Genomic DNA, 57,671 nt, shown 5'->3' with positions numbered 1-57,671 from the left:
GCGCGCTGCGCGTCGAAAGCGCGGGGGCGGGTTCGGGTTCGGGTTCGGGTTCGGGTTCGGGTTCGGGTTCGGGTTCAGGCGAGTCCGAGCTGCGCTACTGGGATCACCGCTTCCCCATCGCTCCCGGCACCGCCGACGACGGCGCCGACCCCGTCACCGTGCACGACCGCCAGAGCTACGAGCTGATCGACTGGCGCCGCGCCGACCACGAGCTGAACTACCGCCGCTTCTTCGCCGTCAACGAGCTCGCCGCGATCCGCGTCGACGACGAGCGCGTGTTCGACGACTCGCACATCGAGATCGTGCGCTGGGTGCGCGACGGGCTCGTCGACGGCATCCGCGTCGACCACCCCGACGGGCTGCGCGACCCGGGCGGCTATCTGGATGCGCTGGCCGCCGCGACCGGCGACGCCTACGTGCTCGTCGAGAAGATCCTCGAGCACGGCGAGAGCCTGCCGCCGTTCTGGAAGGCCGCCGGCACGACCGGCTACGACGCGCTCGCCGAGATCGACCGGGTGCTCGTCGATCCGGCCGGGCGGCCCGCGCTCGACCGGCTGGATGCAGCGATCCGCCGCGGCGGACGCATCCGCTGGACCGACCTCATCCACGCGACCAAGCGCGGCATCGCCGACGGCATCCTCGGCTCGGAGGTGCGGCGCCTCGTGCGCGAGCACCTCGCGGAGCGCGACGGCGCCATCGCGGTGAGCACGGAAGCCGGTGGAGAACCCCGCGGAGCCGCAATGACGCTCGACGACCGCGCTGACCGGCTTTCGTGCACGCCCGAGCAGCTCATCGATGCGACGGCCGAGCTGCTCGCCTGCTTCCCCGTCTACCGCAGCTACCTGCCCTTCGGCGCCGAGCACCTCGAGCACGCCGTCGCGACCGCGCTGCAGCGCCGCCCCGACCTGGCCGCGCCGATCGCCGAGCTGCAGACCGCGCTCGCCGACCCCGAGCGGGCGGTCGCGATCCGCTTCCAGCAGACCTCGGGCATGGTCATGGCGAAGGGCGTGGAAGACACGGCGTTCTACCGCACCTCGCGGCTCGCGTCGCTGACCGAGGTCGGCGCCGATCCGAGCGAGTTCTCGCTGGAGACGTCCGAGTTCCACCAGCGGCAGCAGACCCGGCTCGCGGCCTTCCCGGCATCCATGACGACCCTCTCGACGCACGACACGAAGCGCGGTGAGGACACTCGCGCGCGCATCACCGTGATCAGCGAGATCCCGGACGAGTGGACGGCGTTCATCGAGCGCCGCCGCGCCCACCGGAACCTCAACGACGGCGCGCTCGAAGGACTGCTCTGGGAGTCGATCGTCGGCGCCTGGCCGCGCGAGCGCGACGCGCTGCACGGCTACGCCGAGAAGGCGGCCCGCGAGGCCGGTGTCTCGACCAGCTGGAACGACCCCGACGAGCGCTGGGAGGACCGGCTGCACGCCCTCGTCGACGACGTGTTCGACGACGCGGAGGTCGCGGCGGATGTCGAGCAGATCGTCGAGCGGATGCGCGCAGCCGGCTACTCGAACGGGCTCGCCGCGAAGCTCATCCAGCTGACCGCGCCCGGTGTGCCCGACGTCTACCAGGGCAGCGAGGGCTGGGAGCGGTCGCTCGTGGATCCGGACAACCGCCGCCCGGTCGACTTCGCCTCGCGCCGCGCGATGCTCGCCGAGCTCGACGCCGGACTGCTGCCGGAGGTGGATGAGAGCGGCGCCGCCAAGCTGCTCGTCACCTCGCGCGCGCTGCGGCTGCGGCGCGACCGGCCCGAGCTGTTCGACCGCTACGTGGCGGTTCCCGCGCTCGGCTCGGCCGCCGACCACGTCGTCGCCTTCGATCGCGGCGGCGCCGTGACGGTCGCGACGCGACTGCCGCTCGGGCTCGCTGCCGACGGCGGCTGGGGCGACACGACCGTGATCGTCGAGAGCTCGCCCTTCGTCGATCTGCTGACCGGGCGCGAGTTCGCCGGAGGCACCATCCCGCTCGCCGACCTGCTCGCGACGTATCCCGTCGCGCTGCTCGCCCGCCTCGAGGAGGACTGACATGAGTGAAGCGACCGAGCCGGCGATCGGCGTGGCCGGATTCCGGCCGCGGGTCTGGGCGCCGAGGGCCGAACGCGTGCGGCTTCACCTCGACGGGGCGGTCGAGCCGATGCGACGGCTGGATGCGGGCGAGGATTCGACCCCGAGCGCGTCCGGCGCCGCCGAGGCGGCCGCTCTCGGCATCCTCTCCGGCAGCGCCGTCGGCTGGTGGGTGTGGGATGGCGCGGGCCTGCCCGAGGGCGCTCGCTACGGCTTCCTGATCGACGACGACGAGACCCCGCTGCCCGACCCGCGCGGGCGCAGCCTGCCCGACGGAGTGCACGCGCTCAGCGAGGTCATCGCCGCGCATCCCACCGCTCTGGAGCTCGCGGGCGGCGACGCCGACGCGCACCGCGGCGACACGCACCACCGCGGCGCGCGCCGCAGCGACACGCACCACCACGGCGAACGCTGGCCCGGACGCCCCCTCGCCGGCGGCGTCATCTACGAGCTGCACATCGGCACCTACACGCCCGACGGCACCCTCGACTCCGCGATCGAGCGCCTCGACCACCTGGTCGAGCTGGGCATCGACTTCGTCGAGCTGCTACCGGTCAACGGCTTCAACGGCGTGCACAACTGGGGTTACGACGGCGTCGCCTGGTTCGCGGTCGACGACAGCTACGGAGGCCCCGAGGCCTACCGCCGCTTCGTCGCCGCGGCGCACGAGCGCGGGCTCGGCGTCATCCAGGACGTCGTCTACAACCACCTCGGCCCGAGCGGCAACTACCTGCCGCGCTTCGGCCCGTACCTGCGCGACGGCTCGCGCAACACCTGGGGCGACTCGGTGAACCTCGACGAGGTCGAGGTGCGCAGCTACATCCTCGACAACGCCCGGCTCTGGCTCGACGACTACGGCGTCGACGGACTCCGGCTCGATGCCGTGCACGCCCTCGTCGACCAGCAGAAGCCGCACATCCTGGCCGAACTGGGCACGCAAGCCGATGCGCTGAGTGATGCGCTCGGGCGCCCGGTCACGCTGATCGCCGAGTCGGATCTCAACGACCCCGTGATGTTCGAGGCACGGGCGGATGCGGGCGGTTCGACAGGCGCGGCCGGCGCGGTGGATGCGGGCTCCGGCTCGGGAGGCACGACCGCCGACGGCGACGAGTCCGGTTACGGCCTCACCGCCCAGTGGTCCGACGACTACCACCACGCCGTGCACGTCGCGCTGACCGGCGAGACGACCGGCTACTACGCCGACTTCGCTCCGCTCGGCGCGCTCGCCAAGGCCGCGACGCAGGGCTTCTTCCACGACGGCACGTTCTCGTCGTTCCGGGAGCGCGAACACGGCCGGCCGATCCCGTCGCAGCTGCCCACCGCATCCCTCGTGACCTTCGCACAGGATCACGACCAGATCGGCAACCGGGCGGAGGGTGACCGCTTGACGGCGACGCTCTCGCCGCGGCGGCTCGCGGTCGCGGCCGTGCTGAACCTGCTGTCGCCGTTCACGCCGATGCTGTTCATGGGCGAGGAGTGGGGCGCATCCACCCCCTGGCAGTTCTTCACCGCGCACCCCGAGCCCGAGCTCGGGAAGGCGACCGCCGAGGGCCGCATCGCCGAGTTCGCGAAGATGGGATGGGATGCGGATGCCGTGCCCGACCCGCAGGATCCGCAGACCTTCGCGCGCTCGAACCTCGACTGGAGCGAGCTCGACCAGCCCGGTCACCGCGAGCTGCTCGCGGCGCATCGCGAGCTCATCCGGCTGCGGCATGAGCTGCCGGAGTTCGGCACGACGACCTTCGCCGACCTCTCCGCGACGGTGGATGAGGACGCCCGCACGCTGGCGATTCGCATCCGCTCGCTCGTGGTCGCGGTCAACCTCGGGCTCGGCGAGTTCACGCTGCCGGCCGACGAGCTGCTGTTCCGCACCTCGGACGACGTGGTGTCGACGGCCGAGGGCGTGCTCGCGCTGCCGCCGGACTCGGCGGCGCTCATCCGTCTCGCGGAGTAGAGGCCGCGCGCGTCGCCGGGAGCCCATCCCGCCCGAGGGTGGCCACAAACACCCCGCCCGCACGGCGTGTCCCGTGCAACTCTTGGCCACCCTCGACCTGCCCATCCGCAGGGTGGCCACAAACGCCCCGCTCGCGCGGCGTGTCGCGTGCAACTCTTGGCCACCCAGCCTCCGTCCCGCCCGAGGGTGGCCACAAACACCCCGCCCGCGCGGCGTGTCGCGTGCAACTTCTGGCCACCCTCGACGGGCGCCCGGAGATGCGCCGCCTCGACCCGATCGGGAGTGCATGCGAGACTGAGTGAAACTCCGGACGGGGGCCGACGGATGCGCACACGAGCGAGCGGATGGGCGCTGCTGGCGATGGTCGTCGCCACGGGCACCCTCGCCGTCGGGTTCGCGTTCGATGCCCCGTGGGCGCGCTGGGGCTTCTTCCTCCTGTGGGCCGGCGTCACCGTCGTCGGCCTCGGCGCGCAGCTGCTGCGGGCGCACCGCGACCGGCGCCGCCCGCCGACGCCGACCCAGCAGCAGGAGCGCGCCCGCCTCGAACGCGACGACGCGGCCGACGCCATCGACGTGCAGAACCGGCTGTTCCTCGGTCGGCAGCGGCGCCGTCTGACGTTCCGCGACGATCCGATCGTCGCCGAGGAGGTGCTGAGCCGCATCCCCGATCCGCTCGATGTGCCCTTGGATGCACCGCTCTCCCGCGTCGCGGCGAGCGCCGCTGGTGAGACTGCTGCCGCGGCGAGACCCGGCGCTTCGTGGGCAGCTGCGTCGAGAGACAACCGGGCGACTGGCGGAACCGCAGGCCCGAACGACGCCGACGGCCGGATGACCGACGCTGACCCCGACCCCGACTCCGGCCCCGGTCCCGCCGCTGGCCGCCGCTGGCCCGGCGCAGTCGCTGAGCCCCGATCGGAACGCTGACGTGCTCGACGACATCCGCCCGCCGCGCCGCGTGCTCACCTTCGTCGTGCCGATCGTCGTCTTCATCGTCGGCTTGTGGATCGCCTGGCAGACCGGCCTGGTCTGGCTCATCGCGCCGCTGCAGGCGCTGCTCGTCGCGGCATTCTTCTGGCGCGAGGTGTCGGCTCGCGCGTACCTCGAGCGCCGCGATCGCGAGAAGCGCGACCTGTCGTGGCGGGGGATCGCCGACGACAGCTCGACTGGCGTGGCGCGCCGGATGGCGCAGGCCCGCGCTCACGAGACCGCACGCCGGCACGCCGAGGCGGCGCTGCGCGAGCCCGGCGCAGCGACGCGGGCACGATTCCTCCGACCCCGCGGTTCGACGCCGTTCCGCAGCTTCGCCCACGAGGATGCCGCGGCAGCCCAGCGCGGCGTGCCCGGCTCGGGAGTGCTCGGCTCGGGAGCGCCCGACGCCGGGGGTCTCGGATTCGGCGGACGCGACGCCGACCACCTCGCCGACGGCGACTCAGCGGCCCCCGAGATCTTCGACATGCCGGCCCCGACGACCCCGCGCCTCGCGGCCGCGCCACCCGACCCGGAGCTCTACGACGCCGAAGCGGCAGCGCGACGGCGCGCTCGCCGGCCGCGCGCGCCGCGCCCGGTGTCGAGCCGCGACCTGGGTGCGCGCTTCCGCTACCCGATCAGCTTCGACGCCGAGGGCCGCGCGACGCGGGATCCCGATCCCGACCCGCCTGCAGCATGCCCGGCACCTGACCGCGGCTGATCCACCCGCAGCCCTCGCGTCCACCACCGCGCCGCCCGCCGCCTCGACCGCACTTCAGCGCGGCGGGCGGGCCCGCTGCATCCGGGCTCGCGGCGCCGAGATGCCCCAGATGACTCGTGGCGACGGCGTGTCGCGTACGTTCGCGGCATCTGGTCGACGGAACGCCCGACGAGGGCTCGCTTTTCGCGCGTGGTCCTCCCGCGGGTCCGTGGCGGGATCGAGTCGCAGCGTCGGATCGGGCCGGATCGGCTCAGGTCGGGCCGGATCGGCGCGAGCCTGCCGCAGGATGGGGCTAGCCGCTCGGGTGCGGGCTCAGAACACCTCGGGCGCGAGCTCGGGGGTGACGTCGCCCGATCCGGCGAGGGTCTCGGCGTCGTCGCCGGGGCGGCGGAAGCCGGGCAGGGCGACGCCGGGCAGACGCCAGGCGGTGAACGACATGCCGGTCGAGCGGATGCGCACCGCGCCCTCCGCGTCGAGCTCGAGCGCGGCCTCGCCGATCAGGCGCTCGACATCCGTCTCCGGTTTCGGATGAGCCGACGGGTCGAGCTCTGCGGCGGCCCGGCCGGCTGCGTCATCCGAAACCGCGTCCGCCCCGGCCGCTCCGACCGCGCGACCAGCACCAGCACCAGCACCAGCACCAGCACCAGCACCAGCACCAGCGAGCCCGAGCACCCCCGCCCCCAACTCGACCGCCGCATCCGCCCGCGCCGCCGCGACGAGCACCGTCTCGTCCGCGGCCTCGCGCACGAAGACGAGCACGTCGTCGCCGATATGCAACCAGCGCAGGCCGCCGCCGTTGAGCGCGGGGTGGGCGCGCTTCAGAGCGATGAGCGACGCGTACAGGTCGATCGAGCCCGCCGCCTCCGCCAGCCGATCCCAGGGGAGCGGCGTGCGCGAGTGCTCGCCGTCGTCGCCGACGAGGCCGAACTCATCCCCCGCGAACACGACCGGGATGCCCGGCAGCGTCACGGCGAGGCCGAACGCGACGGGCACGGACCCGGGCCGCGCGTGCGTGAGGAAGCGCGGGGTGTCGTGCGTGTCGAGCGCGTTCATGGTGTGCAGTCGCACGCGCCAGGCGAGCTCGGCGGTGAAGCGGCGGTGCTGGTCCCAGAACTCGAGGCCCGTGAAGTCCTCGGTGCGGCCGAGCGTCACGTTGATGCCGCCGGGCGCGGGCGATCCGGGTTCGCGCAGCCAGTTCCACAGCGGACGCGTGAAGTTCGCGTACGTCATCGCGCCGTGCCAGGCGTCGCCGGTGAAGTCGCTCGCGGCGTCGTTCGTCGACTCGCCGAGCAGCAGGGTGTCGGGGTTCACGTCGATCATCGTCTGGCGGATGATGCGGCGCACCTCCTGGTTGAGGTCGTCGTCCAGGTAGCGGCCGGTCATGTTGGCGACGTCGATGCGCCAGCCGTCGAGGCTGTACGGCTCGGCCAGCCAGCGGCCGACGATCGAGCGCGGTCCCTCGATGAAGCGGCGGCGCAGCTCACGCGAGTGCCAGTTCAGCTTCGGCAGGCTCGGCACGCCCAGCCATGACACGTAGCCCTGCTGCTCGGGGTCGAGCCAGTAGTAGAAGTCGCTCTCGGCGGAACCCGGCTGGCCGTGCGCCGCGCGGAACCATTCGTGCGCATCCCCCGAGTGGTTGCTCGTCAGGTCGCCGATGACCTTGAGCCCGCGCTCGTGCGCGGCTTCGACGAGGCGGATGAGCGCCTCGTCGCCGCCGAGCAGCGGATCGACCTCCTCGAACGACCAGGCGTCGTAGCGGTGGTTCGACCGCGCCGGGAAGACGGGGGTCAGGTAGATCATCGTCACGCCGAGGCCGACGAGGTGGTCGAGCTTCTCGCGCACGCCGTCGAGGTCGCCGCCGAAGAACTGCGTCGCCGTCGACGGGCCGACGTGGATGACCTCGTCGCCCCACGCGGCCGGTTCGGCCCAGTCGGGCAGGTCGCGGCGGTCGGCGAGCTCGCTGCGCGCGAAGCGGTCGGGGAACACCTGGTAGAGCACGGTGCTCTGACCCCACTCCGGCGGCTCGGGGTAGCTCACGAGGCGGAAGTCGTTCATGTCGCGCGCCTCGGTGCGCGAGAGCCCGCGGGCGCTCAGCCACCAGGCGGTGCCGTCGGCGCGCTCGATGAGGAAGCGGTAGCCGTGGATGGGGTTCTCGACCGTGAGGTCGGCCTCCCACCAGACGGCGTCGTCGTCGCGGGCGACGATCTCGGCCTCGGTGAACCGCGGCTCGTGGTCGGGGTTCGAGCGGGTGAGCACGCGCCGCGCATCCCCCCACGCCCGCGGGATGCGCACCCGCACCCGCACGACCTCGCCGAGCTCGGGATGCACGTTCGAGACGTAGAGCGGGGATCCGTCATGGTGCGGTTCGAGCGCGGGCTGGAGCATGCCCCGAGGCTAGCCCGCCCAGGTTTCGCGTCCGTGACGCCCGGGCGCGGACCATGGGGGGGGAACTCGAAAGGGATGCGCGGCTCGAGCCTCACGGGGAGGTCGAGCCGCGCATCCCGGCGGCAGTGCGGCCCGGGGTCAGACCTCGGTGCCGTCGATCGAGGCCGAGCCCGCGGCACCGGAGGCGCCGGGGCGGCGGCCGGTGCGACGGATCTGACGCAGCAGCATGAGCACGACGCCGGCGGCCAGCGCGAGCGCGGCAAGCGCCGCGGCGGGCAGGCTGTCGACTCCGGTCGAGGCCAGCGCGGCCGGGTCGCCCGCAGCCGCTCCCGCCGACCCCGCAGCGCCCGAGCCGGCGGCGGGGGCCGCGGCGATCTGCACGGCCTGGCCGGCGACCTGAACGCCGTCGATGAGCGCGACGACCGTGTGCGATCCGCCCGGCGTCGAGGCCGGGATGGTCGCGCTGAGGCTCAGCACGCCCTGCGGGCTCGCCGTCGCCGTGCCGAGCACGACCGGGTCGGAGTGGAGCTCGATCGTCACGACCGCGCCGGCGCGGAATCCGCTGCCGTCGATCGTGACGCGTCCGCCGGCGGTGAGCGAGCCGGTGACGACGAGCTTCTCGTCGCCGGTCGCCGGGTCGCCGGGGGTGCCGGGCTCGGTCGTGTCGGCGATCGTGACCGGCGCCGAGGCGGGCGAGGTCTGCGAGGTGCCGATCTTGTTCGTCGCCGTGATCGTGGCGGTGTAGGCGCCCGGCTTCACGCCGGTGAAGAGGTGGATGTCGGCGTTGCCGTCGACGGTCTCGGCGTAGCTCTGCGAGCCGGCGCCGTCATCCACCGGGCTGAGCTTCACGGTGTAGCTGAGCGGGCGACCCGATGCCGGAACCGACCAGATGACCGACACGTCGGTCGCCGACTCGGGGCCGACAGCCGCGGTCGGAGCCGCCGGCGTGGTCGGGGCGGTGAGGGGACGCGGCGCCGCGAGGTAGTGCGTCATGTGCGCGACCTTGCCCGGCTTCTTGTCGGAGTACGGCTTCGACAGCTTGTCGAACTCGCCGCCCGTCGGCTTCTTGCCGTCGTTCCACTGAGCCAGCTTGCCGAGCTCCTTCGCGGTGAACCCGCCCGCGATGACCTGGTCGTCGGGAAGGGCGACCTGCGCCTCGGTGATCTTCTTCACCAGCGCGAGGGTGGCGGCGGGGTCGGTCTGATCCCAGCCCTTCACGTCGATGTCGGTGCGGCTGCGCAGCCACTCGCCCCAGTAGAACTCCTGGAACGGGATGGTGCCGGCGGTGTAGCCGATGTCGCGACCGAAGTAGAGGATGCTGCGGTACGGGTCGTTGTCGAAGTTCGCCAGGCCGACGCCGTTGGGCAGGTCGTTCGGCGTGATGTCGTCGCCGTTCACGTCCTTCAGCCACACCCACTTGTTGGCCTGCATGGTCGACCAGAAGTCGGCTTCGCTGAGCCCGCTGAGGTTGCCGAGCACGCGCAGGCGCACGTGCAGGTCGAGTCCGCCGTCGAGCGTCTCGGCGAACGACGTCAGCGTGTGGTGGCCGTCAGTGAGGTAGGGGATGCCGCCGGGGCCGATCACGACCGTCTTCATCGCGGCGATCGACTTGGTCGTCTCGGCGCCCTTCGCGATCGTGCAGGTGAAGGTCGAGGGGTCGTGCAGGGTGGCGCCGGCCGCCGCGGTCGCGACGTCGTCCTGGCCGTTCGCCTCGCACCAGTCGCCGAAGCTCTTGCCGTACGGGTCCTGGGTGGCGACGCCCTGCTCGTAGCGGCCGAGCTTGTAGAACACCTCGTCGTAGCCGAGCGACGGCTGCGTGGGGCGCACATCGCCGATGCGCACGTCGAGCAGGCTGTCGACGGGGGCGCACAGGTACGGGTCGGTGACGGAGCCGCCGGCCGCGCAGGAGGCGGCGGGGATGTCAGTGGTCGACGGGACGGCGGCGTTGGCGGGGGCCGGGGCGATCAGGGCGGCGCCGCCGACGGCGGTCGCGATCGCGGCGGCTCCGACGGCGCGGATGAGCATGCGCAGCACGGGCTCTCTCTCGGTCCGGGCACGCGCACGAGCACGCACCTCTGGGCTGGGGATGTCAGCCACTGTGCCGAGGCCGTGCGGACGGCAGGTGTCGCGAAGGTGAACGCGCGGGGCGCGGGCGGATGCCGCCCGCGCCGGGCGGGGTCCGCGAGTGCGAGTGAGTGGGCTCAGCGCGCCGCGCTGGGCACCACGACGACCGGCACCGGCAGCTCGCGCAGCATCTGCGCGGCCGTCGACCCGAGGAAGAGGCGGCGCGGGGAGGCGAGGCGGCTCGAGCCGAGCAGCACGACCTCCGCGGGGTCCCAGTCGATCGCGGCGACGGCCGCCTCGACGCCGCTCGCGACCGCGACATCCGTGCTGACCTCGATATCGGAGGGCAGCTGCTCGGTCGCGGCCTGCAGCAGGGTCTCGGCGTGCCGGCGTCCGGCCTCGAGCGCGTCGGGGCGGGCGGTGCCGTCGTCCTGGTCGAGTCCGACGAGCGAGACGAGCCGCAGCGGCGCGCCGACGCGGCGGGCGACGCCGAGGGCCTCGTCGAGCAGGTGGGCGGCGCCCACGCGGGCCCCGATGGCGCAGCTGATGCGACTGATCGGCTCGTCGACGGCGCTGGGGCGGGTCGCCCATCCGGCCGGGGCGAGCACGACCGGCACCTCGGCCGAGTGCAGCAGGGCGCCGGCGACGCTGCCCGCGGCGATGCGCCCGAGCAGGCCGCCGTGCGCGGCGCCGATCACGAGGAAGCGGGCGCGGAGGTCACGCGCGGCGTCGAGCAGGCCCTCGGCGAACGACTCGGCGTCGACGAGGTGCGTCGCGAACTCGACGCCGGCGGGGATGCTGCGGGCCGCGTCGTCGAGCCACTGCTGCGCGGTCGCGCGCAGCTTGCGGCTGTACTCGTCGTCGGCCGGGGAGTCGGCTGCGGCGTCGCGCTCGGGCAGGTTGACGACGAGCACGAGGTCGAGCTGGGCGCGCGCGGCGCGGGCCAGCCGGATGCCGAGCGCCAGGGCGTCCCGCCCGGTCGGCGTGCTCGTGTACCCGACGATGAACCGCATCCGTGATCGCTCCCTGCTCCGTGCTGTCAGGACAATCTTCCCGCGAATCGCGCGGCTCCGCCGACAGCCCTCCACAGGGCGTCACGCGACCGGGCGCGGCGGAGTCGTCCCGCCCACCGTGGCCCGCCCCGCCCCGCCCCGCCGCGGCGCGCGGCGCCGCCGTCACCCGCGCAGCTGCTCGGCGATCGCCGCCGCGGTCGTGCGGCCGAGGCGGATCGCGCCATCCACGTGCTGGTAGCCCTCGGGCGCGAAGTCGCTGCACGACCAGTGGATGGGGCCCACCGGCGTGGTCTGGTGCGCGCCGTAGCGGCTGAGCCCGCCCAGGTCGTAGCTCGCGGCGTAGGCGCCGCGCGTCCACTCCTCGGCCGCCCAGTCCGACTCGAAGTAGACCTCGGGGCTGAGCGCCTCGGGGCCGTAGTAGTCGGCGAGCGAGGCGAGGATGCGCGCCTTGCGCTCCTCGGCCGGCAGCGAGAACACGTCGTCGGCCTTCTGGTCGCTGACGAAGCCGACGAGGGTGCCGCGCGGGTCGCCGTCGTAGCTGTTGTCGTAGGCCTCGTGCACGATCCGGTAAGGGCTGAACGCGGTGCCCGAGAGCCCCTGCTCGCGCCAGAACGGCGTCGCGTAGACGGCGTGCACCTTGATGACGAGGCCGAGCGAGAGGTGCTGGTGCGCCTGCTGCACGAGACGCGGCAGCGCGGGCTGGAAGTCGATGCGCTCGAACAGGTTCGGCGGCAGCGCGACGATCGCGCGCCGGGCGGCGACCTCGATCCCGCCGTCGGCGTAAGCCACGACACCCTGGATCGGCGTGCCGTCAGCACCCGAGGCATCCGCCCCGCCCGTCCACTCGAGTCGACGCACCGCGGCGTTCAGGATGACGTCGTCGCCGAGACGCTCGGCGAGCTTGAGCGGAACCTGCTGCAGCCCGCCGACGACGCGCTTGTCGAGGATGAAGTCGGCATCCACCAGGTGGCTGAAGCTCCCGGCCGAGGCGGCCATGAGCAGCGCCTGCAGCAGCGAGAAGGCGTGCGAGGGCTTGGTCAGCATCGCCTCGGCGATGTACAGGGCGATGTTGTCGCGCGCCTCGACGTCGTCGGTCTGTTCGCTGAGCCACTGCTTCCACGACACCTGGTCGTACTCGGCGGCGCGCGGGTGATCCCACGGGGCGGCCGGGTCGACCTCGGCCACGAGGCCGTCGAGCAGCGCGATGAGGCGCTCGATCTCGGCGGCGGTCTCGGGGGCGACCGGGAAGATCTCGCCGGTGAAGCGCGTGCGGGTGCCGTCGGCGGCGACGTAGACGCTGTCGCCCTCGCGGTAGCGCGAGTAGGTCTCGAGGCCGAGCTCGGCGAGGGTGTCGATCAGCGCGTCCTGGTCGGGCGAGACCCACTGGCCGCCGATCTCGAGGGTCGCGCCGTCGATCTCGCGGGTCCAGAGTCGGCCGCCGACGCGGTCGCGGGCCTCGAGCACGACCACGCTGTGGCCGGCGTCGCGCAGCGCGTTCGCGGCGGTGAGGCCGGATGCTCCGGCGCCGATGATCACGACGTCGCGCTCGATGCGGTTCGCGCTGGCCATGTGGGTTCCTCCGGAGGGTGGATGCGGCCGCCGGCTCGAGCGCGCGGAGCGGCTCGAGCGAGCAGTCAGGACGTGGACGGGACCGCGCGACCGGACGGGGACACGGCCGCGCTCAGCGTCGATTCTGACTCATTCCGTCGCCATATCCAAGTTTGACTGCGAAATGAGCACTGAAAGCTTGCAAACTGATGCGGAATCAGTGGCCGGTGGCTCCACCGTATCGATCGCCGCCGACATCCTGGACCCACGCCTCGATGTCGGTGGCCCGGCGTAGCCTGCCCGCATGTGCGGGCGCTTCGCGATGGACAAGGAGACGAACGACCTCATCGAGGAGTTCGTGCTCGACGGCAATGACTTCCGCGACTGGTCGGTGTCGTACTCGATCGCGCCGACCGAGGCGATCCCGGTGGTGCGCGAGCGCGCGCACAGCGACGGCCAGGTCACCCGCACGGTCGAGCAGGCCGCGTGGGACTTCCATCCCTCGTTCATCACGAACCACACCCGGCCCCAGTTCAACGCCCGCATCGAGACCGTCGCGACGAACGGCATGTGGAAGGGCGCCTTCGCCGCGCACCGCGTGATCGTGCCGATGCGCGGCTACTACGAGTGGACCGGCGAGAAGAACGCGAAGACGCCCTGGTTCATCCACGCCGGTGCCGAGCCGGGCACGGATGCGAGCGCGCCCCTGCTCGCCGCAGCCGGCCTCTGCACGGTGCGCAAGGTCGACGGCGAATGGCAGCTCTCAGCCGCGATCATCACCCGCGAGGCCCGCGACGCGAGCGGCGAAGTGCACGACCGCATGCCCGCCTTCGTCACGCCCGAGCTGCGCGACGAGTGGCTGAGCCCCGCCAAGCTCACGGCCGGCGCCGAGACCGAGGCCCTGGTGGATGCGCTGCTCGCCTCGAGCGAGCAGGTCGCCGGCACCGTGCGCACCCACGAGGTCGACCGTCGCGTCAACAACTCGCGTGCCGTCGACCCGGCCGACCGCACGCTCATCGACCCCGCCTGACGCGGCCACCGGTCGCCGCCCGCCGCCCGCCGCCGCACGCATCCGCCCGGCAGGACGTGACGTCTACTCTGGAAGCGCGACGCGATCACGCAGCGTCGCGCACGACCCGGGGAGCAGCACAGGCATGATCGACGCGACCGTGGTCGGCGCTGGACCGAACGGCCTCGCCGCCGCCGTCACCCTGGCCGCGGCGGGTCTCGAGGTGCAGCTGATCGAGCGCGCCGGCCGCGTCGGAGGCGGCATGTCGTCGGCCGAGCTGACCCTGCCCGGCTTCGTGCACGACGTCTGCTCGGCCGTGCATCCGGGCGCGCTGGCGTCGCCGTTCTTCCGGGCCTGGGGGCTCGAGCACCGCGTGCCGCTCGCGATCCCCGACGCGTCGTACGCGCATCCGCTCGACGGCCGCGACGCCGCGATCGCCTACCTCGACCTCGACCGCACGGTCGACGAGCTCGGCCCCGACGGACCCGGATGGCGACGCTTCGTCGAACCTCTCGTCGAGCACTTCGCCGGTGTGCAGGCGCTGACCGGCGGACCGCTGCTGCGCTGGCCGAGCGACCCGACCGCGGCGCGGCTGTTCGGCACGCGCGCGCTGCGTCTCGCGGCCTTCGGCGGCGTGGATGCGCAGGGTCGCGGCGCGACGCCCGGTCGCCTCGGCTTCGCGACCGAGGCCGGCGCGGCCCTCTCGGCGGGAACCGCCGCTCACACGGTCGCCCGACTGAACACGCTCGGCGCCGCCGGCGCCGGCCTGCTGCTCGCCGCCTTCGGGCACACGGTCGGCTATCCGGTTCCGATCGGCGGCTCGCAGGCGATCGCCGACGCTCTCGCCGCCGACTTCACGGAGCGCGGCGGCACGATCCGTCTCGGCGAGCACGTCGCGAGCCCCGCCGACATCGAGCCGAGCCGCGTCACGATCCTCGACACGAGCCCCGAGTTCCTCGCGTCGTACGCGGGCGAGAAGCTGCCGGCGGGCTATCGCCGCGCGCTCGGCCGCTACCGCCGCGGCGACGGCGTCGCGAAGATCGACTTCGCGACGAGCGCGCCGATCCCCTGGGCGGACGCGCGGGTCGGCGCCGCCCCGACCGTGCACCTGGGCGGAACCCGCACCGAGATCGCGGCGGCCGAGGCCGAGGTGGCGGCCGGCCGCATCCCCTCGAACCCCTATGTGCTGCTGACCCAGCCGACCGTGATCGACCCCTCGCGCGCGCCCGAGGGCCAGCACACGGTGTGGGCCTACACGCACGTGCCGGCGGGGTCGGATGCCGACCTCACCGAGACGATCACGGCGCAGATCGAGCGCTTCGCCCCGGGATTCCGCGACACGATCCTCGCCAGCGCGCACCGCTCGGCGGCGCAGCTCGCGCTCGAGAACCCGAACGATCCGGGCGGCGAGATGATGGGCGGCGCCGTGACGGTGCCGCAGCTGATCGCGCGGCCCGTGCTATCGCGCGCGCCGTGGCGCACCCCGGTCGCGGGGCTCTACCTCGGCTCAGCGGCGACCCCGCCCGGTCCGTCGACGCACGGGATGAACGGCTGGTACGCCGCCGCGACCGCCCTGCGCGACCATTTCGGCATCCGCACGGCGCCGTTCAGCGCCTGAGCGCCGGGAGCGCGGGGAACCGCTCAGGCGACCGCGGCGGTCGCGCGCTCGAGATCGACGAACATCTCCGCGTTGTGACGGAAGGCGCGCTCGACCTCGGCGATCACGCGATCCTTCTCGGCCTCGTCCCACGGGGCGGCGTCGAGCTGCGCACGGTAGGTGTCTTTGAAGAGCTTCGGCTTGGCGATCTCGGTGAAGATGTAGAAGCCGACGCCGTTCGTGTCGAAGCCGAACTGGCGCTGCAGCAGCGTGCGGATCGCTTGCCCGCCCGACAGGTCGCCGAGGTAGCGCGTGTAGTGGTGGGCGACGAATCCGCCGGCCCACTGCGCCATCTCGTGGATGCGCAGCACGTAGCGCTGCGTCGCCGCGAGCGGCACGAGCGTCTCGCGCCAGCCGGGCGCGAGGAAGTCGAGGTCGGCCTCGATCGCGGGCAGGCGGGTGAGCTTGCTGTCGACGAAGGACGCCGCGACCGGGTCGCCGCGCAGACCCTCGGCGACGTGCTCGAGCGCCTGGTAGACGAAGTACTGCTGCCCGACGAGCGCGACGTAGTCGTCGCGGGTGCGCTTGCCCTCGACGAGCTCGGCGATGAAGGCCGAGCCCTCGGTCTCGCGATGCACGGCACGCGTGCGGTCGCGGATGGCGTCGGAGAAGAGGATGACGTCGGACATCGCCCGGAGCCTTTCGGGAGGCCGCAGAAGCGGTGGTGGATGCGCCGGCCGGACTGTCGACGCGGGTCGCCGCGACCGGGGCCGCAGCGCTGAGCCGAGGCTACCCCAGGTTCGCCACCTTAAGTTAGCCTTACCTTGCTTAGGGTGCCCTCACTTCATCCGGGCTCCCCTCGAATCGCTACGGATCGTCATGTCTCGCCCCATCCCCCGCACCCGCCGCGCGCCCCTCCTCGCGGGCGCCGCGCTCGCCCTGCTCGCCCTCGCCGGCTGCTCCGCCGCATCCGGCTCGACCGCCGACGCCGGCGCCGCCACGCCGAAGCTCAGCACGGTGAAGACCCTCGCCGACCCGAAGAGCTGGCAGGGCCCGAGCACGGCGAAGATCAGCCAGGAGCCGGTCGAGCCGATCACGACCGGCGCGCAGAAGCTGCCCGTGAAGCTGACCGACACGCAGGGCGAGAAGGTCACGGTGAAGAACACCGACCGCATCCTCGCGCTCGACATCTACGGCTCGATCTCGCGCGTCACCTTCGAACTCGGCTTGGGCGACAAGATCGTCGGCCGCGACATCTCGAGCGGCTTCGCCGAGATCCAGGACCGCCCGCTCGTCACCCACAACGGCCACGACCTCAACGCCGAGGCGATCCTCGCGCTGAACCCGACGCTGATCATCACCGACACGAGCCTCGGCCCGTGGGACACGATCCTGCAGATGCGGGATGCCGGCGTCACCGTCGTCACCGTCGCCTCCTCGCGCTCGCTCGAGAAGTCGGGCGAGCTGGTCGGACAGATCGCGACGGCGCTCGGCGTGCCGCAGCGCGGCGAGGTGCTGAGCAAGCGCATCGACGCGAGCGTCGCGAAGACCGAGGCGCAGATCGCGAAAGTCGCGCCGAGCGACCCGGCGCAGAAGCTGCGCGTCGTCTTCCTCTACGTGCGCGGGCAGGCCGGCGTGTACTACATGTTCGGCACCGGATCGGGAGCCGACGACCTCGTGACCGCCCTCGGCGGCGTGGATGTGGCGGGCGAGATCGGCTGGAGCGGCATGCGTCCGCTGACCGACGAGGGGCTCGTCGCGGCCCGGCCCGACGTGATCCTCATGATGACGAAGGGACTCGAGTCGGTCGACGGCGTCGATGGGCTGCTCGAGAAGGTGCCCGCCCTGCAGCAGACGCCCGCCGGGCAGAACAAGCGGGTCGTCGACATGAGCGACACCGAGATCCTCAGCTTCGGCCCCGACAGCTCGCGCGTGCTCGACGCCCTCGCCGTGGCGCTCTACGCGCCGAAGGCGGCCGGGTCGGCGACGGCCGAGAAGGTCGCGGGAGCGAGCGGCTCGGCGGGTTCGGGCTCGTGACGCGGGTCGACCCCGCTCCCTCAGCTGCGGCGCCTCCGGGCCGGGAACCGGCATCCGGCTCGGACGGCGTCGCGTCCACGGCGGCTCCGTCGCCGGGCTCGGGGGATGCGCCCCTCGGGCCCGGCGGCGGAGTCGCGGCATCCGCACCTGGCCCCAAGCCTGGTCCCGTCGACCCGTCACCCGCACCCGCACCCGCACCCGCGATGCCCTCCGCTGCGACGAAGCCGCACCGCGCCCGGCGCGTCAGCATCACGCTCGTCGGCCTCGCCGCGGCGCTCCTGATCGCGGCGCTCGTCTCGGCCGCGACCGGTCAGCTGCCCATCCCGGTCGCGCAGATCCTCGCCTCCCTCGCGACGCACCTCAACGAGGCTCTCGCGGGTCTCGGCACCCCCGACTGGCTCCGTCTTCCCGTGGCGACGACGCCGCCGACGCAGCTCGTCGATGCGACGCTGTGGGCCATCCGCCTCCCGCGCGTGGTGCTGGCGATGGCGGTCGGCGCGGCGCTGTCGATCGGCGGACTCGTGATGCAGGGCACCTTCCGCAACCCGCTCGCCGAGCCCGGCGTGGTCGGCGTCTCGTCGGGGGCGGCCCTCGCGGCGAGCGCGGCGATCGTGTTCGGCATCGACGGCCTCGGCATCTTCACCGCCCCAGCGCTCGCCTTCGCGGGCGGGCTCGTCACGAGCCTGCTCGTCTATGTGACGGCACGCTCGGGCGGACGCACCGAGGTCGTCACGCTCGTGCTCACCGGCATCGCGATCAACGCTGTCGCGGGTGCCGGCATCGCCCTCATGACCTTCCTCGCCGACACGCAGCAGCGCGAGCAGATCGTGTTCTGGCAGCTCGGCTCGCTCAACGGATCTCGCTGGCAGGACGTGCTGGTGGTGCTGCCGATCGCCGCCATCGGCATCGTCGGGGCGGCCCTGCTCGCTCGTCGTCTCGACCTGCTCGCCCTCGGCGAGCGCCAGGCCCGGCACCTGGGCGTGGATGTCGAGCGCACCCGCATCGTCGCGATCGTCGTCGTCGCGGTACTGACCGCGGCGGCCGTCGCGCTGTGCGGCATCATCTCCTTCGTCGGGCTCGTCGTGCCGCACCTCATGCGCATGCTGCTCGGCCCCGCGCACCGCGCCCTCGTGCCGAGCTGCGCGCTCGGCGGCGCCGTGCTGCTGCTCGTGGCCGACACGGTCGCGCGCACCGCGGTGCCCTACGCCGACCTGCCGATCGGGATGCTGACCGCGATCGTCGGCGGACCGTTCTTCTTCTGGCTGCTGCGCCGCGCGCGCCGCCGCTCGGGCGGGTGGGCGTGATGGATGCGGTGAATGCGGTGAATGCGGTGAGCCAGTCGCGCACTCCGCCCCGAATGCGCGCCCGCGGCATCGTCGTGCGCCGCGGCGGCCGCCCCGTGCTCGACGGCGTCGACCTCGAGCTGCGCGCCGGCGAGGTGATCGCGCTGGTCGGGCCGAACGGCGCCGGCAAGTCGACCCTGCTGCACGTGCTCGCCGGCGACCTCGTTCCCGACGCCGGCGAGATCCAGCTCGGCGGCATCCCGCTGCGCTCGCTCAAGCCCGCCGCGGCGGCCCGCCGCCGCTCGGTGCTGACGCAGTCGAACGAGGTGTCGTTCCCGTTCACGGTCGACGAGGTGGTGCGGATGGGCCGAGCGCCCTGGACCGGCGCCGACGAGAGCGCGCACGACGCGGCCGAGGTCGAGGCCGCGATCGACGTCGCCGAGCTGCGGGCGCTGCGCGAGCGACGGATGCCGCAGCTCTCCGGCGGCGAGCGCGCCCGCGCCGCCTCGGCCCGAGTGCGTGCCCAGGCGACCACGATCACGCTGCTCGACGAGCCGACCGCGAGCCTCGACATCCGCCACCAGGAGCGTCTGCTCGCCGATGTGCGCGCCCGCGCGGCTGCCGGTGCGAGCGCCGTCGTCGTGCTGCACGACCTCGACCTCGCCGCCGCCTGGGCGCATCGCGTCGCCGTGCTGGCCGAGGGCCGCATCCAGGCGCTCGACGTGCCGCACCGTGCGCTCGATGCCGTGCTGCTGAGTCGGGTGTACCGGCATCCTATCGCCGTGCATCCGGACCCGCTGGATGCGACGCGGCTCGTGATCCGGCCCGACCGACGGGCCGCGGCCGGTGCCGCACCCGCGGCGCCCGCCGCCCCTCCCGCGTCGTCCCCCGCCCCGCTTCCCGAGGAGGCCTTCCATGTCTGAGTCGTTCCGCCCCGCCGCGCCGCGCGCCCTGCGCCGCCTCGCGGCACTCCTCGGCGCGACCGCCGTCGGCGCCGCCCTCGCCCTGGCGCCCGCGACCGCGGCGAGCGCCGCCCCGCGCGTGACCGTGACCGGCGCGAACGGCCAGGCCGCGACCGCCGACCCCGACTACGCGACCTCGGTGACCGTGAAGGGCAGCGGATTCCAGACCATCCAGGGCGGCTTCGGCGGCATCTACGTGCTGTTCGGCTGGGTCGACGACCCGAAGGGCGGCACCTGGAAGCCGAGCAAGGGCGGGGTGGTCGGCGAGGACTTCCGCTACGTGCCCGACAGCGAGGCGAAGGACAACGCCGGGTTCCAGCGCTTCGTGTCGTTCCCGGGCAGCGACACCGAGTCGGCGGCGCAGGCGATCATGCAATCCGACGGCAGCTGGAGCGTCGGCATGACCCTGCCCTCGGCCGTGTTCGAGAGCCACGACCGCGCCAACAAGGTCATCGAGGTCGACTGCCGCAAGGTCACCTGCGGCGTGCTGACGATCGGCGCCCACGGCGTGAAGAACGCCAACAACGAGAGCTTCACGCCGGTGTCGTTCGTCGCTCCGGGGGCCTCCGGCACGGGGGCGGGCGCGAGCGGTGCTGCCGGCGCCGGGGCTGCTGCCGAGGGTGCGGATGCCGCTGCCGCCGGCCCGGCCGAACCGGCCCGCGTCGGCCTCCAGTCGTCGACCGTCGCGGCGGGCGACGCGCTCGTCTTCACGGCGCAGGGCTTCACGGCCGGCGAGCAGGTCGTCGCGGTGCTGGATGACGGCGTCGCCGCCGTCGGCCCCCTCACCGCCGGCGCGACCGGCGAGGTCGCGGGTGTGCTGTCGATCCCGCGCACGATCCGCGCCGGAACTCACGCGCTCACCCTCACCGGCGCCGGCTCGGGCCAGACGGCCGACGTCGAGCTGAAGGTCACCGCCGCGAGCGGTGCAGCCGGCGGGGCGGATGCGGCGGGCGCGCTCACGGCATCCAGCGCGGCCGAGCCGATGTGGCCCTACCTCGTGCTCGGGGCCGCGATCCTCGTCGCGCTCGTGCTGCTCACGCTCAGCGTCGTGACGACGATCCGCCGGGCGCGGCGCGCGCGGCGCGCCCAGGCCGAAGAGCGCGCGGCTGCCGAGGCCGTCGCGCCGGCCGGAATCGCGAACCCGGCCGCTGCGCCCGGTGAGGACTTGGCGTCCGCTGCGCCCGTCGGCGACGCGGCGTCGGGTGTCCCCGCTGCGCCCGCCGACGACCCGATCGCTCTGCTGCTCTCCCCCGCCGACCCCGAAGCGCCGACCGAGCGGCTGGAGGTGCGCCGATGACGAGCGCGACCTCGCAGCCGGCCGGCGCTCCCCACGGCGACGACGCCGGCGCCGCGCCGCGCATCCGGCTCGCCCGGCTCGCCCGCCCGACCCGCCGCGCGCGACTGCGGCAGGCGGCCCGTCTCGCCGCGGCCGTGATCCTGCTCGCGGCAGGAACGCTCGGACCGGCCGCGATGGCGACCGCAGCATCCGGCACCGGTGGCTCCAGCGGGTCCGACGACGGTAGCGGCTCGGTGAACGGCGGCGTGCAGATCGGCGTGACCGTGCCCGAGACCGGCCCGGGCGGAGGCGACGGTGGCACGGGCGGCGCCGGCACGATCGCGAACGCGCAGCTGCGCTGGGGCCTCAACCACGAATCCGGGTCGGGCGCGTTCTTCGGCGGCTGCAACTTCCTCAGCGCGGGTGCGACCGGCGACGCGGGCAGCGCGCACGTCTGGGCCGAGGGCGAGGGCCTCTACTCCGCGCAGAGCGGGGCGGTGCGCATCGAGCGCGCGTCCGGCGACGGCTGGGCGGCCGCATCCTTCGCCACCAAGTGCCTGGATGCAGCGGGCAAGGCCGTCACCGCCTCATCGACGAACTCGTACACCGCCAACCAGGTCGTCATCGACGGCGGCACCGGCGCGCTGACTGCGAGCGGGCTGAAGCTGAGCTGGAGCGGCGCCTTCACGGTCGCGTTCTACGGAGGCATGACCTACTGGACCGTCACCGATCCGCAGCTCGTGCTCGACGCGAACGGCGACGGCGCCCTCACCGGCACGGCGGGCGGCTGGGGCACCTCGATGGAAGACCAGACCAAGTGGGTGAAGCTGACCCCGCAGAAGATCACGCTCGCCCAGGTGCGCGGGGGCGCGATCCGGCAGGCGGGCGGCTTCGCGACGCTGCCGCAGTACCTCGGCGTGAGCGTCGACGGCGCCGGACAGGTCGGCCGGGATGCGACGAACTCGGCCTGGTGGGGGTCGTTCCCGAGCGACTTCGTGGCCTTCCAGAAGCTCACCGGACAGACCGGCTACTGGCTGACCACCGGCGGCCAGCGGGATGCGGCGAAGCCGGCGACCGAGATCGTCGTCAACTACGACGCGAGCGCGCCAGCCATCACGCCCGGCGTGAACGGGGGCACCGATGGGACGGCGGATGCTCCGCGCAACTCGACGGCACTGCGCCCGGGCGGGGCGGGTGCCGCGGCGGCGTCGGGAGCGGGCGGCCTCAGCGCGATCGGCGCACCGGCCGGCTCGATCACCTCGCCGGCGACCGTGATGCGGGACGACGGATCCGGACTCGTGCCGTCCGCATCCTCGGGCCTGTCGCCGCTCGTGCTGCCGCTGGGCGGCGCCGCGCTCGCGACTCTCGTGAGCGTGCTCGCGGGCCTGCACCTCGCCGGTCGGCTCCGCCTCCCCTGGCTGCCCTGACCGGCGATCCGACTCGGGCCGGCACCGAGGCCGGCGGACGGCTTTCGCAACTCAGGAGAACCGGGCGATCTCGCCGTCCAACTGGCCGAATCGGGCGTCGGATCCTGAATTACGTCGCAATGGATCCTGAATTGCGTCGGCGCTCCCCAGGGATCGCGGGTCGGCGGATCCGCGGGTCAGGGGATGACGACGCGCGACGCCGGGACGGGCGCCGCGTCATCCACCACAGTGACCCGGCGCCCCTCCCGACGCCGCGCGTCGGTTCGGGACGGCCTCAGCCGCGCGTCACCGCGGGTTCCTTCGCCTCGGCGCCGGTGTCGGTATCGGTGTCGGGGGACGCTCCGGAATCCGCATCCCCGGCCCCCTCTCCGAGGACCGGGGCCGGGGCCGGGGCCGGCGTCGCCGCAGCCGCACGGCGTCGCCGCAACCGCAGCACCACGAACACGACCGCCGCGGCCGCGAGAAGCAGCACCGCGAGCGGAATCACGGGCACCGCCGCGACGGTCGCCGACCGCGTGATCGCCGGCAGAACGGTCGCGCCGATGCCGACGCTCTCGGGCGCGAGGCGCACCTCGGCGGTGAGCACGAACAGCGCGGCGACGCCGGTGACCGTGCGTCGCACCTCGATCTGCGAGCCGGGCAGGATCTCGGGCAGCTGATCCGCCGTCGACGTCGCCCCGAGGCCGAGCGGACCGCCGAGCGTCACCAGGGCGCCCGCGGTCACGCGCACATTGCCGGTGTTCTTCACCGTGTAGGTCACGGTCGCGTCGCCGAGTGCGAGCGGGTTCAGTGCTCCGCCGAAGTCGAGCCGCGGCTCACCCAGCGCGATCGCCGGCTCGACCGCACCCGACACGCGCAGCTGCACGCGGCTGCCGAGGCGGCGATCCACCTGCACCGTCGCATCCCCGCCGGTGCTCAGCGAGGCGACGACGCCGGCCGGATGATCGCCCGGCTTCGCGCCGAGCGGCACCGTGACGGCGAAGGGCACGGTCGCCGACTGCCCGGGATCGAGCACGACGGAGGGCTGCGCGACGGCGATCCACGATCCGCCGTCGACCGACTTCTCGCCCGCCGCGAGCAGGTCGATGTTGCCCTCGCGCGTCGTGAAGGCGTCAGCCGCGTAGACGTCGAGGTCGAGCGTGATCGCGCCCGTGTTGGTGATCTGGATGGCGTCGTCGATCACCTCGCCCGGGTCGGCACTGTAGTCGAAGTTCGGGCGCGGCGAGCCGTCGGACGCCGGCACCGGCGCGACGCTCCAGCTCGGCCCGGCGGCGGCATCCGCTGTCGGAAGCGCGGATGCGCCGGGTCGACTGACTGCGGACGACACGGTCGCAGAAACGGGCGCAGCCGCGGACGCGGCCACCGCATCCAGCCCGACCGCACCTCCGACCACGACGAAGGCCGCCCCCAGAGCGAGAGCGGCGAGAAGACGAGGCGCGCGGCGGACGGCGGCGCGATGGGGGCTATGGGTCATGTGCGTGATCCGGACGATCGTGGCGGAAGAGCGGAGAGGACGCGGTGAGCGGCGGCATCCGGCGCCGGGCAGGATGCCGGGCCAGGGTGTCGCTCGCGAACCACCGCCCGCGACGCCCCGGCCCGACCTCCGTCAGCCCGCCCGTCCAGAGGACGAGCCGTGCGCCATCCTCACCCGGTTCCGTCCTGCAGAGAACCGGACCGGATGAGGATGCCGCGGTATCGGCGCGAGCGGGGCGGTGGGCGCATCCACCACCCCGCTCACGCCGACGGTCCGGCGATCAGCTGAGCGCGGTCAGCGTCAGGGTCGCCGTGTACTTGCCGGCCTTGGCCGAACCGGGGATGACCAGGTTCAGCTTCGCGTCGACGTCAGCGCTGGCGGCGCCGGTGCTCTTCGCGAGGGTCGCGCTCGAGGCGAGGCCGCCGGTCGCCGCGGTCGAGGCCTTGACCTCGGACCCGGGGGTGACGCCGGTGCCCGCATTGCTCACGCGGGGCAGCCAGCCGAGGCTCGCGCCGCCGAACTCGCCGGCCGAGCCGCTGAACTTGCTGACCTGGCCCGAGATGCTCCAGGTGTAGGCGCCCGAGCCGCCGGCGCGGGTGTCGGTGACCTTGACCTGGGTCAGGTCGCCGGATGCGGTGAAGGTCTCGCCGACCTTCGTCGCCGTGCCGAGGTCGACGGCCTTGCTGTCGGCGAAGGCCCAGCTGAAGGCGCCGGTCGCGGGCACCTCGACGGTCGGAACCGTCACGCCGATCTCCTTCGAGCCGTCGGCCGGCTCCGTCGGGGTCACCGGGTCGGTGGTCGTCTTCCAGCTGACGACGAGCGGGGTGGTCGGCTTGGCCGCGTCACGCGCGCCGCCCGAGCTGTACCAGTAGCTCGACTGGCCCGTCTCGTTCTGGAAGTCGATGAAGTCCTGCGGGAACGAGCCCCAGTTCGCGCCGGTGGTCGTCTGCGGGGTCGTGGCGGTGGTGACCTTCACACCCTTGTACTCGGGAGTGACCGAGGGGATGCCCCAATCACCGGCGACCCCGCCCTTGATGTTCGCGAGGGTGATCGTGCGGGGAGTGAGCGCGACCCACTTGCCCGCGTCCTCCATGCTCGCGCCGTAGCCGCTCGCCGTCGCGGTGAGCTTGCCGTCGCCGTCGGCGTCGGCGGTCAGCTTGAGGTCGCTCGCGCTCCAGTAGGTGAGTCCGCCGTAGAAGACGACCGTGAACGAGCCGTTCCACGACACCGAGTACGCGCCGTCCTCGGCGATCTTGCCGGTTCCGCCGCTGACGACGGCGCGGATGCCGGTCAGCGAGGTCGTCGAGCTCGCCGACACCGCCTTGCCGTCGGCATCCTGGCACTTGTTGGCCCAGGTCGCGTTGGTGACGCCATTGGCGGCATCGTTCTTCGTGATCGTGACGTTGCCGTCGGTGGTCTTGAAGAAGCCGTCGGCCTCAGTCCACACGCGCGACGCGGTGGTGTTGCCTGCGGTGCCGGCGGAGAGGAAGTTGCAGCCGCCGAAGAAGGCGCCACCGCCGGTCTCGCCGCTCATGCCCCAGGTGAGGGTCGCGTCGCTGATGGTGCTCGGGTCCCACACCTGCGCCGAGGCGGGTGCGGCGGTGAGGGCGAGGCCGCCCAGCGCGAGAGCCCCGGCGGTCACTGCGCCGAGGGTGCGACGGATGGTGGGGGTCATCCGCCGTCGGGTCGTCGAATCCACGAGTGATTCCCTTTCTTTAGGTAACCCTTACCTTAGTAAGGTAACCCTCATTAAGACAATCACTCGCATCCGGACTCTGCCCACACGCGTGAGGGGTCGCGATCGGCGCGAGGGGCGCTCCGCAGGGCTGTCCTCTCACGCCGATCGCGACCCCTCAGCGGAGAACGCGGATGCGGCGGGCGCGTCGCGCGGCTAGCGCTTCTTCGGCGACTTCTCGGGCGTCGGCGCCTGACCCGAGGCGCGCAGCGCCGCGTAGTAGTCGCGCGCCTCGTCCTGCCGCTGCTTCTCGGCGCCGGTCGCGATCGGCGCGCGCAGGTGCTCCGGCTCGAGCTGGAACGCGTCGACCAGATCGAGCGCGTGCGGACGCAGGCGCGGCAGCAGCCGGTCGTCGATGTAGTCGGTGATCGCCTGCGCACGGAACGCCGACAGGCGCCCGTGCATCAGGTACCAGGCGAGGTGCTTCTCGATCAGCGTGAAGCCGAAGAGGTCACGCAGCCAGGTCAGCTTCTGCTTGGTGCCCGGGTGCTCGACCCAGCCGAGTGCATCCGTGAACGACTCCCACTGCAGCAGCTCGGCGTGCGCACGCGCCGCCTGGATGAGCTCGTCCTGGTTCGCGTTGAACAGCTCGGCCGCGGCCTCCGCCGAGAGCTTGGATGCGCCGCGCAGTCGCAGCGCCACCTCGCCGACCATGGTGTGCACCCGGTCGGTGAGCAGCTGGCGCTGCGAGGCCTCGTCGCGCACCATGCCGACCGAGCGGGCGGTCGAGCCGAAGTCGGCGACCGCCTGCGCGACCTTGCGCAGACCCGAGCGGTTGAGCGCCGCATCCCCGACCTGGCCGGCGACGAAGCCGGCGATGTCGCCCGCATCCGCCTTCGACAGCTTCGCGGCGTAGTCGCCGAGCAGGCGCTTCGCGACGAGTTGCAGCAGCACGTTGTTGTCGCCCTCGAACGTCACGTAGACGTCGAGGTCGGCCCGCAGCTGGGTGAAGCGGTTCTCGGCGAGGAAGCCGGCGCCGCCGCAGGCCTCGCGGCACTCCTGCAGGATGTCGAGTCCGGCCCAGGTGCTCAGCGGTTTGAGTGCGGCGGCGAGGGTCTCGAGATCCTGACGGTCCTCGTCGGTGTCGCCCTTGCCCGAGAACACCGAGTCGAACTTCTCGAGCAGGCGCTCGTGCGCGAACGACATCGCGTAAGTCTCGGCCAGGCGCGGCAGCAGGCGGCGCTGGTGGCGCTGATAGTCGAGCAGCACGACCTCGTTCTCGGCATCCGCGCCGGCGAACTGGCGGCGCTCGCTCGCGTAGCGCAGCGCGATCGTCAGGCCCACCTTCGAGGCGAGCGTCGATGAGCCGTCGAGGGAGACGCGACCCTGCACGAGGGTGCCGAGCATCGTGAAGAAGCGACGGCCGGGGCTCGCGATCGGCGAGGTGTAGGTGCCGTCTTCGGCGACCTGGCCGTAGCGGTCGAGCAGATCGAGGCGGGGGATGCGCACGTGGTCGAAGTGCAGACGGCCGTTGTCGATGCCGTTGAGTCCGCCCTTGAGGCCGTCGTCCTCACCGCCGACGCCCGGCAGGAAGGCGCCGTCGAGGTCGCGGATCGGAACGTAGAAGGCGTGCACGCCGTGGTCGACGCCCTGCGTGATCAGCTTCGCGAACAGCACGGCCGCGCGGCCGTCTTTCGCGGCGTTGCCGAGGTAGTCCTTCCACGCCGCGCGGAACGGGGTGTTGATGACGAACTCCTGCGTCGCAGGGTCGTAGGTCGCCGTCGTGCCGATCGCCGCGACATCCGAGCCGTGACCGGTCTCGGTCATCGCGAACGCGCCCGGCGTCTCGAGCGACATCGTGCTCGGCAGGTAGGCGTCGTGGTGGCGCTCGGTGCCGAGGTGCAGGATCGCGGCGCCGAACAGGCCCCACTGCACGCCCGACTTGATCTGCAGCGAGGGGTCGGCGAGCAGCAGCTCCTCGAAGGCGGCGATGTTACCGCCGTGGTTGTCCTCGCCGCCGAGCCGTGTCGGGAAGGCGCGGTGCACGGCCTTGTCGGCGACGAGACGGTGCAGCTGGCCGAGCACGCGCTCGCGGTGCTCAGGCATCGGGAGGCCGTCGATGCGGTGGTAGCGCTCGTCCTTGAGCTGCTCGCGGCTCGTGCGGCGGTCGTCGGCCCATTTGCCGAGCAGGTACTCGCCGAGCCAGACCGTGTCGATGCGGCCCGCATCCACCGTGCCGGTCTTGCCGTGCTTGTCGGACTTCTCGTGCTTCGCCGCTGCGCTGCCGGCGCCGGCCGCGGCCTTGTCGCTCGCGGACTTGGCGTCGGCAGCTCCGCCGGCGGGAAGGGCTTCGGTGGCGGGCTCGTCGATAACGCTCATGCTGGTTCCTCCGGGATCGGGCGCGGAGGCTCCCAGCAGCTCCGCTCACCCTGTCTCCGCCACGGTAGGCCGGGGTCGGCGGGGTCGCGCGAATCGTCGTCGGAGGCCCACGAACGCGTCGTCGGACGGTCGCGGCGCGGTTGTACGCGATCCACAAAGCTGGGCGAAAGCCCTTAGAGGATGACGCGATGACAGTCGACCTCCTGTTGCGCCCGAGGTATACACCGTATAAATAACACTTACGCCGTACAGGAGGTCGAGAGCATATGATGAGCGCCATCCAAGCTCGCGACGGAGCGCAGCTCGGTCCGAGCCGCTACGCCGACGTCGAACGCATCCGCCGTCTCATCGCCGCAAGCGATTTCGATGTGATCGTCTCGACGTGGCCCGAGAACACGCACTACCTCTCTGGCTTCTATCACCCCGACATGCGGCTGACGTGGGAGCGTCTGCACATCGTCGTCTGGCCATCTGGCGGCGACCCCGTCTACGTCGTTCCCGCCGCGCGCGCCGACAACTGGAACGGCGTCGCGACCGACACCTGGGCACCCGAGGAGACCCGGCCGTTCATCACCGACATCCGCGGCTACCGCGGTGAGCATGAGCACATGGTCGAGGTGGTGGCCGACGTTCTGCGCGAACGCGGCCTGACTCGGGCACGGATCGGAGTCGAATACCGCGCCACCCCCGTCAAGGTCACGGAGGGCCTGCGCCACCTGCTCCCCGAGACGAGCACCGGCGATGCGTGGCCCCTGCTCAACGCGATCCGTGCCGTGAAGACCCCGGCGGAAGTCGAGCGCCTCACGCACGTCAACCGCCTCACCGCGCTTCATCTCGGGGACGGCCTTCGCAGCATCCGCCCGGGCGACACGGAGCGCCAAGTGGCCTCGCGCATCACCGACGCGCTGTTCCGCGACGGCGCCGCTGAGCTCACCCACTCCGTCTTCGGCGGCGGGTGCCGGGCCGGACAGTGGCACCCGTGGCCGAGCGACTCCGTGCTGGAGGAGGGGATGCTGATCCGCTCCGACTGGGGGGTGCGGATCGACGGCTACTGCTCCGACATCGCACGGACTGCCGTAGTGGGGCGAGCGACCCGCGCGCAGCGCACCCGTTTCGATCGGATCTCGGCCGTGCACGACGTCATCGTCGACAGCCTGCGCCCCGGCGTCGTCGCCTCCGAGCTCGTCGACCTTGCTCGGCGCGAGTACGAGCGCCTCGGCGAGGAATTCCGCTGGGGGATCGTCGGGCACGGCATCGGCTTGGTGCTGCATGAGGAGCCGCAGCTCACGGTCGAGTACGACGAGCCGCTCGTCGAGGGGATGACGCTGCAGATCGAGCTCGGCTGGGTCGACCCCGTGCAGGGCTACCACATCGAAGACCTGATCCACCTCGGTCGCGACGGAGCGACCAACCTCACCACGGCACCGGGAACACGCACCCTGATCGAAACCGGAGACTGACGATGACGTCGAACACCCCGCTTCAGCGAGCCAACAGCAAGGCCATTCGACGGCTTCTGCCGATTCTGATTCTGCTGCTCTTCATCAACTACCTCGACCGCGTGAATGTCGGCTTCGCTGCGCCGACGATGAATCCCGACATCGGACTCACCGCGCTCACCTACGGGATCGGCGTCGCCGTGTTCTTCATCGGCTACGTGCTGCTGGAGATCCCGAGCAACTACGTCATGTACCGGGTCGGCGCCCGCACCTGGATCTCGCGCATCGCGATCACCTGGGGACTCGTCGCCGCCGCCCACGCCCTCGTGACCGACTTCCCGACCTTCGCCATCGCCCGGGTGCTGCTCGGCGTCGCTGAAGCCGGCCTGCTGCCCGGCATCCTGCTCTACATCTCGCTCTGGTTCAGCGGGCCGCAACGAATTCTCGTGCTCGGCATCTACTACGTCGCCGTCCCGCTCTCGACCGCGATCGGGGGCCCCGTCTCGAACTGGCTCATCCACCACGGAAGCGAGACCTTCGGGCTCGATGGCTGGCGGTTCATGTTCGCGGCCGAAGGGCTGGCGGCGACCGCGCTCGGCATCGTCGTGATCTTCCTGCTCCCGTCTCGACCCCGAGACGCCCGGTGGCTCACCGACGAGGAGAAGCAGGCGATGGAGGGCGCGAGCGATCGGGCGTCCGCGAATCACCATGGATCCCGCACGTTCGCAGCGGCGCTGCGCAGCGTCGTCACCCTGCGACTCGCCGGCATCTTCCTGCTGCTCACCTTCCCCATGTTCGCGATCAGCTTCTTCCTGCCGCTGCTCACCTCGGCCGTCGACGGCGGTGGCGAGGCCGCGGTGAACCTGGTCACCTTCATCCCGTTCACGCTCGGCGCGCTGGCCTCCTTCGGGTGGAGCCGCTTCTGTCAGAAGCGAGGACTGCGGCCGTGGCACTACGCCTTGCCAGCGGGAATCGGCGGCGTCGGCGTGCTCGTGTGCGCTCTGGGGGGCACGTCGTTCCCCGTGCTGCTGGGCGGCATCATCGTCGCCGCCGTCGGCATCTACGCCGCCATCCCCGTGTTCTGGAGCTTCGCCACCGGGTCACTCACCGGCGCCGCGGCGGCGGCCGGACTCGCGCTGATCAACACGGTCGGCAGCCTCGGCGGATTCATCGCCGGCTACTTCACCGGGTGGCTGCGGGACGCGACCGGCGCCTACCAGGTCCCGCTCGGCGTGATGGCCGCGTGCCTCGTCGTGAGCGCCGCCATCGCGCTGGTCTCGCTTCGTCGACAGCCGCTCACGGTGACACCGGACGCCGTCGACGCGAGGACGGAGGGATGATGGTCCGCCGTCAGCTGCCCCAGCCCGCAGAGCTCGCCGAACTGCTCCGCTTTCGACGACCCCAGCTCGACGCACGCCGCCGGCGTCTCGACGCCGCGCTCACCATCCACGACCTGCGCACGGTCGCGCGGCGCCGGACACCCCGTGCCGCCTTCGACTACACCGACGGCGCGGCCGAAGAGGAGATCTCGCTGCTCCGCGCCCGCCGGGCTTTCCAGCAGATCGAGTTCCATCCGGGGATCCTGCGCGACGTCAGCGACGTCGACACGACCCAGACGATCTTCGGCGGACCGTCGTCGATGCCCTTCGGCATCGCGCCGACCGGGTTCACGCGGCTCATGCAGACCGAGGGAGAGCTGGCCGGCGCCAGCGCAGCCGGCGCCGCTGGCATCCCTTTCACTCTGTCGACGCTCGGCACGTCGACCATCGAGTCGGTCGCGGCGGCCAATCCTGCGGGGCGCAACTGGTTCCAGCTCTACATGATGCGCGAGCGCGACATCTCCTACGACCTCGTCGAGCGCGCCGCGCGGGCAGGGTTCGACACCCTGATGTTCACCGTCGACACCCCGGTCGCGGGAGCGCGGCTCCGCGACAAGCGCAATGGCTTCTCGATCCCGCCGCAGCTGACGGCGAGCACGGTGCTGGATGCGCTGCCGCGGCCGTGGTGGTGGATCGACCTGCTCACCACCCCGAAACTCGAGTTCGCGTCGCTCACGTCGACCGGCGGAACCGTCGGACAGCTTCTGGACTCGGCGATGGATCCCACAGTCTCACCGGCCGATCTCGGGGCGATCCGCGACATGTGGCCGGGGCACCTCGTCGTCAAGGGAGTGCAGACGCTCGCCGACGCGACGATGCTGGTCGATCACGGTGTCGATGGCATCGTGCTCTCGAATCACGGCGGCCGGCAGCTCGACCGGGCGCCGGTGCCGTTCCGTCTGCTGCCGACGGTGGCTCGCGAGGTCGGGGCGCACACGGAGATCGCGGTCGACACCGGGATCATGCACGGCGCCGACATCGTCGCGTCGATCGCGCTGGGCGCCGACTTCACGCTGATCGGCCGGGCGTACCTGTATGGCCTCATGGCGGGCGGCCGCGCCGGAGTCGACCGCGCGATCGAGATCCTCTCCGACGAGATCCGACGGACGATGAAGCTGCTGGGGGCGCGCAACCTCGGCGAGCTCGAATCTCGGCACGTCAGCGTGCTGGCTGCGACGGGCGACGCGGCCGCGGCGAGCGGTGCGGCGGCACGGTGAGGCGCGCGCCGCAGCGCTGTAGATTTGCGCGATGACACCGCAGGGCTCGCGGGCCGCGAATCAGGGGCGCCCTCGACGCGGCGCGATCTCCTCGTCGACCGTCGTCGAAGCCGGGATCGCGATCGCCGCGCGCGACGGGCTGGAGACGCTCTCGATGCGGACGCTCGCCACCGAGCTCGGCCTGTCGCCCATGACGCTCTACCGCTATGTGGACTCGAAAGACGATCTGCTCGACCAGATGGTGCTGTGGGTGCTCGCACGCATGGAGATCCCCTCCTCGTTCGACGAGGACTGGCGCGATCGGATCGTCACGATCATGACCTCCTGGCGCGATCTGCTGCTGGCGCACGCGGAGATCGCCCCGATCATGCTCGACCGGCCGATTCCTCGCGGCTCCGTCGGTCTCGCCCGGCTTCAGGAGGCGGTGCTCGGTGCGCTCGAGCACGGCGGCCTCTCGGGCGCCGATGCGGTGCGCGCCTTCTGGCAGATCTTCACGGTCACCGTCGGCAACGTGATGTTCGACCTGCCCCGTCGACGCCTCGCCGATCCGGACATGGTCGGCTACGCGACTGCGCTGCGCGATATCGCCCGGCAGCGCGGGCTGCATCGCGTGGAGAGCTCGGCGGACGAGCTGGCGAGCATCGCCGGCCGCGGCACCTTCACCGACACCCTCTCGACGCTGCTGCGAGGCATCGCCTCCGCCCCGGGCGGAGTCCACGGCTAACCCCGAGGGGACGGGCGGACCTCGACGATCGGATGCTGCGCGACCTGCAGGCCGTCCAGCAGGTGCTGCAGGCTCACCTCGAGAGGACTGCGAGCGGCGACATCGGTGAGTTCGGTCGCGAGAGCGCGTGTGCGCGCGAATCCTCGATCGGTCGCAGTCTGCCGCATCCGTTCGCTCGCCGCGCGCTGCGCATCCGCGTCGATCGCGCGCCGCGGGGTCTCGAAGATGACGTGGCCGAGCGTGTGGGAGAAGATCTGCCAGAACGCCGCGCCGGCGGCGGGGCCGGTGACGCCGGCCTGCTCGAGCGCGGCGAGCACGGACTCGATCATCCGGCTCAGTCCGGCCGACTGCGCGGGAACGGGGCGCGCGACGAGCAGCTCGACCACGACCGGGTGGACCAGCAGCAGATCACGCCACGACGCCATGACCGCGATGATGCGCTCCTGCCATGTTCCTTCGAGCAGCGTCGGCAACTCCAGGCGATCGAAGGCGATCAGCACGACGGCGTCGAGCAGCTCGTCTTTCGATCCGACGAAGCGGTAGACGCTCATCGTGGCGATGCCGAGGCGGCTCGCGACCGATCGAAGGGTGACGGCCTCGAGTCCGCCTTCACGGGCGAGGTCCAGTCCGACGGCCGCGACGTCGTTCTGCGTGATGGATCGAAGGCGGAGGGTCCGCTCGGTCGATGAGCGGTTCGCCGATGACTGACTCACGATCGCCACTTTACATCGTCAGCGTGTACGCCGTACGTTATCGCGTACGTTGCACGAACTGATGAGGAGTGGTGTGGATATGACCGTCTCGGACCCTGCCGCCACGGCCGCCGCGGCGGCACGTGCCACGCGCAAAGCCGCCTGGCGCATCCTGCCGCTCGTCATGTTGATCACGTCATCAGCTACCTCGACCGCGTGAACATCGGTTTCGCCGCGACGCGGATGAACGCGGACCTCGGCCTGTCGACAGCCGCCTACGGGCTCGGTGCCGGGCTCTTCTTCATCGGCTACGTGCTCTTCGAAGTGCCGAGCAACGTCATCCTCCATCGGGTCGGCGCCCGCGCCTGGCTGGCGCGCATCATGGTCACCTGGGGTCTCATCTCGGGCGCCATGGCCTTCGTCCACTCCGAAGCCTGGTTCTACGTCGTGCGCGTCCTGCTCGGCATCGCCGAGGCCGGTTTCGTTCCCGGCGTGGTCTACTTCCTCACCCTCTGGTTCCCGAGCGCGATCCGCGCCCGGATGGTCGCGCTGTTCATCATCGCGATCCCCGTCGCCGTCGTCCTCGGGGCTCCGCTGTCGGCCCTGCTCATCGAGCACGGCCACGGCGTGCTCGGACTCGACGGCTGGCGGTTCATGTTCCTCGTCGAAGCGCTGCCGGCCGTGCTCGTCGGCGTCATCGCCTTCTTCGCGCTGCCGAATCGCATCTCCGACGCGAAGTGGCTGACGCCGCTGGAGCGCTCGAGTCTGAGCGGAGTGCTCGAGGACGAGGGCGCGGCAGCCGCGGAACACGGAGCCTCGGGCGTGCTCGGGGCGCTGCGCGACTGGCGCATCTACGCCGTCGCCGGGATCGGATTCTCGGTGAACATGGGCGGCTACGCTCTCTCGTTCTTCCTGCCCCAGGTCATCGAAGGACTCGGCGTGCAGTTCGGCACGAGATTCTCGCTCGGCGAGGTGGCAGCGCTCACCGCCATCCCGTACGCCTGCGCGGCCATCGCGTTGTGGCTGGTGGGCCGCAGCTCCGACCGCAGGCAGGAACGCCACTGGCACGCGGCCATCCCCCTGCTCGTCGGCGCCCTGGCGGTGGCGGTGGCACTGTATCTCCCGTCGACACTCGCGATCATGGCCGCGATCTCGATCGCCGCCGCGGGCAGCTACTGCGTGCTGCCCGTCTTCTGGCAGCTCCCGCCGCGCTTTCTCACCGGCGCAGCGGCGGCGGCCGGGATGGCGGTGGCGGGCGGGCTCGCGAACGTCGCAGGTTTCGTGGCTCCGTATATGACCGGCGGCCTGCAGAACGCGACCGGCAGCTACAGACCGGCCATGTTCGTCGTCGCCGGGATCATGATCGTCGGCGCCGTCATCGCCCTGCTGCTGCGACGCCGGCCGGAGTTCAGGCGCGTGCCCGCATCCCAGGTCGCAGCCTCAGACGACAAGGCTCCGACCAGCGACATCCATCCCCACCCACACCACTGAGGAGCGCCATCATGCCCGCCGTCGTCGGCCAGTACATCGACCAGATCATGACCACCGAGCTGCGCCCGATCGGCAACATGCCCCGCGGCGTCGCCCATCTGCTCTACAACGCGACCCGCTCGCGCACCGCGGCACCCCTGAGCACCGAGATGGGGCAGGCGCTGCTCGACCGAGTGGGAGCCGGCGGCCGGCTGCTCATCCTCTGCGGCGCGGGTGGGGAACCCACCCTCCCGACCGGCGAGATCGACGGACTGCTGGGAGCGATCGCGATCGCCCGGGCGATGACGCTCGGAGTCGGCGCCGACGTCCACATCGCCGCCGAGGCGCGTTTCAGCACGCCGCTCGCCGAGATCGCGCGCGCAGGCGGGCTCAACGTGCGTCCGCGGCCCGACGCCGACTGGCCGGCGTCGATCGCCATCCACGTCTCACCGGAAGACGACGAACGCGGCGCCGAATTCAGCACGCAGATCATGACAGCGCTCGAACCCGGCGCCGTGCTGGCGATCGAGAAGCTGTCACCGAACCGACGGGGAGTCATCCACGGCGCCACCGGCAACGAGTGGGGTGCGCCGCACTTCGACGCGACCGAGATCTTCCGCCTCGCCGAACGTCGCGGCGTTCTCACGCTCGGCATCGGCGACGCGGGCAACGAGGTGGGATTCGGCAGTGTGCCCGAGGTACGCGACATCCAGCCGGAAGGGGCCGTGTGTCGATGCCCCTGCCGCGACGGAATGGCGGCGGCGATCTCGGCCGACGTCGTGCTCGCCGCCGCGATCTCCGACTGGGGCGGCTATGCAGTCGCCGACATGATCGCCTTCCTCTTGAAGCGATCCGACCTGCTCGTCGATGCGGACTGGGTGGAGGACGTTCTGCGGGCGGCCGTGCGTTCGGGTGTCGTCTGCGGCTGGCATGCGCGCCCCGCTCTGAGCGACGACGGCGTGCCGTTGGACGCCCAGCGGGCGGCGGCGACGCTCATGGCCTCCGCTGTGACACAGGCGCTCACCGCATCGCATTCGCCGTCGCACTGAGGCGAACCGGCTGCCGACTGCGCGACCTCGGATGCGGCTGCTAGCTGTCGCCGAGCTGGGCCGCGCTCACGTCGAAGGTGTTGCACGACTGCGGCGTGCCGTTGTACCCGGTCAGGAACCACTTCTGGCGGGCCGCGCTCGAGCCGTGCGTCCAGCTCTCCGGCGTCGCCTGGCCCTGCGTCTTCTCCTGGATGTTGTCGTCGCCGACCGTCGCCGCGGCATCCAGCGCGTCGTCGATCTGCTGCCGGGTCGGCGGCTCGAGCACCCGGTCGTCGCCCTGCGCCGCCGCGCCCAGCCAGGCGCCCGCGAAGCAGTCGGCCTGCAACTCGAGGCGCACGCTGTCGCTCGACGGGCCGGTCGCGCGCAGATCCTTGCCGTCGGTGATGCCGGTGATGTGCTGGATGTGGTGACCCCACTCGTGCCCGATCACGTACAGCTGCGCGAGCGGCCCGGTGGTCGAGCCGAACTGCGACTTCAGCTGGTCGTAGAAGGAGGTGTCGAGGTAGATCTGCTGATCGGCCGGGCAGTAGAAGGGGCCGACCGCCGAGGTGGCGCCGCCGCATCCGGTGTTCGTCTGGCCCTCGAAGATGATGATCTTCGGATCGGTCGCGTTCTTCACGTGCTGCGGCCAGTACTCGCGCAGCGACGCCGCCGCGCCCTGCACGCGGCACTCGGTGTCGTCGTTGGCCTGCTGGGCGGTGCAGCTCAGGGCGCTCTCGTCGGAGGTCGCGCCGCCGCCGCTCGTGCCGGTGCCGCCGGCGAGGAGACCGGTCAGGTCGACGCCGGTGAACGCCTGGATGAGCAGGGCGATGATGACCAGACCGCCGGCGCCCGCGCCGACGCCGATCCCGGCGTTGCGCCCGCGCTTGCTGACGCGGCCCTTGCTGATATCCGAGTTCGGATCGAAGGTCATGCGCTGAGGCTAGCGGCGGGCGCTGATGCGCGGGGTTGCGATCCGGCGACGCTCAGGTGCGGTCGTCGGCGGGCCGGTCGGCGGCCGTGCCGTCAGTCACGGCGCAGCACCGCGTCGGCGATCGCGCGGATGTGTCGGTCGTCGGTTCCGCAGCATCCGCCGAGCACGGTGAGACCGGGCATCCGCCGATGCAGCTCGCCGACGAGGCGTCCGAGCTCGGCGGGATCGCCGGCATCCAGCGCGTCGAGGGCGTCCAGCTCGGCGTGACTGAGTCGCGAGCCGTTGGCGCGGTACGAGGCGAGACGCCCGCCCCATTCCTCGTCGAGGCCGGCGGGCAGGTGGTCGGGATGCGCGCAGTTGACGCCGAAGTAGGCGGCGCCGCCGTCGGTGGCGGCATCCACCTCGGCGAGGGCGTCGCGCAGCGTTTGACCGGCGGGCAGCCGGCCGTCGGTCTCGACCGTGAACGAGATCGCGAGCGGCAGTCCCTCCGCCTTCGCTGCCTCGACGATGCCGATCGCCTCGGCGGGGTAGGCGATCGTCATGGCGGCGGCATAGTCGACGCCGGCGTCCGCGAAGACGACGATCTGACGATGGTGGTACTCGCGCGCCTCGGCGGCGGTCATCAGTGTGCTGGGCGCGTAGCCGTCGTCGCGCGGCCCGATGACGCCGCAGACGAGGATCGGATGCCGCGCCCCGTCGTCGATGGCCTGGTCGCGCAGGTCGCGAGCGAACTCGACCGCATCCCGCACTATTCGCTCGAACTCCGGGCCGGCGTAGCCGCGGCGGGCGGCCCAGTCGGGGTTCGCGCGCCAGGTGACCGTGTCGAGGCTGAAGGGGGTGTGCGCATCCTGGGCTGTCTCGATCGCGAGGCGGAAGTAGGCGGCGAGGGCGTCGCGGCCGTGCTCGTCGTCGAGCAGCGGAAACGCGGCGAAGTCGGGCAGGTCGAGTCCGGCGTTGTAGATGAGGTCGGTCTCGAGACCGCCGTCGGTCAACGTCACCGAGCCGGGATCGGTGCGCGGGATACGAAACGGCACGGCCGCCTCCACGGGTTCGGGTGTCCGCTTCGGGTCTGGGAGCGGTTGTGCCCGTCAGCGCAGACCGTAGACCTGTCGGTGCACACCCCACAAGACCTGAGCGCCTGTCGACAGCGACTCGGAAGGATGCTGGCGCGGTCCGGTGAACCCGAGGGCGCGCGGCGGATGCCGGGGGGCCGCGGATACTGCTGGACGGCGGGTGCAGGGTCGCGGAGCGCGTCGCCCCGTCGCCTCGCCAGTATCGGCGTGCCGGACGCCGGTATCCGCTGTGCGGGGTTCGCGGGGCGGAACCGAGAGCTCCGGGCTGGCGCGGAGGCGAGCGCGGCCACGATCCCGCGAGGCCCGGGTCGCGCGGATACTGCTCAGACGCGGTGGCGGGGTCGCGGGGAGACCTGGCCTATCGCCTCGCCAGTATCCGCGTTGAGAGGCGCCAGTATCCGCGAACGGCGGCGGGCTCGGGGCTCTCGGGACGGGCGCGGGCTAGAGGCGCTCGGGGTGGAGGACGCGCTTGACGCGCTCGACGACGTTCGCGGCGGGGCTCTCGTTGTAGCGGCCGGCGAGCTCCTGGCCGCTGAGCTTCTGGATCTCGGCCATGATCGCGTCGGTCGCCTGGCGGCGGGCGCGACCCGAGGTGGCGGGGCCGAAGTGCGCGAGGTCGAGCGGCTTGCCGAAGCGCACGGTGACCTTGGCGCGGTGGATGCGATTGGAGCCGACCGGCTGCAGCTCGTCGGTTCCGACGATGCCCACCGGCACGACCGGCACGCCGGCGGTGAGGGCGAGCCAGGCGACACCGGTGCGGCCCTTGTAGAGCTTGCCGTCGAGCGAGCGCGTGCCCTCGGGGTAGATCGCGAAGGCGTCGCCCTTCTCGAGGATGGCGAGTCCGGCATCGAGCGCCTGCTGCGCGGCCGCGCCCGCCCCGCGCTCGACCGGAACGGCGCCGACGCCGCTGAAGAAGACCCTGCTCAGCCAGCCCTTGACGCCGGTGCCGGTGAAGTAGTCGGACTTCGCGAGGAACGACACCATGCGCGGCGCGACGAGCGTGATCACGACGCTGTCGATGAACGAGAGGTGATTGCTGGCGAGGATGACGGCGCCCCGCTTCGGCACATTGCGCTTGCCTTCGACCTTCGGGCGGAACCCCGCCTTGGCGAGCGGGCCGGCGATGCGGCGGGCGGCGGAGGCGAGCATCGTCTCAGCCTGTCACAGCCCGCCCGGTTCGGTCGATGACACATACGGATAACGGAATATGGCGGGCCGGATATGCGGCGTCGATTGTCGCGATCCTCCGAGTCCGGCCGCCTACGACACCGCGTACTTCGGCGCGAGCGCCTCCATCTGCTCCATGACGAGCACGATCGCCTCGGGCTGCTGGTCCGGCGGGTAGCCGTGCAGCACGAGCAGTCGTTTGATCGACGAGCGCAGCTTGGCGCGCACGTCTTCACGCACGGTCCAGTCGGTGCGCACATCCCGCCGCATGACGCCGACGAGGTCGCGGGCGATCTGCGCGAGCACGTCATCTCCCTGCTCGAGCACGGCCGATTCGTTCTGGGCGACGGCGTCGTAGAACGCGAGTTCGTCGTCGCTGAGCGCGGGGCTGAACTTCTCGCCGCGCCGAGCCTCTTCGGCGACGTCGCGGGCGAGCGCGACGAGTTCGGCGATGACTTCGGCGGCGGTGAGCTGCTGATTCGTGTACTTGTACATGAGCTCGGCGATGCGCTCGGAGAAGGCGCGCTCGCGGATGCCGTTGCCCCGGGTGGCGGTGCGGGTCTCGTCGAGTAGCAGGTCGCGCAGCGCCTCGATCGCGAGCTGCGGGTTGTCGGACTGCTGGGTGCGTTTCACGAACTCGGGCGTGAGGTCGCCGAGCGAGGGCGCGGGCATCCCGGCGGCGGCGTAGATGTCGACGACCTCGCCGGTGATGGTGTTCGCGGCGATGAGGTCGCCGAGCAGTCGCGCGATGTCGTCGGGCACCGGCAGACCGCGGGCCTGCCGTTCCTGCGCGTCGTACTTCGCCATCCAGATGCGCACCTCCTCGTAGAAGGAGATCTGCGGGCGCAGCTCTTCGAGAGCGCTGGAGGCGAGAGCCCAGGCTCGGGCGAGCTTGCCGGCGAGGATGCGGTAGCGCGCCGCGCGGGTCTCGTCACCGAGGGCGGGGTCGTTGGCCGGCGACTGGGCGTCGCGCAGGTGGTTGACGGTGCCGCTGACCGCGTTGAACATCGCGCGGGGCCCGCCGGCGGCGAGCTTGCCGCGCCAGTCGTAGCCGGCGACGAGGGTCTCGACGTCGGCGAGCACGCTGCGCGCCGCATCCGTCATCTCGGCGATGTCGCGGCCGATCGGCTTGCGCTCCTGATCGGTCACCGTGTACTCCGCGAGGGCCTTGCCGAGGTTGTCGGCGAGGGGCGCGTAGGCGACGAGCAGGCCGTCCTGCTTGCCGCGGAAGGTGCGGTTGACGCGGGCGAGGGTCTGCATGAGCAGGGCCCCCTTGAGCGGGCGGTCGAGGTAGAGCGTGTGCAGCGGCGGCGCGTCGAAGCCGGTGAGCATCATGTCTTTGACGATGACGATCTCGAGTTCGTCGTCGGGATCGCGCAGGCGGTTCTTGATGGTCTCGTTCTCGCTGGGCCGACGCACATGGTCGACGATCGGCGCGGGGTCGGAGGGTAGCCCCGAATAGACGACCTTGATGCGGCCCTGGTCGATCGCGTCGGAGTGCCAGTCGGGCCGCAGCTCGACGATCGCGGCGTAGAGCCTGGCGCAGATCTCGCGGGTTCCGCCGACGATGAGCGCCTTGCCGGGCACCTCGATGTCAGGCAGCATCGCGAGCCGTCGCGACTCCCAGTGCGTAACGAGCTCGGCGGCGAGCTTGGCGATGCGATCGGGGGCGCCGTAGACGGCGTTGATGACGGCGACGCTCTGCTCGAGGCGCGCGCGCTCGGTCTCGTCGAGTCCCTGGGTCGCTTCGTCAGCGGCGACGTCGATGTCGTCGTCACTGACGCCGTCGGCGCGGGCGACCGTGATGAGGCGGGGTTCGAAGTAGACGGGCACGGTGGCGCCGTCATCCACCGCCCGGGTGAGGTCGTAGATGTCGATGTAGTCGCCGAACACGTCTTGCGTATTGCGTTCGTCGAACGAGATCGGGGTTCCGGTGAAGGCGATGAGGGTGGCGTTCGGCAGGGCGTCGCGCAGGTGGCGGGCGTAGCCGTCGAGGTCGTCGTAGTGGCTGCGGTGGGCTTCGTCGACGACGACGATGACGTTGCGGCGGTCGCTGAGCAGCGGATGCGCGGTGCCGGCATCCTTCTCGGCCTTGCTGAGTCCGAACTTCTGCAGCGTCGTGAAGTAGATGCCGCCGGTGACGCGCGAGGTCAGCTCGTCACGCAGCTGCTGTCGGCGGTCGATGCGCACGGGGTGCTCGCCGAGCAGCAGGCTGCGGTCGAAGCCCTGGAACAGCTGCCCGTCGAGCTCGGTGCGGTCGGTGACGACGACGAGGGTGGGATTCTGCAGTTCGGCGCGGCGGCCGACGAGGTTCGCGTAGAGCTCCATCTCCATCGACTTGCCCGAGCCCTGCGTGTGCCAGACGACGCCGGCCTTGCCGTTGGTGCGGGCGGCGTCGATGGTGCGCGCGACGGCTTTGGTGACGGCGAAGTACTGGTGCGGTTTGGCGATGCGCTTGAGCAGCTTGTCGCCGCCGTCGAAGGCGGTGAACGAGCGCACGAGCTGCAGGAAGCGCTCCTGGTTGGCGACGCCGTCGAGGGTGGTCTCGAGTCCGCTGATGGGTTCGCCGTGCTCGTCGACGGCGTCGGCGCCGACGGGTACGCCGTCGTCGTCGACGTTCCACGGCGAGAAGTGGTTGTAGGGGGTGAAGGGGGTTCCGTAGAGCGCCTGCTGCCCGTCGGTGGCGATCACGAAGACGCAGTGCCGGAACTGCAGCGGGAATTCGCGCAGGTAGGTGTCGAGCTGCGCGCGCGCATCCACTGTTCCGGCTTTCGCGCCGGCGGCCTTCAACTCGATGACGACCATCGGCAGCCCGTTGACGTAGAGCACCACGTCGAAGCGGCGCTTGTGCTCGCCCTGGGTGACGGTGACCTGCTGCACGGCGAGCCAGCTGTTCTCGTGCGGCTGGGTGCTGAGGATGCGCACGGTCGGGTTGTGCTCGATCCCGTCGCCGTCGAAGTAGCTGATCGGGAACCCGTCGACGTACATGCGGTGCACGCGCAGATTCTCGGCGATCGCGTCGGCGCTGGCGGGGGCGAGCATCTCGGCCATCGCCTGCTTGAGGTACTGCGCGGGGATGGTCGGGTTGAGCCGCTGCAGCGCCTCGAGCAAGCGCGGGCGGATGACGAGGTCGCCCCAGCTGTCGCGCCCGCCGGAGCCGGGGGCGATTTTCTCACCGGTGGTGGGCGTCCACCCCAGCTCGGCGAGCTCGTCGATCGCGAGCTGCTCCCAGTCAGCTTCGCTCATCTTCGGCATGTCAGTGCTCCTCGGTCGAGAGGGTGGATGCGGGGTCGGCGAGTTCGGTCTCGCCGTCGGGCTGCGGGGTGGATGCGGCGGCGGTGCTGGCATCGTCGGGATCGCGCAGCTCGGCTTCGAGGGCGGCGGCGCTGGGCAGATACTCGGCGAGTTCGGCCGGCAGTGCGCGACCGTCGGCGGCGATCCATTCGGCGACGCCCATCGGGGTCTCGACGCCGCGCAGGGCATATTCGACGACGATGTCGTTCTTGCTCTTGCACAGCAGGATGCCGATGCTCGGCTGATCGTCGGGGTGACGCAGCTGGTCGTCGACGACGTTGAGGTAGAAGTTCAGCTGCCCGACGTGCTCGGGCCGGAACCCGCCGACCTTGAGCTCGATGACGACATAACGCCTCAGGCGCAGGTGGTAGAAGAGCAGGTCGATGCGGAACTCGTCGCCGCCGACATCGAGCACCTTCTGGCGCCCGACGAACGCGAACCCGGCGCCGAGCTCGAGCAGGAAGTGCTCGATGTGGTTGAGCAGCGCGTTCTCGAGGTCGCGTTCGAGTTTCACGTCGGCCATCCCGAGGAAGTCGAAGACGTAGGGATCGCGCGTGAACGCCTGTGCGAGTTCGGAGTCGGCGGGTGCGAGTGTGGTCGCGAAGTTGGTGACCGCGCGGCCCTCACGCTCGTGAAGTCGCGATTCGATGTGGTGCACGAGGATGTCGCGTGACCAGCCCTGGTCGACCGCCTTGGCGGCGTACCAGAGCCGGGAGTCGCGGTCGTCGAGCTTCGTGAGCAGGGCGATGTGGTGGTACCAGGGCAATTCTGCAAGCGGCGCTTGCAGAATTGATCCGTCCGCACCGCCGGTCCACTCTTTGGCGAACGTGCGCATATAGCGGAGGTTGCGCGGCGAGAACCCCGTCACCCCATGAAAGCGTTCCGTCAGGTCGGCCGAAAGTCGGTCGATGACGCTCGCACCCCAGCCCTCTTCGGTCTGTCGGGCGAGGATGTCGCGCCCGATCTCGAAGTACGCCCCGACGAGATCGCTGTTCGCCGCGAGTCGGGTGCGCTGCCGCGCGGTCTCGATGCGCCCAGCGACGGAGTCGAGCAGTTCGGGGTACCAGCCGGGTGCGGGAGTGATCTCGGCCATCAGCTCGCCGCCCCGTCGACCCGAGGAGCGCCGGACGCCGCACAAAAGAAAGCCAGCCCGTACCGTGAGGCAGAGGGGCTGGGGTTAGTAGACCCCACAGTAGCCCGAGCCGAGCGGATGCGCATCAGATCGCCTGCTCGACGGTCTTCTCGGCGTCACGCACGCGCAGCTTGCCCGACATGAGCTGCGGGAGCAGCGTGTCGCGGAGCGCGGCGAGGGTGCGGGACTCGGCGAGTACGACGCGGATCTGCGACTCGAGAGATGCCAGCTCAACCTCGAGCAACTCAGCCTCCTTGTCACCGAAGGCGGGGACCCGGATCGACTCGATCTGTTTCCGGTTGACCGACGCGAACATCGTCCCGTCGCCGGCGAACTGTTCCCACTGCGGTCCCGCATGGCGCACCAGGTAGGCAAGCAACACCGGGCGCCCCTGCTTGGAACGGATCGCCGCCACCCCGCGACCGATGCAGACGCGCTCGACAATCACGTTCACCTCACCGACCGGTGCCCGGACGCTGAGAAGCGTGTCGCCGGCTGCGGCCTCGCGCGTCACGAACGTCGTCCACACCCGCTGGGCAGGAAAGCGGAAGCCGAAGTCACGACTGCCCTGGTAGAAGGGAATTCCAGATCCGCCGGTGTTCAGCTCCTCCCCCCGCGGAGACGAACCCATCACCACCTCGGCGATCTCGCCCAGCGCGGCGTCGCCTGTAATCGTCTCGGCCCGCGCCTGCAGAATCGTTCGGCCCAGTTGGTCCGCGGTCTGGACAACTTGCTCGTTGGCGGCGATCTTGTCGTCGAGCGCGCCGAGCACATCCGCGATCGCGCGCTGCTCCGCTACCGCGGGAACGCGGGCAACGTACTCACCGATGCGCCCGGGGCTCGTATGTTTGACCGTGCTGCCGGTTGCTGTCGAGACAATCCGATCACGGTAGGCGCGCGTTCGGGTCAGGTAGCCGAAGAAGCGCGGTTCGAGAAGGGAAGGGTCAATCAGCTGAACGAGACCGATTCGCTGGTTGTGCAGGAACTGCTCATCGGCGGGTAGCTGAACCGCGTAGCCCAGAGTGTCGCCCGCCTTGCTGAGGTCGGTCATCGTTACGACGAGCTCGCCGCTCTCGAGCAGATACTCGGCGGGGTAGTCGCCGTCGAACGACTTCGGCTTAGCTCGTCGGAATCCTCCGCCGACAGCGAAGTTGCCCGGTGTGAGAACCTGCGGGGCGGCCGTCTCCGTTCCAAAGCCGTCGCCAGGGAAGGCGAACCCATGTTTGACCTCGATGGCATCCGAGAGCCGGAGTTCACCCCACTCAGACATCGACCCGCCCCAGCTGCTCGCGCACGACCACGGCGAGGCGGTCCGACTCGGCGAATTGCTCGTAGAGCTCGGCGGTGAGGCGCGCGATCTTCTCGTCGATGGGCTCGCCGTCGTCCTCGACCTCGGCGGCGCCGACGTAGCGGCCCGGGGTGAGGGCGTAGCCGGCATCCTGGATCTCGGCCAGCGTCGCCGAGTAGGCGAAGCCGGGCTCGTTCTCGTAGCTGAGGCCCGCATCCACCGCCGACGTCGTGCCGCGCCAGGCGTGGAAGGTGTTCGCGATCTTCGCGATGTCGTCGTCGCTGAGCGCGCGCTCGGCGCGGTCGACCATGTGTCCGAGATTGCGAGCGTCGAGGAACAGCACCTGTCCGGTGCGGTCGACGCTCCCCCGGTCGCCGGCGCTCTTGTCGCGGGCGAAGAACCACACGCACACCGGGATCGCCGTGCTGCGGAACAGCTGCGTCGGCAGCGCCACCATGCACGACACCAGGTCGGCCTCCACCAGCTCGGCGCGGATCTGCCCCTCACCGCCCGAGTTCGACGACATCGAGCCGTTCGCCATCACCACACCGGCGCTGCCGCCGGGCGCCAGCTTCGAGAGGATGTGCTGGATCCACGCGTAGTTCGCGTTGCCGGCCGGCGGCACCCCGTAGCGCCAGCGCGGATCGGCCTCGTTGCGCGCCCAGTCCTTGATGTTGAAAGGCGGGTTCGCCATCACGAAATCGGCCTCGAGATCCGGGTGCAGATCGCGCGCGAAGGTGTCGCCCCAGCGGCTCGCCAGGTTGCCGCCGAGCCCGTGGATCGCCAGGTTCATCTTCGCCATGCGCCAGGTGCGCTCGTTCAGCTCCTGCCCGTAGACCGAGATCTCGCTGCCCTCGCGCTCGTGCGCCTCGAGGAACTTCTCCGCCTGCACGAACATGCCACCCGACCCGCACGCCGGGTCGTACACGCGGCCATGCGTCGGCTCGAGCAGCTCGACGAGCACCCGCACCACGCCGGCGGGCGTGTAGAACTCGCCACCCCGCTTCCCCTCCGCCTGCGCGAACTTCTCCAGGAAGTACTCGTAGACCTCACCCAACAGGTCCCGCGCCCGCGCCGCGCCCTGCCCGGTGAAGCGGGCCGCGTTGAACAGATCGATCAGCTCGCCCAGACGGCGCTGGTCGACGTTGTCGCGGTTGAAGATGCGCGGCAGGGTGCCGGTCAGGGTCGGGTTCGCAACCATCACCGCATCCATCGCCTCGTCGATCAGACGGCCGATCGAGCGCGGCTCGCCGCCATCCGCGGGCTCGAGGCCCTTCGCGTTCGCAGCCAGGAACTCCCATCGCGCCACCTCGGGAACCCAGAACACCCGGGCTCCCCGGTACTCGTCCGGGTCGTCGAGGAACTGCGCCGCCTGCGCCTCGGTCATCCCCTGCTCGCGCAGCTCGCCCTCGAGCTCGACGCGACGCTCGGTGAACGCATCCGACACGTACTTCAGGAACACCAGGCCCAGGATCACGTCTTTGTACTGCGATGCGTCCATCGAGCCGCGCAGCTTGTCGGCCGCCTTCCACAGCGTGTCCTTCAGCTGCTTCATCGTGGTCGGCGCGGTGTCGGCCTTCGGTCGTGCGGCCATCAGCGGCTCCTGTTCTGTCGGGTGTTCTGTCGGGCGGCGCCCGGGGTCTGGCGGCTGGGGCGAGGGGTCGGGTCGGTGCGGTCGGATGCCGGGTCGGGTGGTTCGGCGGGCGGGTCGGATGCCGCGGGCGGCGCGCGCAGCACGTCGAGCACCACCGCCTCGGCGAGCGCCCCACCCAGCTCGTCGAGCAGCGCGAGCCGCTCGCGCAGACTCCGCCGCTCGGCCTCGATCGGAGCCAGAGCCGCGCGCATCCCCTCGACCTGACCCGGCGCCACGCGACGCAGCACCCAGCGGTTCGGATCCGACGACCGCGCGCCGGCGCCCCGACCCGCCGCCGCGATGTCAGCGGCGATCAGCTCGGGCACGAGACCTGCGTCGGCAGCACGGATGCGCACCACCCGAGCCGGCGACTGCACCACCGCGCGCCCCACCGCATCGACGATCGCCGCCGGCCGCGGACTCGTGACGACGACGACATCCCCCGGCTCGGTGCGGCGGGCCGACGGATGCGCGGCCGCCAGCCGCAGCGGATCGACCCGCCGATCGCCCACCGCCGCGGCACCGGTCACCTCGGCCGGACCGATCACGGTCACGCCCGAGGGCGCACGCAGGTCGAGATCCGAGTCGAGACGGGTTCCCGACACCAGCGACACGCTGCCGTCGGCGCGCAGAGCGCCGAGGGTGCGGGTGCGGTCGGGGCGCTCAGCCGACGGGAGCGCGGATGCCGGCGTCGGCTCGAGCAGCGCATCCACCGGCACGCCGGCCCGCGACGCCAACTCGGCGACGACCGCCGGAAGCTGCCGCGCGCGCAGCTCCCGCTGCGACCGGGCGAAGGCACTGGGCGGAGCCAGCGCGGCATCCGCATCCACCAGCGCCCCGCGCGCCACCAGGCGGCTGGTGCGGGCCAGACGCGAGAAGCGGAACGCGTGCGCGCGGCGCTCGAGATCGGAGCCGAGCGCGGCCACCACGTCAGCCACGAGGTCGTGCCGCACAGCCGGATCGAGGCCCGCGACCGTCAGATCGGCGAGCAGCGTCGTCTGGTCGCCGAGCGGCGTCGACGACGAACCGCCCTCGATCAGCCACAACGCCATCGCCCGCTGCGGCGTGCGCGAGAACACGCCCGACCCGAGCCGCACGATCGCCCGCACCACCCCCGAGCGCAGCAGCTCAGACCGCACCCGGGCGGCGGACGCCGGCAGACCGCCATCGGCGAGCAGCGCCGCCGGGCCCAGCACCAGCAGACGCGCCCCCGCGGAGAGGCCCACGACCGCGTGATCCAGCTCGTCGATGTCGGCCTGCGCCGGCCGCTCCCCCGCGAGCAGCAGAAGGCTCAGCGCGGGGTGGGCAGCGTTGGCTGCCGCGGCGTGGGCCAGCGCCACGCCGTGCGCCACCGCGCGCTGTCGCAGCTCACGATCGTCGGACGCGGCCGGCGCGATCGCCACGCCCGGAGCCGCCGCGGCGACGGCGTGCACGAGATCGCCCGAGCGACCCGACACAGTCGAGACCACAGCCTCTCCCGCGGCGCCGAGGATGCCGTGAGCCAGCTCTGCCACGAGCGCCTCCACCGCCGTCGAGAGCACCGACTGCGCAAGCCCACGGGTCGCCGCCCGATGGTGCTCGATCGCCGCCGCCGGACTGAAGGCGCTCTCGACGAGCGCATCGGCGCGCACGACCGCCGCACCGAGATCGTCACCGGCCCGCAGCACCTCCTGCGCCGCGAAGAGATCGTGCGGGTCGAGATCATCCGCGAGATCAGCGAGCTCGTCGAGCGGGACCGACGACAGCGGAGCTTCGTGCACGGCGCGCAGCGCGATCAATGCCGAGACCAGGCCCGGCGCCGGTGCCGACGACGACGCGGACTCGGGCGCGGACTCGGCCCTGGACGTGCCGACGAGTTCGACCTCGGCCAGCGCCTCCGGGTTGTTGCCGTGTCGAGTGTCGCCCAGCCAGCGCGCGACCTCGTGCGCATCCCATCGCAGGCCACTCGCTCCATCGACCACGGGGTCGGGGAAGGGCGTCGGGCCCGTCGCGTGACGGAGACGCCACATCGAGACCACCGGGCGCTGCACGCGGGCCAGACGCGCCGCATCCGCGAGGGTCAGCAGTCGCGGCGACGAATCAGAGGATGCGTGGTCGGCCCGGTCGAGAGCACTCGCCGACGTGGATTCGCTGCGGCTCATGATGGACTCCTCTCGGTCGGCTCGCACTGATGAATGTGGTCGTGGTCGTGCGGTGCAGCCGGCCACGGTCGGTGATGAGTCGAGGATAGATCGGTCGCCTGCTTGCATGCAGGCCGTCTGCTGATAACCAGGGTTATCAAGGTTAGCGTTGGGGGTTGGGGCGCTGCGGCCCAAACCTCGTGTCGTGGACGGCGTCGCCGCCACCGCGGCACTTCTCGGACTCCCGGGATGCTCGCGTCGCAGCACGACCGCCCGAAAGCGAGATGCCCGTGTCTGACCAGATCCCCCTCCCGCCGAACCCCGCCGGCTCCCCCGCGCCCGTCGGCCCGCCCGCACCCGTCGGCCCGCCGAACCCGGCCGGCCAGCCCGCGCCGGCCGGCAAGAGCTTCCTCATCACCTGGCTGCTCGCCCTGCTGCTCGGCGGGCTCGGCGTCGACCGCTTCTACCTCGGATTCGTCGGCACCGGCATCCTCAAGCTCGTCACCTTCGGCGGCTTCGGCATCTGGACGCTGATCGACCTGATCCTCACCCTCACCGGGGCGCGCCGTGACAGGCAGGGCGCCCCGCTGGTCAGCACCCCGCAGCAGCGCGGCATCGCCTGGGGCGCGAGCGCCGCGGTCATCGTGCTCAGCCTGATCGTCAGCGGCGTGAGCGCCGCGAGTGGCGGGCGTCCCTCGGCGGCACCGCGCGGCGGCGACACGGGAATCGAGACGACGGCACCCGCCGCATCCGACGAGAGCTCGAGCACAGCCGCGCCGACGAAGACCAGTGCCCCCGACCCGAGTGCCGCCGCCGCGAAATGGGCCGACTCGAGCTTCGGAACCTTCGCCCCGATCGACCAGAGCGGTTCGGGCGACGGCCTCGTCACGCTGCCCGAGGGCGCGAAGGGCGCGCTCGTGACCGCGACTCACCAGGGCTCGCGCAACTTCGCTCTGATGGTGCTGGATGCGAACAACCAATCGACCGGCGAGCTGCTCGTGAACACGATCGGCGGCTACAGCGGCACGACCGCGTACGGACTCAACGCCCTCACTGCCGGCGTGCGCCTGCAGATCACCGCCGACGGGCCGTGGACGCTGCACATCGCCCCGCTGTCGACCGCCCCGGCGCTGGCGCCGAGCGGAACCGGCGATGCGGTGTTCCTCTACTCGGGCAAGGCCGGCGCCCTCACGGCCTCGCACAGCGGCTCGCGCAACTTCATCGTTCAGGAGGAGACCGGCAGCGCGTTCTCGATCGGCCTGCTGATCAACACGATCGGCGCCTACCAGGGCACGGTCCCGCTGACCAAGGGACCGTCGATCGTCACCGTCGCCGCCGACGGGGCGTGGACGCTCGCGGTCAGCTGATCGCGCATCCGGATCTCCGCCCTCCGATCACTGCGCTCACGATCACCGCGACGCCGACCCGACGGCGGCGCGGGGCTCCGTCGGCACCCAGGCCGACGGGCCCGATGCCCTCTCGCTTCCGCGAGGGGGCATCGCGGCGTTCAGGTCGCCGCGCGCGGGTCAGCGGCCGTCGTCGGGGAAGGGCGGCTCGTCGAACTCGGGGTCGTAGGGCGGCTCGTCGAAGAAGGGCGGCGGCTCCTGGTCGGCGAACGCGGGGGCCGCCGAACTCGGGCGCGACGAACCACGACCGCCGCCGCTCGGGCGCGAGGTCGAGCGCGACGCGGGCGCAGCGCGACGGGTGGCCGTCGAGACGGATCCGGCCGAGCCGGCCGACGCGGCCGCTCCAGCGGAGCCAGTCGCGCCAGCCGGCGCAGTCGAGGACGCCGGCGCGACACCCGCACCCTCGGGCACCGGGTCGCCGGCGACGACGGCGAGCACCGCCTCCGCGTAGGTGTCGAGCTTCTTCTCGCCGACTCCGCTGATCTCGCCGAGCTCGTCGCGCGAGGTCGGTTTGATGAGCGCGATGCCGCGCAGCGTCGCGTCGTTGAAGACGACGTAGGCGGGCACGCCCTGAGCGCGGGCGGTCGTGGCGCGCCACTCGCGCAGCGTCTCGAACAGGTCGCGGGCGCCCTCGGGCAGCTCCTGCACCTGGCCGCGCCGCGACCCGGATCCGCCGGCTCCCGCGCCGCCGCGACCCCGCGCGGCCTTCGGCGCCTCGCGCCGCAGCCGCACGGTCTCCGAGCCGTCGAGCACGCCGCGGGCGCTGTCGCCGATCGCGAGTGTTCCGTATTCGCCCTGCACCACGAGGATGTCGCGGGCGAGCAGCTGGCGCACGACCCCGCGCCACTCGGTGTCGCTCAGCTCGGTGCCGATGCCGAAGGTCTTCAGCTCGTCGTGCCGCTGCTGCCGCACGCGGTCGGTGCTCTTGCCGAGCAGGATGTCGATGATCTGCCCGGCGCCGAACTTCTGGCCGCGCTCGCGGTCGAGCCGCACGACGGTCGAGAGCAGCTTCTGCGCGGCGACCGTGCCATCCCACGACTCCGGCGGGGCGAGGCAGGTGTCGCAGTTGCCGCAGGGCTGGGTCTTCTCGTCGAAGTAGTCGAGCAGCTGCACGCGACGGCAGTCGATCGTCTCGCAGAGGGCAAGCATCGCATCCAGGTGCGCCTGCATGCGGCGGCGGTGCGCCCGGTCGCCCTCGCTGTCGTCGATCATGCGGCGCTGCTGCATCACGTCCTGCAGGCCGTAGGCGAGCCACGCTGTCGACTTGAGCCCGTCGCGACCGGCACGACCGGTCTCCTGGTAGTACCCCTCGACGCTCTTGGGCAGGTCGAGGTGGGCGACGAAGCGCACATCCGGCTTGTCGATGCCCATGCCGAAGGCGATCGTCGCGACCATGACCAGGCCGTCTTCACGCAGGAAGCGCGCCTGGTTGCGCTGACGCACGCTCGCGTCGAGACCCGCGTGATACGGCAGCGCCGGGATGCCCTCGGCCACGAGCGCGGCGGCGGTCGACTCGACCGACTTGCGCGAGAGGCAGTAGACGATGCCGGCGTCGCCGGGGTGCTCGGAGCGGATCAGCTTGAGCAGCTGCTGCACCGGGCGATCCTTGGCCTCGATGCGGTACTGGATGTTGGGCCGGTCGAAGCTCGACACGAACCACTCGGCCTCGCCGAGGTCGAGGCGCTGCGCGATCTCGTGTCGGGTCTGCTCGGTCGCGGTCGCCGTGAGCGCGATGCGCGGCACGGCGGGCCAGCGCTCGTGCAGCACCGAGAGCTGCAGGTAGTCGGGCCGGAAGTCGTGGCCCCACTGCGACACGCAGTGGGCCTCGTCGATCGCGAAGAGGGCGATGTCGAGGCGGTCGAGCAGCCCGAGCATCGACTCCATGCGCAGCCGCTCGGGCGCGAGGTAGAGCAGGTCGACCTCGCCGGCGAGCAGCGCCTGCTCGACGCGGCGCCGCTCGTCGGGCAGCTGGGTCGAGTTGAGGAACTCGGCGCGCACGCCGACGGCGGTGAGCGCATCCACCTGGTCTTGCATGAGGGCGATCAACGGCGAGATGACGACGCCGGTGCCCTGCCGGACGAGCGAGGGGATCTGGTAGCAGAGCGACTTGCCGCCGCCCGTGGGCATGAGCACGAGCGCGTCGCCGCCGCCCACGAGCCGGTCGATGATCGCGGCCTGCTGCCCGCGGAACTCGTCGTAGCCGAAGACCCGCTCGAGCACCTCGAGGGGGGCGGTTCCGGCGGCGATCGTCATGGCATCCACTGTACGGAGCCGCACCGACGCCCGCCGCCGCGAGCACCGCTGATGGGGATGCCCGAGGCGACTCGCGGCTGTGGAGGAACGACACCGGATGGCCGGATCGCGACATCCACGCGCCCGCCATCGCACCGCGTCACTGTTCGACATCCGTGCGGTTGACGCACCCCGCGAAGTGGGTACATTAGCCAAGGCTCGCCTAACTAAGGCGGACCTAACTCGTCCGGATGCGTCCCGCGATCCCGGACGGGACGATCCCCGCTGACTTCCTTCCCCTCCGAGGAGCTCATCCGTGTCCCACCTGCTCACCTCCGCGACCGCGGACCGCTACGCCGAGGCCGTGCACGACACGATCGACGCGATCGCGACCCGGCTGCGCGGCATCCGCCAGCCCTTCTCCGGTGCGAGCCGCGACGAGCTGCAGTCGCTCGTCGACGCCACCGACCTCGACGGCGACGGCGTCGGAACCCGCGCCGCGATGGCCGAGATCGACGAGGTCTTCGCCGCGAACGCGATCTGGTTCCACGACCCCGGCTACCTCGCCCACCTCAACTGCCCGGTCGCGCTGCCCGCGGTCGCCGCCGAGGCGGTGCTCGCCGCCATCAACAGCTCGGTCGACACCTACGACCAGTCGACGATCGGCACGCTCATGGAGCGCCGGCTGATCGACTGGACAGCCGGGCGGATCGGGTTCGGCTCGGCGCCTGCGCGCGGCACGGCCGCGGCGAGCGGCGCCGACGGCGCCAGCGAGACGGATGCCGCCCCCACCCCCGACGGCGTCTTCACCTCGGGCGGATCGCAGTCGAACCTGCAGGCGCTGCTGCTCGCGCGCGAGTCGACGCTCGCCCGCGTCCAGGCCGCCGCGGATGCCGGCGACGACACCCGCCGCCCCGCCCTGCTCGGGCGCATGTCGATCCTCGCGACCGAGAACTCGCACTTCAGCGTGCAGAAGTCGGCGCTGCTGCTCGGGCTGGCCGACGACGCGGTCGTGAGCGTTCCGACCGACGCCGCCGGCCGCCTCGAACCGGCCGCCCTGCGCGCGAGCCTCGCCGCCGTGGCCGCCGCGGGCCGCATCCCGATGGCCGTCGTCGCGACCGCCGGCACCACCGACCGCGGCACGATCGACCCGCTCGCCGAGATCGCCGACGCCGCCCGCGCGGTCGGCGCCTGGATGCACGTGGATGCCGCCTACGGCTGCGGCCTGCTCGTCAGCCACGAGCACCGGCAGCGACTGACCGGCGTCGAGCGCGCCGATTCGGTGACCGTCGACTATCACAAGAGCTTCTTCCAGCCGGTGTCGTCGAGCGCGCTGATCGTGCGCGACGGCCGCGAGCTGACGCGCATAGCCTGGCACGCCGACTACCTCAACCCGCTCGCGAACGCCGAGCCGAACCAGGTCGACAAGTCGCTGCAGACCACTCGCCGTCTCGACGCGCTCAAGCTCTGGGCGACGCTGCGGGCGCTCGGCGCCGACGAGCTCGGGCGCATGTTCGACACGACCCTCGCGACCACGCAGCGGGTGCACGCGCGCCTCGCCGACGACGAGGAGCTGCGCCTGCTGAGCCCGACCCAGCTGAGCACGGTGATCTTCCGCTGGCAGCCCGAGGGCGTGACGGATGCCGAGGCCGACCGTCTCGTGCCGCTCGTGCGCCGCGTGCTCTTCGACGCGGGCCGCGTGCTCGTCGCGAAGACCGTGATCGACGGCCGACCGGCGCTCAAGCTCACGCTGCTCAACCCCGAGACGACGGCCGAGCAGGTGCTCGCCGGGCTCGAGCTGGTGCGCGCCGCGGCCGCCGCGCTGCACGACACCGGGGCGCTCGACGCCCTCGACCTCGACCTCGACAGCGCCGATCTGCGCAGCGCCGACCTGAACCAGGAGGTGGCGCGATGAGCGCACCCGCGACCCCGCACATCCACGACCTCGCCGCCGTCGGCGCCGACGGCTCGACCCCGCACATCCACGACCTCGTCGGCGTCGGCATCGGCCCCTTCAACCTCGGCCTCGCCTGCCTGACCGCACCGCTCGACGACGTCGACGCGGTCTTCCTGGACGCAGCCGAGGGCTTCGCCTGGCACCACGGCATGATGCTCGACGGCGCGACGATCCAGGTGCCGTTCCTGGCCGACCTCGTGTCGATGGCCGACCCGACCTCGCCCTACTCCTTCCTCAACTGGCTGAAGCAGACCGGGCGGCTGTACCCCTTCTACATCCGTGAAGACGTCTACCCGCTGCGCGCCGAGTACGACGCCTACTGCCGCTGGGCGTCCGAGCAGCTGCCGAACCTGCACTGGGGCCGCCGCGTCGTCAGCATCGAGCACGACGAGGCCCTGGATGCCTACCGCGTCACGAGCGAGGTCGCCGCGACCGGAACGACCGAGACCGTGATCGGACGCCACCTCGCGCTCGGCGTCGGAACCCGTCCGATCGTCCCCGCTCCGCTGCGCGGACTGCCGGGGCCGGTGGTGCACAGCTCCGACTACCTGCCGTCGAAGGAGCGCCTGCAGTCCGCCTCCTCGGTCACGGTCGTCGACAGCGGGCAGTCGGCCGCCGAGATCTACCTCGACCTGCTCGAGGGCGCCCGCGACGGCGGCTACCGGGTCGAGTGGATCACGCGATCGCCGCGCTTCTTCCCCATGGAGTACACGAAGCTCACGCTCGAGATGACGAGCCCCGAGTACACCGACCACTTCCACGCCCTGCCGACCGAGCTGCGCGACGCCGTCGGCCGCGAGCAGCGCTCGCTCTACAAGGGCATCTCGGGCGAGCTCGTCAACGAGATCTACGACACCCTCTACCGGCTCAGCGCGAGCGGCCCGGTGCCGACGACGCTGCTCAGCGACACCGAGGTGCTCGGCGCCGAATGGTAGCCGGCGTCGCAGAGCTACCGGCTGCACCTGCGACACGGGCAGCTCGAGCAGGAACACGGCCGCGAGACCGGCGCGCTCGTGCTGGCGACCGGGTACGGGGCCGAGGTGCCCGACTTCCTCGAGCCGATCCGCGACCGGCTCGACTGGGATGCGCGGGGCCGCCTCGACGTCGCCCGCGAGTACACGGTCGACGGCGACCGCGGGCGCGTGTTCGTGCTCAACGGCGAGGAGCACTCGCACGGCGTGACCGCCCCCGACCTCGGCTTCGGCGCCTGGCGCAACGCGGTCATCATCGCCGCGATCACCGGACGCGAGGTCTACCCGATCGAGCGCCGCATCGCGTTCCAGGAGTTCGGGGTGCCGGCGGATGCGCTGCCGGTGCCGGGTGCGGCTGCGAGCTCGACCGCTGCGAGCTCGGTGGATGCGGCGAGCGCCGCTGCCGCGTCGGCGAGCGCCGATGCGGTCGAGGCCGACGCCGTGGAGGTCGCCCGATGAGCGCCGACCTCGCGATCACGATCGCGCCCGCCGACCCCGCGCGCGACGCCGCCCTCGTGCAGGGCTGGCTCGCGCATCCGAACTCCGCGTTCTGGGGCATGGGCGACCTCGACGTCGCGCAGGTCGCGGCGTACCTCCGCGAGGTCGTCGCGCATCCGGATCAGGACTCGTGGATCGGCACGGTCGACGGCGCTCCCGCCTTCCTGATCGAGACCTACGACCCCGCGCGCGTGCTGCTCGTCGGGCTGCACGACGCCGAACCCGGGGATCTCGGGATGCACATCCTCATCGCTTCCCCGACGCCGGGCGCGCCAGTGCGGCACGGCTTCACCGACGCCGTCTTCGCCGAGGTCGTGCGCTGGTGCTTCGCCGAGCGCGACGCCGAGCGCGTCGTGGTCGAGCCGGATGTGCGCAACGCGCGCATCCTCGCCAAGAACGCGGCGGCCGGATTCCGCCCCGTCGGCGAGATCGACGTGCCCGAGGGCGAGCACGTGAAGCGGGCGCTGCTCAGTGTCGCGTCGCGGGCCGACTTCGCGGCGTCGCGACTCGGGGCGAGCGTCGGGTTCGCCACGGAGGTCGCCCGATGACCAGTGCAGACATGGCCGGATTCGACCTGAACCCCGCCGCGCACCTCACCCCCGAGAACGCGGCCCGCGCGCACCGACACCTCGTGGCGAAGGCGATCGCCGAGTTCACGCACGAGCGCCTGCTCGCGCCGACCGCCGACGGGGATGCCTGGCGCCTCGACCTCGAGGGCGTCACCTACCGCTTCCGCGCCGAGCGCACCGCGCTCGAGCACTGGATCATCGACGAGCCGACGCTGACCCGCGAGCTCGTGAACGAGTCAGCCGAGCAGGACGAACAGGACGAGCCGGGCGAGCTGAGCCAGCCCGCCGAGCTCGACGCCCTCCAGCTCATCCTCGAGCTGCAGCCGCTGCTCGACATCCCCGACGCCCTGCTCGCGACCTACCTCGAAGAGCTGTCGTCGACCCTCGCGAGCGCGGCCTTCAAGCTGCACCGCGGAACCCCGTCGGCGGGCGAGCTGGCGGTCGCCGACTTCCAGACTATCGAGACGTCGATGACCGAGGGGCATCCGGGATTCGTCGCGAACAACGGGCGCATCGGCTTCGGCCTGGCCGAGCACGCGGCCTTCGCGCCCGAGTCGGCCCGGCCCATCCGCCTCGTCTGGCTCGCCGCGCGGCGGGAGCTCAGCCACCTCGCGCTCGGCGCCGGGCTCGGCGAGACCGGGCTGATCGGCACCGAGCTCGAGCCGACGCTGCTGCAGCGCTTCTCCGACCGGCTCGCGAGCCTCGGGCTCGACCCGGCCGACTACCGCCTGCTGCCCGTGCACCCGCACCAGTGGGAGCACCGCGTCGCGATCACCTTCGCCGCCGACCTCGCCCGCCGTGACCTCGTGCTGCTCGGCCGCGGCGACGACGAGTACACGGCGCAGCAGTCGGTGCGCACCCTCTTCAACCGCACGCACCCCGAGCGGCACTACGTGAAGACCGCGATCGCGGTGCAGAACATGGGCTTCCTGCGCGGGCTCTCCCCCGCGTACATGCGCGTCACGCCGGCGATCAACGACTGGGTCGCCGAGCTTGTGGCAGGGGATGACGAGTTCGCGCGGAACGGCTTCCGGGTGCTGCGCGAGCGCGCATCCATCGGCTACACCGGCGACGTCTACCACCGCACCGCGCAGCCGAATCCGCACCGCAAGATGCTCGCCGCGCTCTGGCGCGAGAGCCCGATGCCGCTGCTGCGCGACGGCGAGCGGGTCGCGACTCTCGCCTCGCTGCTGCACCGGGATGCCGACGCCGCCTCGGTCGTGACGGCGATGATCCGCGCGTCCGGGCTGCCGGCGACGGTGTGGACGCGCGCGCTGCTGCAGGCGTACCTGCGCCCGCTCGTGCACAGCCTGCTCGCCCACGACCTGGCCTGGATGCCGCATGGCGAGAACCTCATCCTCGTGCTGTCGCAGAACGTGCCGACCGGCGTCTTCATGAAGGACATCGGCGAGGAGATCGCCCTGCTCGCCCCGCGCGACGTGCCCGAGGCGGTGCAGCGGGTGCTCGCGCCGACCGACGCGCAGGAGGCCGCGCTGGCGATCTTCACGGATGTCTTCGACGGGGTGCTGCGGCACCTGGCCGGCATCCTGCACGTCGACGGCACGCTGCACGAGCACGTGTTCTGGCAGCTCGTCGCGGAGTGCGTCGA

Annotated in this window: 41 protein-coding genes (2 of these 41 only partly in view); 23 read left to right on the top strand and 18 right to left on the bottom strand. The window is 71.8% G+C overall.

Annotated features, from left to right (window positions below):
* From treY to BJ979_RS04970, 4 genes are all read left to right on the top strand, one after another.
* Positions 1 to 2,030: the 3' portion of a malto-oligosyltrehalose synthase gene (treY, locus tag BJ979_RS04985; protein ID WP_179565757.1), read on the top strand. 442 nt of this gene lie to the left of the window's left edge; the window shows 2,030 of its 2,472 coding nt (coding positions 443-2,472); its start codon lies beyond the left edge, outside the window; the stop codon is at positions 2,028 to 2,030.
* Between the two features lies 1 nt (position 2,031).
* Complete coding sequence (locus BJ979_RS04980; RefSeq protein WP_246286694.1) at positions 2,032 to 4,023, top strand: malto-oligosyltrehalose trehalohydrolase; 1,992 nt, start codon at positions 2,032 to 2,034, stop codon at positions 4,021 to 4,023.
* A 324-nt stretch (positions 4,024 to 4,347) separates the two neighbouring features.
* Positions 4,348 to 4,947, top strand: a complete 600-nt coding sequence (locus tag BJ979_RS04975; protein ID WP_179565755.1) for a hypothetical protein — start codon at positions 4,348 to 4,350, stop codon at positions 4,945 to 4,947.
* A 1-nt stretch (position 4,948) separates the two neighbouring features.
* Complete coding sequence (locus BJ979_RS04970) at positions 4,949 to 5,710, top strand: hypothetical protein (protein WP_179565753.1); 762 nt, start codon at positions 4,949 to 4,951, stop codon at positions 5,708 to 5,710.
* Positions 5,711 to 6,022: 312 nt separating this feature from the next.
* Here BJ979_RS04970 and BJ979_RS04965 read toward each other — a convergent pair whose 3' ends face one another.
* From BJ979_RS04965 to BJ979_RS04950, 4 genes are all read right to left on the bottom strand, one after another.
* Entirely contained in the window at positions 6,023 to 8,095 is a 2,073-nt protein-coding gene (locus BJ979_RS04965; RefSeq protein ID WP_179565751.1) for a glycoside hydrolase family 13 protein, read from the bottom strand.
* A 138-nt stretch (positions 8,096 to 8,233) separates the two neighbouring features.
* On the bottom strand, positions 8,234 to 10,120 hold the full coding sequence (locus tag BJ979_RS17330; RefSeq protein WP_246286945.1) for a ParB-like protein: 1,887 nt from the start codon (positions 10,118 to 10,120) through the stop codon (positions 8,234 to 8,236).
* A gap of 176 nt (positions 10,121 to 10,296) precedes the next feature.
* Complete coding sequence (locus tag BJ979_RS04955; RefSeq protein ID WP_179565749.1) at positions 10,297 to 11,172, bottom strand: universal stress protein; 876 nt, start codon at positions 11,170 to 11,172, stop codon at positions 10,297 to 10,299.
* 162 nt (positions 11,173 to 11,334) lie between these two features.
* Positions 11,335 to 12,741: a flavin monoamine oxidase family protein gene (locus BJ979_RS04950; RefSeq protein WP_179565747.1), complete on the bottom strand. Its 1,407-nt coding sequence runs from the start codon at positions 12,739 to 12,741 to the stop codon at positions 11,335 to 11,337.
* A 283-nt stretch (positions 12,742 to 13,024) separates the two neighbouring features.
* Here BJ979_RS04950 and BJ979_RS04945 point away from each other — a divergent pair, with 283 nt between their 5' ends.
* Together BJ979_RS04945 and BJ979_RS04940 are read left to right on the top strand one after the other, a co-directional pair.
* Complete coding sequence (locus tag BJ979_RS04945; RefSeq protein ID WP_179565745.1) at positions 13,025 to 13,750, top strand: SOS response-associated peptidase; 726 nt, start codon at positions 13,025 to 13,027, stop codon at positions 13,748 to 13,750.
* A gap of 124 nt (positions 13,751 to 13,874) precedes the next feature.
* Positions 13,875 to 15,347: a phytoene desaturase family protein gene (locus BJ979_RS04940; protein WP_179565743.1), complete on the top strand. Its 1,473-nt coding sequence runs from the start codon at positions 13,875 to 13,877 to the stop codon at positions 15,345 to 15,347.
* A gap of 23 nt (positions 15,348 to 15,370) precedes the next feature.
* On the opposite strand, the gene BJ979_RS04935 is transcribed toward BJ979_RS04940, so the two are convergent.
* Positions 15,371 to 16,015, bottom strand: coding sequence for a biliverdin-producing heme oxygenase (locus tag BJ979_RS04935; protein ID WP_179565741.1), 645 nt, complete (start codon positions 16,013 to 16,015; stop codon positions 15,371 to 15,373).
* Between the two features lie 190 nt (positions 16,016 to 16,205).
* Between BJ979_RS04935 and BJ979_RS04930 the strand changes: the two genes are divergently transcribed.
* The 5 genes from BJ979_RS04930 to BJ979_RS04910 all read left to right on the top strand — a co-directional run bounded on the left by BJ979_RS04930 (position 16,206) and on the right by BJ979_RS04910 (position 22,311).
* On the top strand, positions 16,206 to 17,363 hold the full coding sequence (locus tag BJ979_RS04930; RefSeq protein ID WP_179565739.1) for a heme/hemin ABC transporter substrate-binding protein: 1,158 nt from the start codon (positions 16,206 to 16,208) through the stop codon (positions 17,361 to 17,363).
* A gap of 203 nt (positions 17,364 to 17,566) precedes the next feature.
* On the top strand, positions 17,567 to 18,667 hold the full coding sequence (locus BJ979_RS04925) for a FecCD family ABC transporter permease (RefSeq protein ID WP_179565737.1): 1,101 nt from the start codon (positions 17,567 to 17,569) through the stop codon (positions 18,665 to 18,667).
* 26 nt (positions 18,668 to 18,693) lie between these two features.
* A complete protein-coding gene (locus BJ979_RS04920) occupies positions 18,694 to 19,569 on the top strand; it encodes a heme ABC transporter ATP-binding protein (RefSeq protein WP_218853440.1) in 876 nt (291 codons plus the stop codon).
* Positions 19,562 to 20,905: a hypothetical protein gene (locus BJ979_RS04915; protein ID WP_179565735.1), complete on the top strand. Its 1,344-nt coding sequence runs from the start codon at positions 19,562 to 19,564 to the stop codon at positions 20,903 to 20,905. Before BJ979_RS04920 ends, BJ979_RS04915 begins: the two co-directional genes overlap by 8 nt.
* Positions 20,902 to 22,311 (top strand): hypothetical protein, encoded by a 1,410-nt coding sequence (locus BJ979_RS04910; protein ID WP_179565733.1) that lies wholly within the window; start codon positions 20,902 to 20,904, stop codon positions 22,309 to 22,311. Before BJ979_RS04915 ends, BJ979_RS04910 begins: the two co-directional genes overlap by 4 nt.
* A gap of 274 nt (positions 22,312 to 22,585) precedes the next feature.
* Here BJ979_RS04910 and BJ979_RS04905 read toward each other — a convergent pair whose 3' ends face one another.
* From BJ979_RS04905 to BJ979_RS04895, 3 genes are all read right to left on the bottom strand, one after another.
* Positions 22,586 to 23,785 (bottom strand): WxL protein peptidoglycan domain-containing protein, encoded by a 1,200-nt coding sequence (locus BJ979_RS04905; RefSeq protein ID WP_179565731.1) that lies wholly within the window; start codon positions 23,783 to 23,785, stop codon positions 22,586 to 22,588.
* A gap of 280 nt (positions 23,786 to 24,065) precedes the next feature.
* Positions 24,066 to 25,460 carry a hypothetical protein gene (locus tag BJ979_RS04900; RefSeq protein WP_179565729.1) on the bottom strand — a complete coding sequence of 465 codons (1,395 nt, stop codon included), beginning with the start codon at positions 25,458 to 25,460 and terminating at the stop codon, positions 24,066 to 24,068.
* 216 nt (positions 25,461 to 25,676) lie between these two features.
* Positions 25,677 to 27,839 (bottom strand): acyl-CoA dehydrogenase family protein, encoded by a 2,163-nt coding sequence (locus BJ979_RS04895; RefSeq protein ID WP_179565727.1) that lies wholly within the window; start codon positions 27,837 to 27,839, stop codon positions 25,677 to 25,679.
* Between the two features lie 269 nt (positions 27,840 to 28,108).
* On the opposite strand from BJ979_RS04895, the gene BJ979_RS04890 reads away from it, so the two are divergent.
* The 4 genes from BJ979_RS04890 to BJ979_RS04875 are packed head-to-tail and all read left to right on the top strand — an operon-like array spanning position 28,109 to position 32,598.
* Positions 28,109 to 29,299 carry a M24 family metallopeptidase gene (locus tag BJ979_RS04890; protein ID WP_179565725.1) on the top strand — a complete coding sequence of 397 codons (1,191 nt, stop codon included), beginning with the start codon at positions 28,109 to 28,111 and terminating at the stop codon, positions 29,297 to 29,299.
* 2 nt (positions 29,300 to 29,301) lie between these two features.
* Positions 29,302 to 30,618, top strand: a complete 1,317-nt coding sequence (locus BJ979_RS04885) for an MFS transporter (RefSeq protein ID WP_179565723.1) — start codon at positions 29,302 to 29,304, stop codon at positions 30,616 to 30,618.
* Positions 30,618 to 31,874 (top strand): alpha-hydroxy acid oxidase, encoded by a 1,257-nt coding sequence (locus BJ979_RS04880; RefSeq protein ID WP_179570026.1) that lies wholly within the window; start codon positions 30,618 to 30,620, stop codon positions 31,872 to 31,874. The genes BJ979_RS04885 and BJ979_RS04880 overlap by 1 nt, the downstream gene beginning before the upstream one ends.
* Before the next feature lie 31 nt (positions 31,875 to 31,905).
* Positions 31,906 to 32,598, top strand: coding sequence for a TetR/AcrR family transcriptional regulator (locus BJ979_RS04875; RefSeq protein ID WP_179565721.1), 693 nt, complete (start codon positions 31,906 to 31,908; stop codon positions 32,596 to 32,598).
* On the opposite strand, the gene BJ979_RS04870 is transcribed toward BJ979_RS04875, so the two are convergent.
* Positions 32,595 to 33,311 (bottom strand): TetR/AcrR family transcriptional regulator C-terminal domain-containing protein, encoded by a 717-nt coding sequence (locus BJ979_RS04870; RefSeq protein ID WP_179565720.1) that lies wholly within the window; start codon positions 33,309 to 33,311, stop codon positions 32,595 to 32,597. The genes BJ979_RS04875 and BJ979_RS04870 overlap by 4 nt on opposite strands.
* Here BJ979_RS04870 and BJ979_RS04865 point away from each other — a divergent pair.
* Both BJ979_RS04865 and BJ979_RS04860 read left to right on the top strand, forming a co-directional pair.
* A complete protein-coding gene (locus BJ979_RS04865; protein WP_343046768.1) occupies positions 33,303 to 34,781 on the top strand; it encodes an MFS transporter in 1,479 nt (492 codons plus the stop codon). The genes BJ979_RS04870 and BJ979_RS04865 overlap by 9 nt on opposite strands.
* An 11-nt stretch (positions 34,782 to 34,792) precedes the next feature.
* On the top strand, positions 34,793 to 35,809 hold the full coding sequence (locus tag BJ979_RS04860; RefSeq protein ID WP_179565718.1) for a glutamate cyclase domain-containing protein: 1,017 nt from the start codon (positions 34,793 to 34,795) through the stop codon (positions 35,807 to 35,809).
* A 40-nt stretch (positions 35,810 to 35,849) separates the two neighbouring features.
* Here BJ979_RS04860 and ypfJ read toward each other — a convergent pair whose 3' ends face one another.
* From ypfJ to BJ979_RS04820, 8 genes are all read right to left on the bottom strand, one after another.
* On the bottom strand, positions 35,850 to 36,722 hold the full coding sequence (ypfJ, locus tag BJ979_RS04855) for a KPN_02809 family neutral zinc metallopeptidase (RefSeq protein ID WP_179565716.1): 873 nt from the start codon (positions 36,720 to 36,722) through the stop codon (positions 35,850 to 35,852).
* A 92-nt stretch (positions 36,723 to 36,814) separates the two neighbouring features.
* Positions 36,815 to 37,756, bottom strand: a complete 942-nt coding sequence (locus tag BJ979_RS04850; protein WP_179565714.1) for a homocysteine S-methyltransferase family protein — start codon at positions 37,754 to 37,756, stop codon at positions 36,815 to 36,817.
* A 480-nt stretch (positions 37,757 to 38,236) separates the two neighbouring features.
* Positions 38,237 to 38,944 carry a lysophospholipid acyltransferase family protein gene (locus BJ979_RS04845; RefSeq protein WP_179565712.1) on the bottom strand — a complete coding sequence of 236 codons (708 nt, stop codon included), beginning with the start codon at positions 38,942 to 38,944 and terminating at the stop codon, positions 38,237 to 38,239.
* A gap of 111 nt (positions 38,945 to 39,055) precedes the next feature.
* The gene (locus BJ979_RS04840) at positions 39,056 to 42,217 is read right to left on the bottom strand and encodes a type I restriction endonuclease subunit R (RefSeq protein ID WP_179565710.1); all 3,162 of its coding nucleotides are present in this window, start codon (positions 42,215 to 42,217) and stop codon (positions 39,056 to 39,058) included.
* A gap of 1 nt (position 42,218) precedes the next feature.
* Positions 42,219 to 43,349, bottom strand: coding sequence for a PDDEXK nuclease domain-containing protein (locus BJ979_RS04835; RefSeq protein WP_179565708.1), 1,131 nt, complete (start codon positions 43,347 to 43,349; stop codon positions 42,219 to 42,221).
* 124 nt (positions 43,350 to 43,473) lie between these two features.
* Complete coding sequence (locus tag BJ979_RS04830) at positions 43,474 to 44,658, bottom strand: restriction endonuclease subunit S (protein WP_179565706.1); 1,185 nt, start codon at positions 44,656 to 44,658, stop codon at positions 43,474 to 43,476.
* Positions 44,651 to 46,270 carry a class I SAM-dependent DNA methyltransferase gene (locus BJ979_RS04825; protein WP_218853438.1) on the bottom strand — a complete coding sequence of 540 codons (1,620 nt, stop codon included), beginning with the start codon at positions 46,268 to 46,270 and terminating at the stop codon, positions 44,651 to 44,653. Before BJ979_RS04825 ends, BJ979_RS04830 begins: the two co-directional genes overlap by 8 nt.
* On the bottom strand, positions 46,270 to 48,450 hold the full coding sequence (locus BJ979_RS04820) for a hypothetical protein (protein WP_179565704.1): 2,181 nt from the start codon (positions 48,448 to 48,450) through the stop codon (positions 46,270 to 46,272). The genes BJ979_RS04825 and BJ979_RS04820 overlap by 1 nt, the downstream gene beginning before the upstream one ends.
* 269 nt (positions 48,451 to 48,719) lie before the next feature.
* Between BJ979_RS04820 and BJ979_RS04815 the strand changes: the two genes are divergently transcribed.
* Positions 48,720 to 49,796: a TM2 domain-containing protein gene (locus tag BJ979_RS04815; RefSeq protein ID WP_343046603.1), complete on the top strand. Its 1,077-nt coding sequence runs from the start codon at positions 48,720 to 48,722 to the stop codon at positions 49,794 to 49,796.
* Between the two features lie 159 nt (positions 49,797 to 49,955).
* Here the strand turns inward: BJ979_RS04815 and recQ are convergent, their stop codons facing one another.
* Entirely contained in the window at positions 49,956 to 52,088 is a 2,133-nt protein-coding gene (gene recQ, locus BJ979_RS04810) for a DNA helicase RecQ (RefSeq protein ID WP_179565700.1), read from the bottom strand.
* A gap of 295 nt (positions 52,089 to 52,383) precedes the next feature.
* Here recQ and BJ979_RS04805 point away from each other — a divergent pair, with 295 nt between their 5' ends.
* The 5 genes from BJ979_RS04805 to BJ979_RS04790 all read left to right on the top strand — a co-directional run.
* Complete coding sequence (locus tag BJ979_RS04805) at positions 52,384 to 53,982, top strand: pyridoxal phosphate-dependent decarboxylase family protein (protein WP_179565698.1); 1,599 nt, start codon at positions 52,384 to 52,386, stop codon at positions 53,980 to 53,982.
* The gene (locus tag BJ979_RS04800) at positions 53,979 to 54,959 is read left to right on the top strand and encodes a lysine N(6)-hydroxylase/L-ornithine N(5)-oxygenase family protein (RefSeq protein WP_343046602.1); all 981 of its coding nucleotides are present in this window, start codon (positions 53,979 to 53,981) and stop codon (positions 54,957 to 54,959) included. Before BJ979_RS04805 ends, BJ979_RS04800 begins: the two co-directional genes overlap by 4 nt.
* A gap of 78 nt (positions 54,960 to 55,037) precedes the next feature.
* Entirely contained in the window at positions 55,038 to 55,454 is a 417-nt protein-coding gene (locus BJ979_RS18065) for a hypothetical protein (protein WP_343046601.1), read from the top strand.
* Positions 55,451 to 56,041 carry a GNAT family N-acetyltransferase gene (locus BJ979_RS04795; protein WP_179565696.1) on the top strand — a complete coding sequence of 197 codons (591 nt, stop codon included), beginning with the start codon at positions 55,451 to 55,453 and terminating at the stop codon, positions 56,039 to 56,041. Before BJ979_RS18065 ends, BJ979_RS04795 begins: the two co-directional genes overlap by 4 nt.
* Positions 56,038 to 57,671 carry the 5' portion of an IucA/IucC family protein gene (locus BJ979_RS04790; protein ID WP_246286693.1) on the top strand. Its footprint extends 319 nt past the window's final position, so the window shows 1,634 of its 1,953 coding nt (coding positions 1-1,634); its start codon is at positions 56,038 to 56,040; the stop codon falls past the right edge of the window. Before BJ979_RS04795 ends, BJ979_RS04790 begins: the two co-directional genes overlap by 4 nt.

Origin of the sequence: Schumannella luteola, assembly GCF_013408685.1 — a bacterium.
GTDB lineage: Bacteria > Actinomycetota > Actinomycetes > Actinomycetales > Microbacteriaceae > Schumannella > Schumannella luteola.
This window is presented reverse-complemented; position numbering and strand designations above follow the sequence as displayed.

Excerpts from the sequence above, each read along its gene's own strand:
- BJ979_RS04980 (WP_246286694.1), top strand. The coding sequence starts at position 2,032 with ATGAGTGAAGCGACCGAGCCGGCGATCGGCGTGGCCGGATTCCGGCCG.
- BJ979_RS04975 (WP_179565755.1), top strand. The coding sequence starts at position 4,348 with ATGCGCACACGAGCGAGCGGATGGGCGCTGCTGGCGATGGTCGTCGCC.
- BJ979_RS04965 (WP_179565751.1), bottom strand. The coding sequence starts at position 8,095 with ATGCTCCAGCCCGCGCTCGAACCGCACCATGACGGATCCCCGCTCTAC.
- BJ979_RS17330 (WP_246286945.1), bottom strand. The coding sequence starts at position 10,120 with ATGCTCATCCGCGCCGTCGGAGCCGCCGCGATCGCGACCGCCGTCGGC.
- BJ979_RS04955 (WP_179565749.1), bottom strand. The coding sequence starts at position 11,172 with ATGCGGTTCATCGTCGGGTACACGAGCACGCCGACCGGGCGGGACGCC.
- BJ979_RS04950 (WP_179565747.1), bottom strand. The coding sequence starts at position 12,741 with ATGGCCAGCGCGAACCGCATCGAGCGCGACGTCGTGATCATCGGCGCC.
- BJ979_RS04945 (WP_179565745.1), top strand. The coding sequence starts at position 13,025 with ATGTGCGGGCGCTTCGCGATGGACAAGGAGACGAACGACCTCATCGAG.
- BJ979_RS04940 (WP_179565743.1), top strand. The coding sequence starts at position 13,875 with ATGATCGACGCGACCGTGGTCGGCGCTGGACCGAACGGCCTCGCCGCC.
- BJ979_RS04935 (WP_179565741.1), bottom strand. The coding sequence starts at position 16,015 with ATGTCCGACGTCATCCTCTTCTCCGACGCCATCCGCGACCGCACGCGT.
- BJ979_RS04930 (WP_179565739.1), top strand. The coding sequence starts at position 16,206 with ATGTCTCGCCCCATCCCCCGCACCCGCCGCGCGCCCCTCCTCGCGGGC.
- BJ979_RS04925 (WP_179565737.1), top strand. The coding sequence starts at position 17,567 with ATGCCCTCCGCTGCGACGAAGCCGCACCGCGCCCGGCGCGTCAGCATC.
- BJ979_RS04915 (WP_179565735.1), top strand. The coding sequence starts at position 19,562 with ATGTCTGAGTCGTTCCGCCCCGCCGCGCCGCGCGCCCTGCGCCGCCTC.
- BJ979_RS04910 (WP_179565733.1), top strand. The coding sequence starts at position 20,902 with ATGACGAGCGCGACCTCGCAGCCGGCCGGCGCTCCCCACGGCGACGAC.
- BJ979_RS04905 (WP_179565731.1), bottom strand. The coding sequence starts at position 23,785 with ATGACCCATAGCCCCCATCGCGCCGCCGTCCGCCGCGCGCCTCGTCTT.
- BJ979_RS04900 (WP_179565729.1), bottom strand. The coding sequence starts at position 25,460 with ATGACCCCCACCATCCGTCGCACCCTCGGCGCAGTGACCGCCGGGGCT.
- BJ979_RS04895 (WP_179565727.1), bottom strand. The coding sequence starts at position 27,839 with ATGAGCGTTATCGACGAGCCCGCCACCGAAGCCCTTCCCGCCGGCGGA.
- BJ979_RS04890 (WP_179565725.1), top strand. The coding sequence starts at position 28,109 with ATGAGCGCCATCCAAGCTCGCGACGGAGCGCAGCTCGGTCCGAGCCGC.
- BJ979_RS04885 (WP_179565723.1), top strand. The coding sequence starts at position 29,302 with ATGACGTCGAACACCCCGCTTCAGCGAGCCAACAGCAAGGCCATTCGA.
- BJ979_RS04880 (WP_179570026.1), top strand. The coding sequence starts at position 30,618 with ATGGTCCGCCGTCAGCTGCCCCAGCCCGCAGAGCTCGCCGAACTGCTC.
- BJ979_RS04875 (WP_179565721.1), top strand. The coding sequence starts at position 31,906 with ATGACACCGCAGGGCTCGCGGGCCGCGAATCAGGGGCGCCCTCGACGC.
- BJ979_RS04860 (WP_179565718.1), top strand. The coding sequence starts at position 34,793 with ATGCCCGCCGTCGTCGGCCAGTACATCGACCAGATCATGACCACCGAG.
- ypfJ (WP_179565716.1), bottom strand. The coding sequence starts at position 36,722 with ATGACCTTCGATCCGAACTCGGATATCAGCAAGGGCCGCGTCAGCAAG.
- BJ979_RS04845 (WP_179565712.1), bottom strand. The coding sequence starts at position 38,944 with ATGCTCGCCTCCGCCGCCCGCCGCATCGCCGGCCCGCTCGCCAAGGCG.
- BJ979_RS04840 (WP_179565710.1), bottom strand. The coding sequence starts at position 42,217 with ATGCCGAAGATGAGCGAAGCTGACTGGGAGCAGCTCGCGATCGACGAG.
- BJ979_RS04835 (WP_179565708.1), bottom strand. The coding sequence starts at position 43,349 with ATGGCCGAGATCACTCCCGCACCCGGCTGGTACCCCGAACTGCTCGAC.
- BJ979_RS04830 (WP_179565706.1), bottom strand. The coding sequence starts at position 44,658 with ATGTCTGAGTGGGGTGAACTCCGGCTCTCGGATGCCATCGAGGTCAAA.
- BJ979_RS04825 (WP_218853438.1), bottom strand. The coding sequence starts at position 46,270 with ATGGCCGCACGACCGAAGGCCGACACCGCGCCGACCACGATGAAGCAG.
- BJ979_RS04820 (WP_179565704.1), bottom strand. The coding sequence starts at position 48,450 with ATGAGCCGCAGCGAATCCACGTCGGCGAGTGCTCTCGACCGGGCCGAC.
- recQ (WP_179565700.1), bottom strand. The coding sequence starts at position 52,088 with ATGACGATCGCCGCCGGAACCGCCCCCCTCGAGGTGCTCGAGCGGGTC.
- BJ979_RS04800 (WP_343046602.1), top strand. The coding sequence starts at position 53,979 with ATGAGCGCACCCGCGACCCCGCACATCCACGACCTCGCCGCCGTCGGC.
- BJ979_RS04795 (WP_179565696.1), top strand. The coding sequence starts at position 55,451 with ATGAGCGCCGACCTCGCGATCACGATCGCGCCCGCCGACCCCGCGCGC.